This is a genomic window from Candidatus Methanoperedens sp., from assembly GCA_012026795.1.
In the GTDB taxonomy this organism is placed as follows: Archaea; Halobacteriota; Methanosarcinia; order Methanosarcinales; family Methanoperedenaceae; genus Methanoperedens.
In genome coordinates this window covers 1-44,421 of record VEPM01000036.1, presented here as the reverse complement: position 1 = coordinate 44,421, position 44,421 = coordinate 1, and the positions used below count along the sequence as shown (strand labels likewise).

The window sequence follows — 44,421 nt, the reverse complement described above, 5'->3', positions numbered from 1 at the left end:
AAAAAGTTAGGCCATACATATTTGAATTAGCAAGGAGTTCTTTGCACTAAGGTTTGTCAAAAAAATTAGGCTGATTTTACGTTTCTTTGAAAGTCAAGTTTGAAAGGATGGTCGGGAATATGGAGGAAAGTTTCCTGGTAACGGAGTCATGGAAAAAGGTGCAAAAGAGGATTGGTTCTGCCGGGAAAAAGTAAAGGGCTGAAAGATAATAATTTAATAACTTTAATCCCTTTATTCTTTCTTTTGTATCACTATCTCCCAATCTGTTTTGTTTATCTGTTTCACGCTCATTACCTGATGCCCGTCAGATTCCATACCTCTTGGAACTTCTGTGACAGCCAGGGGATCATCCACTACCAGCTTAAGGATACTTCCCTTTGAAAGCTCATGCAGCGCCTGTTTTGCCAGGACAAAATTATATGGGCATACATTTCCTTTAAGATCGACTTCTTTATCAATCTTCAAATCAGAAAGCACAGTCCCGTTAATATAAGCCCTTGTCCGTTCTTCTTTCGGGTTCTCAAACACCTCGTTTGCAGGTCCGTGTTCCACAAGCTCTCCCAGGTAAAGATGGATTACATAGTCGGCAAGCCTCATTGCCTGGTGGATATTGTGGGTCACTATCACGATAGTATAATCATTCCTGAGTTTCAAAAGCTGCTGCTCAATATGCTGCGATGAGACAGGGTCAAGGGCAGATGTTGGCTCATCGCAAAGGATAATTTCAGGCTCAACTGCAAGGCCGCGCGCAAGGCACAATCTCTGCTGCTGGCCAATGGATAGCTGGGAGGCCGGGGAATTCAACCTATCCTTCACTTCTTCCCATAAACCGGTAATTGTCAGGCACCTCTGTACGGTCTCATCAAGTACAGGCTTTTTCTTTACCCCATGGATTCTCGGGCCGAAAGCCACATTCTCATATATTGACATCGGAAGGGGTGTTGGTTTCTGGGCCAGCAAACCAAGTTTCTTCCTGATCTTAATAATATCTGTTTTTTTATCAAAGACATCCTCGTTATCGATAATGATCTTTCCTGAAAAAGTAACATTATCTGTCATATCTATGAGCCTGTTCATGCACTTTAGCATCGTGGATTTGCCGCATCCTGATGGGCCAATGATGGCAGTTATCTGTTTTTTTGGTATTTCCACGGAAATGTTCTTTAATGCATGATTCCCGTTGTAAGATACGTTAAGATTCTGAACGCTGATCTGGGTTTCTGTCATTTTGCCTACCTATTTTATTATGAACCTGGTATATTTTTTTGCAAGAAGTCGTGTAATTATACTGATGAGAAGGACGATGATCAGGAGTATTACGGCTGATGCGTATGCTTTCTGCTGCACATGAGGTAATGGTGTACTGAGCTGGGAAAATATTGCTATCGGGAGAGATGCGGTGGCATCAAATAAAGTTTTCGGGATGCGATCCGTATATCCCGCTGTGAAGAGTATGGATGCTGCATCCCCGATCCCTCTTCCGAAAGCCATCAATACGCCTGTCATTAATCCCGGGAGGGCCTGTTTTCCCACGACCTTCAATGTGGTCTCAAACCTTGTGGCTCCAAGTGAATATGCCGTCTCCTTCAGGTCACCTGGCACCATTTTTATAACCTCTTCCATTGCCCTTGTCATTATGGGGATTTCCAGGAGTGCAAGAACGATTATACCTCCAAGCAGGGACGCCCTTATATGAAAATATATCAGCACAATGTATCCGAATGCCCCGTAAACAATAGAGGGCGTGCCCCAGAGGATATCCAGTGAAAGCCTTGTCATTCCCGATAGTCTTGTTCCCCCGGAATATTCTTTCTGGAGATAGAAGGCGATTGCGATACTGAGGAAAAATGCAAGTATAGTGCCGCCAGCCGCAAGATAAAGCGAACCAACGATGGCATTCAGGATTCCTCCGCCTTTCCCAAGTAAATATCCTCCCTCGCCGGTCTTTGTGATCATATCAAAACTCAATACCGGCAACCCTCTCCAGAGGATCACGCCCACAACAAAAAGAAGACTTCCAACCACAAATACTAAAGATAAGATCATCAACGCCTTAAAAATTGATTCTTCGATCCTTCTGGATTCCATTATATGATACCCCTTTCTATCTTCACAAGGATCATCCTTGCAATTACATTGCATACCAGGACTACGAGCAGAAGTATGAGGGCTGCAAGCAGGATGGCGGAATCGTAGAGATCAATTGACATCATTTCGCCGTAGGTATTGGCAATCAGGGCAGGCAGGGGATAGGCGGGATCAAAAACCGAAGATGGTATTTTTGCCACATTCCCCACGACCATCAGAACTGCCATGGTCTCCCCGAAAGCCCGTGAAAAACCCAGGACAATAGCTGCAATGATCCCTGGTCTTGCTTTCCGGAGGACCACATGTTTTATGGTCTGCCATTTTGTAGCTCCAAGAGACAGGGAAACTTCCCTCAGTTCCCTGGATACGCTTCTCATGACCTCGCCTGTAACCGATATGATGATGGGGAAAACCATAATGGAAAGCACGATGCCTCCTGCAAGGACACTGTACCCGCCTATTGTTTCCGCACCCATGGCAGGAGCAAGGGTATCATTAATGAAAGGTACGACAGCAAGAACGCCAAAGAGACCATACACTACAGATGGTATGCCTGCTAGCAGGTCTATAAGAGGCATAACTATTTCCCGGAGTCCATTGCTTGCGTATTCTGAAAGGTATATGGAACTTAAGAGGCTGACGGGAATTGCTATTACAGTCGCAAGAACTGTCACCCATAGCGTTCCCATGATAAATGGATAGAACCCGAATTTTCCTGAAAACGGACTCCATTCTGTTGAGAACAGGAGGTCAGGTATGGGGACTGTTAACAATATCGGGCTTGCCCTGAAAAAAAGACCAACTATCATGAAAAATAATAACAGGAAGGCGAATACAGTTGCAGCAAGCATTAGCCTGCTTGAAAGAATGTCTTTTAATGTTCTTGTGTTCATAGTGCTGTCAGGTTCGCATTGCTGCTAATAAAATTTCAAGGTAATAAAAGCTTTTGTATTATACAAACCATCCAGAGCAAACTTTCTGGTGTTTGCTTTGTCTGGATTTGCATTTTTCTTCTGATCTATCGGATCATTCTACTTTCTTCAGCCCTGCCTCGATCTTTTCTGCGGATAATTTTACATATCCGGTTTCAGGGATATACTTTTGTCCATCGGTAAGGGTCCACTTGATGAAGTCCTGCACAACACCTGTGGGCTTGCCTTTTGTGACAAAATGAAGGTCTTTTGCGGGTGGTTCCGGATACTTGCCAGCGCTGATTGCATTTGTGAGTTCATCCAGGGTTCCGTAGAAGTTCTCGTCAGGATCTATCTTGCCATTCCCGTTCACGTCAATAGGAATTATTTCAATACCATCTACAGGTTTCCTGGTAGTTACATCGTATGCAAAGTTTATGTTGTTATAACCGATCCCGAGTTTGTCCTTCCTCACTGCTTCGGCAATTCCGGGGTCACCGTTCACGCCCAGGCCTTTAAGATTTTCCTGCTTGTACTTGCCAAGGTAAAGCGCCCAGGCTTCGCCTGCACCGCAGGCATCCGACCGTGTGTACACATTTAGCTTATCGGCTGCATTTGTTCCTGTTGCCTGGCCCCATGTTGATATGGATGCATTGATGTATATCTTCTCAAAGACCTCTCTTTTTATCCCGTTTGTCTTGAGTGTTGTAATCACAGGATTGTTCTTGTTTATCGTGACTACTACTGCATCCTTTGTCACAGCCACCCAGTATGCGCCTTTTTCCTCTTCGGCAGGTGTGATCGCTCTTGAGACCATTCCTATATCCACAAGACCTCCAAGAGCATCGGTCATGCCTTTGCCTGCGCCTCCGGAGCCTATATCAAATTGCACCTTCGGATGCAATTTCGTGTATTCTGCACCCCATTTCTGCATCATCGGGTATAAGGCAAAAGCGCCTGAAACACGTATTGTGCCTTCAAGTTCCTTTGTGCTTGCTGCGGTCTGGACAGCCGTGGCGCCAGACGCTGGCGTTGCAGTGACAGCAGCGGTAGGCGTAGTTTTACTATCAGTCTCCGGATTATCGACGCATCCTGATAATAATGCGCCTGTTAAAATTGCAATTAAAATTATTATTATAAATTTTGTTTTCATTAATTCCACCTCGAATTGTTCAAAATTATTTTCTGTTTTTGCAGAAAATCCCTGATAAGTAGAAATTCCGCAGTATGTTTTTCAGATCGATCCGTTAAATTACCGTCATCAGAACCGATAACAGCAAAGACGATTCCTCCTTAAATTCATGTATATTCACCTGCTTTTGATATAAGCAATTCCAGATTAGCAGGAGTATATAAGAATGCACAGAAACAGGCGATAATTGTTAATGTGATTACAAAAACGGAATGATTGCGGCAAAATATGTTATGATTTTATCGAGACTATTAAAATTTGTGTTGGTAGTTTTGCCAAAATGCAACACATTAGTGGAATAGTGTGCTAATAATAGGAACAGTAAAATATTAAAAACTTTGAGAAAAGTTTATAGCCAATTCGGTTATCATATACAGGGAAAACTTCAATGAAATTTACAGAATTCAAAATAAAGAATTTCAAAGGTATCGAGGATATCATAATAAATCTCGATAAATCACCTGATGCAAATATTTATACTTTAGTCGGATTAAATGAAAGCGGTAAGACCACAATACTCGAAGCAATTAACCTCTTCAACCCAAAGGACAAGGATATAAGTGTCCTAGACCTTCCAGGTGCAATAATTAAAGACTATAATAGTTTAATTCCAATAAGCCGCAGGGATAATTTTAATGATATTATAACGATTGAGGTAACTCTTAAACTTGATGAGAATGATTTACGAAAAATAAATGAATTCACAAATGCCAATACTTCATTTAATCAAGTAAAAAAAATAAATACTCTTAAATATTATAGGTCTTATCAGTTTAAAGATTCAAAATTTGTTAAGCTTGATTCCCGTTGGCAAGGCTTTTATGGGTGGTTAAAAACGAAACGAAATGAGCAATACATTTATATATCAGGTTTATACCAACAGGATAATAATAAACTTTCACGTTTTTGTGATGGACTTATTCCAAGTATATTATACTTCCCAAATTTCCTTTTTGATTTCCCTTCGACAATTTTGTTAGAAATAACAACCGAGTCAACTGCTAAAGAAAAATTTTACATAGAACTAATTCAAGATATTTTATATTCTTTAGACAATAATACAGACATCAAAACTCATTTAATTGAAAGAATTAAAAGTAAAGACAAAAACGACAAAAAAAATTTAGATCGGCTTGTGCAACTAATGGAGCAAAAAGTTACACAGGTTGTATATGAGGCATGGAATGATATTTTTAAAAGAAAAATTAAAGACACTAAAGTCTCTATCAAATGCGAAACAGATGCCAGAGGTTTGCCCTATTTGGAATTTAATATTGAAGCACAGGATGGAATTTATAATATTAATGAACGGTCGTTAGGCTTTAGATGGTTTTTCACATTCTTACTATTCACTCAGTTCAGACCATTTAGAAAGGATAGTCCTAAAAACATACTTTTTCTATTTGACGAACCTGCATCAAATCTTCATTCGTCTGCACAAGAACAGCTATTAAAAAGTTTTGAGAATTTAGGTTATGATTCTAAGATTATTTATACGACACATAGTCTCCATTTAATAAATCCGAATTGGCTTGAAAGTACGTACATAGTAAAAAATGAAGGATTTGATTTTAAAACCCCTGAAGGTAACAGCCCTAAAAAATCAAACATATCAATAACGCCATATAGAGAATTTGTAATGACTCATCCTCATAATACTGCTTATTTCCAACCAATACTTGATGTATTAGATTATACACCAAGCAACTTAGAAAAAATACCAAATTGTGTATTTCTTGAAGGGAAAAATGATTACTATACTTTAGCTTATTTCAATAAAGTAATCTTTAATAATAAATACGAAATCCATTTAGCACCAAGTACAGGTTCCGGAAATCTCGATACTTTAATAAGTCTTTATATTGGTTGGGGTAAAGAGTTTATAATTCTTTTGGATTCCGATAAGGAAGGAATTAACCAAAAGTCCAGATACATTGATAAATTCGGGATTATTGTAGAGCAAAGAATTTATTCATTTCAGGACATTGACCCAACTTGGGTAAAAAAGGAATTGGAAAAGCTTTTTGTGAATTCTGATGCTCTAAGATTCCAGCAGACTTGTTATGCAGATTCGATTGAATATAAAAAAATCTATTTTAACAGAACAATTCAAGAGAGTTTAATAACCAACAAAAATTTTGCGTTTTCACAGCAAACGAATGACAACTTCGAAAAAATTTTATTATTCCTAACTGAAAAAATTAACAGTATAGCAATAGGTTTATGAATTTGTGTGTGATGTAGAATTTTCACAGTTAAAATTGTATGTTAATTCTATGTGTTCCCCGTTTCGCTTTCACACTTATTCTATATTAGCCAAGCACGGCGCAAAACGTCCTCAGGACGTTTTGACGGACGAACCATAGCATACTCTTATACCGTTCTGTTCCACTCCGAGCCTTCATTACGCTATGAGCCCAGAGCGCCCCCGAGCTTCTTGCGCTGGGGTCAACCCCAAAACGCTGTTGCGCTTGCGCCGGAAGGGATACGCACCACTTCCAGACCTGCCCCCCTGGGGCGCTCTTACTGTCACATCAAGCGTGGGGAAGGTGTATCCTTTTGAGGTTCTCATGAAAAAAGGGGAGAATGCGATAAAAATCAGGCTGCCAGGGCACATCGGCGCGCATTGCGCCTGTAGGAACCATGCCTTTGCGACCGGGGAGGATATATTAGCGGGTGTTTTCGGATGCAGTATGCCTCATATTTTGGCATTCCTGTTTTTTGTATCGAAATGTTTATCTGGCACATCTATCATACATATCAATAATACTTCAATTAAGGTGTATAATGAATACAGTCAGGATGAATATAACTCTACCTGTGGAAATCGCAGATATATTAAAAAATGTGAAAAACAAATCCGGCTTTATAGCTGAAGCGGTCAGGGAGCGGATTGAGAGAGAAGAAAAAGCAAATCTTATAAAAGAGTTGAGTGAAGGGTATAAAGTTAGAAAGAAGGAGGACACAGAAATATCCCTTGAATGGGATGCAACATCAGGAGATGGAATTGATTAAAAGGGGGGATGTTTACTGGATCAGGCTTGACCCGATAGAAGGTTCAGAGATAGGGAAAACAAGACCTGCTGTCGTGATCTCAAATAACATTAACAATGAATTTGCAGATACTGTTACCGTTCTTCCTGTTACTTCAAGTGTTGGGAAGGTGTATCCTTTTGAGGTTTTCATGAAGAAAGGCATCTCAAATATGCCAGGTGATTCCAGAGTAAAGGCAAATCAAATAAGGACTGTGGATAGAAGAAGGCTCCGGGAGCGAATCGGGACAGTGCCGGAGACGATCTTGAAAGAGATAGAGAAAGCTGTGAAGATACATCTTGAGTTAAAGTGAAATCTATGGGGGATTTAATTATCTGAAAAAGCGTGACAGTTACATTAATTGTTGGTACGATTTTCAATTCTTTGCGTCCTTTGCGTTCTTCGCGGTTTAAAGTGTGAATTGCTCACCGCAAAGGGCGCAAAGATCGCAAAGCAGGGCTTGATAAACATGAATTGTAACGGTCACGGGAAAGCAAAAAGATTATGCACTAAAACATTATGTTGTAGTGCATAATCTTACATTCACAAAAAAAGATCCCCGCCCTAATCCAGAGCAGAGAACAGGATATACGATATTAATAAGGTCCAGACCACATTAAAAGCCTGCGCCACAGTGAAAGCAATGAACGGCGCCCTTCCTATTTTGCTGAACTCTTTTATGGACGTTTCAGCCCCGATGCTCACGAACGCAAACGCAAATATCCATGAACGTATCACTTTGGTCACGTCAACAGTTCCGGAAGAAAGCAATCCCAGGGATGTTATAATTGTAACCGCAGCAAATCCGAGGATGAACTTGGGGAACCTGTCCCATATTTGCCTGGTACTGACCTTCTCGCCGCTTTTTTCAACTACAGTCGTGAAATAGAATGCAAGCAGGAATGCCACAAAGCCGATAAGCACGTTCTGGGACATCTTGACAACAGATGCGGATTTCATTGCCTCAGCTCCGTAGAACGATCCTGCGCCCACTACGGCAGCCGTAGTATCGATTGTCCCTCCAAACCATGCGCCTGCCCATGCTTCATTCATGCCCATAGCCTTTGCCAGTAGCGGCATTCCAAGGAACATTGGTATTACAAAGACCGCGATTAGCAGGAGGGTCATATTGAGGTGCTTCTTTTCACCTTTTATAGCGCCAAAAGTGGCAATGGCAGCCGAGACGCCGCATATCGAGACTGATGTTGAGAGCATGTGTGCGAACTTTTCTTCTATCCTGAGTCTTCGCGCAACCAGCATGGAAACATAATATACGGTTATCACAACGATCAATGCCTGGGCAAACCCGCGCACCCCATATGCCCATAATGTCCCTATGGAAATTTCAGCGCCCAGCAATACGAGTCCTATCTTAACAAGGAGTTCGGTCCTGAAAGCAGGTCTGATTTTCTCAAAACCGTTGCTCAATGGCCGGGACAGGTCCACTATGCTTCGCAGTATCAGTCCAATAAGAATCGCTATAACAACGTATTCAAATCCCCATCCTTTTCCTATTTCCTGGTTTGCGATCTTGTTCTGCGATATGTAAACAGAAAGTACGGCAAGTATGACAAGAAGAACAAACCCTATAAGGAAGTATCCTGCCTTCTTAAAAGGTGATTCATTCGATTCGCCAATTCCATTTTCTTTATTTTCATCCGTCATATTTACACCAGCTTCCAGGGTATTATTTTAGCAGATATGATGCCTGATGCTGCTATCAGCACAATGATAAAGCCAATAACTACGGCCAGCCAGTCTTCGGATATTTTTAATGTCATTTTTCCTCCTTTACTACATTAATATTAATTTAATTTCTAATAAGAAAACAATATATATAAAATTAAAGCTGGAGACTGGAATTGCCTCAACGGTTCAAAAAACCGGACGATTGCGGCAAAAAAAGAATTAATTCAAGTCAGCATGGTCCATTACCGCCTTCTGGTCATTCAGGAATTTTACGACCTGGTCAAAATCAATATCATTCCCACGTTTTCTTTTTTGTGATTTCACTGTGGAAATACCTTTCACTGTGGAAATATCTTTCATTGTGGAAATACAGTTCCTTTTGCTGCATGTTTTTTCAATCATATTGATCGCAATAGAAGATTATACTGGTAAATATTTATAATCGCATAAAGAGGCAGAAGTTGACGTGAACATTCCGGCGGCAGCAAAAGTAATAGGATAATTGGAAATTTCAAATGGTAATAGTTCTACAACCCTATCAGGACAAGTTCGAACGTTATACCCATGCAGGATTGACAAAAACCAAGGAAATCTTTTGCATTGACAGACATTTCTTCATACAGGGATTTTGATATATAGAAAACAATATGGACCTTTCCCTCGTTAATTCTCTTCTTAATCTCACCATGCAGTTCTTCGAAAAGGGAAGCAAGGGTCTTGAAATTGATCCTTTTCAGGATACGGATGCGCCCAATCCCGGTCTCATCTATCCAGACCCGATAGTTAGCGGTTTTTCGAATAAACAAATTTTCATTCATTATGTTTCCTTAATGTTCAGGCATTGGCTTCAATTTCCCATTTGATTTCTTCGGTTAAATTACGCCTCACGAAAGTGATACTATCCAGCTGTTCATGGATATATCCCCGGAGGAAGACATCTTTAATGCTCTCGGTTTCGTTTTCAATTTCATGCTGCCTCTTCAGTATATTTCCAAGTTCATATAACGTGTTGCTCCTGTTTGTATGCTGCCAGCTGCTTTCGATTAATGCGAGAGAACGATTTAGCCTCTCAAGCCCGATCCTTAATTTCCGGTACTCCTGTTGTCTTAATTTTTCATTAGCGTATTTTTCATACGCTGCTATCGGTGTTTCTTCTGCATCTTCATCTATACCTTGCGAACCATCCAGGTCCTGCAATTCATTATTAAGGTTTTTACCGGTAAAGGCAAAAACGATTCCTTCTTTGGTTTGACATATTATATCGCACCTTATTTTATTTGTATGGTTATATATTCATGTATATGCAGGCAGGTTTTGTTACAAACAAAACATAATTGGAATTATCACGACAATAATTGCCCTGAGGAGCAAACTTTTGAGTATAATCTTCATTATATAGTTCCGGTGATATTAAATGAGTGATTTTTCTGAAGAGGAAAATGGGTTAAAGCTGGCCGATAAAACAACCGGAAGGAAGGGATTCGATAAAATAGAGGGTTTTTCCCCATCAATGAAACTTGTTGTCAATATACTTGAAAATCACGGGGCTATGACCCAAAAAGAAATTGCAAGGATCACCCGTCTCCCGGCAAGGACAGTGCGTTATGCCCTGAACAGGTTGAAAGAAGAGGATTTCCTGGAAGAGCGCGAATATTACCAGGATGCGAGGCAATCCCTTTATGGAATAAAACAGGGGAATCGGGAAATATTTGCCTGATTCCTTCTGAAAACAATACGGACCAACCAAATATGGCCTGGTTACAAGATTTAAATATATATGACAATTATTGAACTCAATGTGATAAAATGACACAACAAGAAAGAAGGGATTTACTTTGTCCCTGATAACAAACGGTATAAATGCCCTAATTGCAAACATCCAATACAGATAAGAAACGCTGATTTCATCCGCGGGATTGCGATGGTTTCATGCGTGGACTGCGGCATGGGTTCATTTACGATTGAGGAGACTCTGTTGAGATGATGAAAATATGGAGAGTAAAGATAAAGAAATAGAATCAGATTTCAAAGAATCAGAAGATGAAGAAGACCTGCGCAGGTTCCTGCGCGGGGGATTGGGGGCAAAGTAAGCAAGTAGCTCAATAGGAAAACCGGGAAATCCTGGAATCTTCCTGTTGGATTTAGGCAATATTTGCCTCTTTTTTGATGTGTTTGCCGAAAGCCCATTTATTAAGCATATAGAAACTACTGTTATTCATAATAAATAAATGGAGGCAAATTATGTCAAAAACACGTCATGTAATGGAACTTCAAGGCAGAACGCGCGTAGTAGTTGAAAATGGGAAGGTTGTGGAAGTCGGTAAGCCCATGACCGAATACTGCCCCATCTTTGATAAAGTCAGGGGCATCAAGAAATTTACCCCGGATACGGCGAAAGAAAATGTTGAGTTCAGGATGAGGGACTTCGGCATGTTCTCAGAGAACCGTGAACTGGAGATGGAGATATTTGTCGGTTTCGGGGCGAGCGAAACTTTTATGACCGGTCTACGAAAAGGGCTGCTTGACTCCACAGTTACCGTATGCGACGGCGCCGGCACGGTGATCACGGGCAATCCCAGGCTGTGCCAGGGCATGGGGTCGCGAATTTCAGGCTTGACAGAAACATCGCCAATAAAAGGGCTGATCAAAAGAATAGAGGCTGCGAAAGGCGTGGTTCTTGACCCGGAAACTGCTGTGATAGATCAGGTGGGAGGTGTAAGGAAAGCCATAGAACTCGGATACAGGAAAATAGGGGTATCTGTTGCAAATCTCAAAAACCTCAAAGAAATACGAAATATTGAAAAAGAGAGTGATGCTCAGGTAATAACATTCGGAGTGCATTCTACAGGCATGCCTGATAACGAGGCAAAAGAATTTATCGACCTGGTAGATATGACCACAGGTTGTACCTCGAAATGGATCCGCGCAGGTGTGGCAGGTAAGGCCATAGCGCAGTTCGGAACTGCCATACCCATATTCGCAATCACTAAAAGAGGACGAGAACTGCTGCTTGAGCGGGCAAAGGAGATCAGGGACCCTATACTGGTGAACACTATGAAACTCCCTGTCCTGCCTGAAGAAAGGCAGCCGGCACCGCTGGTGTAAGGGTGTGAGAAAATGAACAAGAAATTGAAGATAGCAGTCGCTTCAAGCGATGGGAAGGTTATTAACCAGCATTTTGGCAAAGCAAGAAAATTTATCGTGATAGAATCGGACGGAGAGGTGATCAAGGTCCTTGATGTGAGGGAGAACAAGCCTGCCTGTGGTTCTCTTGAATACGGAGGTCATGCGGATAATGTCCTGAATGAAAGTGTATCTCTCATCAGCGACTGCGATGCTGTTCTCTGCAGCAGGATCGGGGGAGGCGCATCTGAAGGGTTGCTCAGCATGGGAATAGAGCCTGTTGAAGCCCCCGGATTCATTGAGGAAAATGTCCTTGCATTTGCCAGATACAGGTTGAAAACTGCTTTATAAAAAAATAGCATCATATGGACAATAATTGCTTGAATGAATAACCTTATATTACATTAATTCAGATTTAAGGATGGTGATGAACCAATGAGGAATCGTCTTTGCCAACAATGGCCAACAAAATGAACAATCGAAGATAGAACATTTACCACCTTCAGCAAAACTTGTTTTTAAGGTGCTTGAATCCAGCGGATTCATAACACAGAAAGATATTGCGAAGCAAACCTATCTTCCGGCAAGAACAGTAAGATACGCCCTTAACAGACTAAAAGAAGAAAAAGTGCTTCAAGAACGTTTTTATTTCCAGGATGCACGACAGAGCCTGTACGGGTTGAATAATATAAAGCCGGAGGTGGTGGGTAAGTAATTTTTTAAATGTCTAACACAGATAAGCGTTTTTTACTTCTTCCTACGGCGCTGGGGGTTGCGACCCCCAGACACCTGAGGATGCGCCGCCTATGGCGGGATTTTCAGTTTCAAAAATAGATGAATGGTCTCTGAAGCCACTTATAACACAATTATTTTTCTTTCAATACTGAATCTATGAAGCTTCTGTCTACCCATAAGTTAAAATCAACTTTTCCTTCTATTAAGCCATTGGCCTTCATGAATTGTTCTTCATCTTTTAAAGATTGAAGTGCTTTATCCGTAATTTGGGGATCTTGATAGAATTTATTTTCTGGATAAGATACCTCTCTAACATTTTTCTCATCTTTTTTTGTGGCCTTTGAAAATATTTTTATAGTTTCATCCGGGTTTTCATCAGCCCATCGTGCAGTTTTCAGATCGATCTTCAAGAGTCTTTTAACAATATCCGGATGCTTCCTTGCAAAATCCCCCCGGACATTGATGCCGCTTGCAGGTGAAGAAATTTCCGGGTGGTCTTTTCCACTCCAGAGCGTCCTTGCAGCTCCTTTTGATACAAGTTCGAATATCGTGGTCTCCCCCTCAACAAGGGCATCAATATCCCCTTTTAATAATGCAGGACCGGATGCCTGGAAATTAAGATTGAACGATTCGATATCATTTATCGACATACCCTCTATTTCCAGTGCTTTAATTATTGTTGCATGACGCATGGTTCCTTTCAAATAAGCCACTTTTTTACCTTTTAGGTCTTTGACTGATGTTATTTTTGAATCATTCCTGACGATTATCGATGATGCTCCTGAAGCCGGATTACCAAAAGACGATATACCAATTAGCTTTATATCAGCGCCTGCTGCCGCAGTGCGTAAACCCGGATCCGCGCCGTTATAACTGATATCAAGACTGCCGCTGGATAATGCCATCAAGGCTTCTGCACCGCCTCCTGTAAATGGATAGTACTCTACTTTTATTCCATCTTTTGCAAATTCTTCATCCATCCATCCTTTTTCCTGAAATAAAATAAATTTTAGATGGCCAGGGGCAGTGCTGCCAATACGAATAACAGAGATCTTTTCTTCAGAAACTTGTGGATTATTTGAAAGAGCTTGTAAGCCAACAAATCCTGCAATTAATACTATCCCAATAATTAAAACGGTTTTGTTTGACATATTCCCAATTTTATTTTTTATTTGATTCTTTCAATACCGAATCTATGAAGCTCCTATCGATCCATGAGTCCCAATTCACTTTTCCATCCAGTAACTGATTATCTCTCATGAATTCTTCTTCGTCTTTAAAACTCCGGATCGCTTTATCTGTAAGTTCCGGGTTCACATAGAATGTATTAGCAGGAAATTGTTCCCTGACAGCTTCCTCTTTATCTTTTCTTGCAGCAGCATAGATTTTAACCGCCTCATCAAAGTGTTCATCTGACCATCGTGCTGTTTCCAGATCTACTTTTAACAACCTTTTAACAAGATCCGGATGTTTCTTTGCAAACTCCCCCCGGACAGTAATGGCGCTTGGGGATGCCCACTCCGGGTTATCTTTCCCGCTTACGATGATTCTTGCTTCTCCTGTTGAAACAAGTGGGTAAACCGTAGTTTCACTCTCAACAAGGGCATCAATATCGCCTCTCATCAATGCAGGGCCTGATGCCTGGAAATTAAGATTGAACGATTCGATGTCCGAAAGGGATAAGCCTGCTTTCTTCAATGATTTCACGATAGCTGCATGGCGTACTGTACCTTTCAGGTATGCCACCTTCCTGCCTTTCAGGTCACTGATTGTTCTTATTTTCGAGTCATTCCTGACCACTACAGCCGTACTTGTCACAGGGTTAAATGATGATAAGGCTATCAATTTAATATCCGCGCCTGCAGATGCTGTGCGTAATGGGGGATTGCTGCCGGTATAAGCAAAATCAAGACTCCCGCTTGCTAAAGCGGTCATGGCTTCGGAACCCCCGCCCGTGAACGGGTAAAATTCCACTTTGATCCCATCTTTTGCAAATTCATCAACCATCCACCCTTTTTGTTCGAATAATATGTATTTGGCATGACCTGGAGCAGTGCTCCCGATACGGATCACAGAAGTCTTCTCTCCGGTTCCCTGTGAATTATTCGCAGAAATGATAATTCCTGCCACAGCTGCTATCAGCACGATTCCAATTATTAATAATGATTTGTTGACCATGTTTTTCGCCTAACTGAGCATTTCAATGAACGATTCTATACGATTCTGGGTCTGCTCTACAGATTCTAATTGTCCCAGTTCGGCAACTTCGAGGTTGATCGTTGGAACGCCGGTTTCTTCTTTTACAATGTCGGCGATCATCCTGGAAATCCCTGATTGGAAGCTGCATCCCCAGTTAGTTCCGCAAATAACACCATCTGCCCTTGATTGTTTCACCAGTTCAACCACCCACCGGGCGCGAATTTCAGTAGGCTGTTCGTAATGATATGAAAGCACGCTTTTGGCCAGATTCTCATAAGGATCTCCGGTCTCCTCAACATCAGCATAGATTTTGCTTAAGTGGTCATCTGTTCCTACATGTATACCGCCTTTATCTTCAAGAAAATCACCGCGAAGACCAAAACAGGAACCGCATGAAAATATCCTGACAGGATCATCAGCTACTCCATCTGCTTTTACTGAATGTTTTATTCTTTCTTTGACCTCATGATTCGCTTCCTCCAGCACCTGTGTTGCTACAAGAGAATCGCCGCGGTCAAACCTTCCAAGAGTGATAGTACTCGAAGTCTCTGTACTGTTCATTGGAGGAGTGGAAGCTGACCATGAAAGTTCAACAGTTTCGCGCGATAACCGCCGTCCCTTATTCTCAAGCTTAATCTCTTTTTTCAGGTCTTCTTCGCTTGCTTCGCTGCCTTTTATTTCCCCGATCTTTTTTATCAATCCATGAATTCTTGCTGCAAGATATTTTACAGTCCAGTCTTTATCCTGGCTTATCGGGTAATCCAGGAGATACACAGGGACTTTGCGTTTACCGCTTCTGTAAGATTCGATAGCATATCCTATATCAGAGCAGCGCAGGCACAGGTATGGCGCGATCAGGTCAACAGGCACTATTTCCTGGTGAATTGCTTCTATAGCAGCTATCGGATTGTTGCAGGCATCGATAGAAACCGCTTTTCTCCCGCCTTCAAGGATTTTCATCACCCTGTTGCCGGCTTCCCTTAAACTCAACCCTTCCTGCATATCCCTTGCCCAGCCCCTGAGCGGTCCGGGTACGATGGGTATCCCTCCCGCAGCAAAATAAGGATCAACTGTTTGTCCTCCCTGCACATGTATGATAGGCGTACCCTCATTATGTGCTTTCAAAAGACGGTCCCGCAGCGTAAGGGAAAGATATCCCCTTTTGATCCCGCTGAAGAACTCCACATCCTTTGACAGCTGGCTATTATGGAATCTGCTCATACTGAACGCATGAGGAAATCTTCTCGGAGCCTCAATTGTCATAAAATCCCAGATCTCTGTTGCTGAAACATGGGTTCCATCCCTGAAATCCAGTCCTTTTGTTTCACTAAATCGCTCTTTTATTTCATCAGGATATGCAAATATTTTATCTTTATTATTTATTTCATTCATATTTTTATACCAGTTTATTTTTATTTTCTACATCACTCTGAAAATTTTTTATTGTTACGATATTGCAGAATCAATATCCCCTTTCCAGTATGTTGCCCTCTTTTCGATCCAGATAAGAATATAATTCATTGAAACACCAATTATTGAAAGTGTTAATATTCCTGCATACATGTCCGGGATGCGAAACATTAACTGGGAATCCTGGATAAAATATCCTAATCCTGATTTAGCAGCCAGCATCTCGGCGGCTATCACTACCATCACAGCAGATTTTGCAGATAGCCTTGCGCCGGCAATTATAGAAGGAAAAGATCCCGGAAGTATGATTTTCTTGAACAAATGATAATTCGATATCCCGAACGATTTGGCAGCCTTTATATAGAGAGGATCTACATTTTTTACTCCGCTTATTGTGTTAATCAGCATGAACCAGACTGCGGCATAAAATACCATTGCGATTTTTGATACTTCGCCAATCCCGAGCAGTAGAATAAATAACGGAAGCAGGGCAAATTGCGATGTATTTCTTAAAGTCTGCATGAACAAATCCGTATATTTCTCAAAACGCGTGTACCATCCCATAACGAATCCCAGCGGAATCGCAACAATAGCCGCTAACATGAATCCTATCAGGGATCTTTCCATACTTGCTTTGAGATGGAAAAACAATTCTCCGGACAGAGCTAAATTTTTCATGGCCAGGATCGTATCGGAAAATGGAGGGACGAATATGGAACTGACTACTCCGCTTCTGGGTAATATCTCCCATGCTATAAAAAACAAAAAAATAAGTACCAGGCCATGCGACCGTCCTATCACTCTTTCTTTCAGATTATTTAATCTCTTTTCCAGACGACTGGTTTCGATAGTTAGTTCCTTAAATTCTTCCTTATTACTGAATATTTCTCCTGACATAATTAACTCCTGGTTTTTTGATCATACAGTTCATATTTTGCTTACATTGAGGGCAAACCACAGGTTCAAGCCTCACTCTCAAGAATATTCTTATTTCTTATCAGCTCGACAAAAGCCTCGGCCCTGGTTCTTATTGCTTCAACGTCAGAGCCTGCATACTCTGTGTGTATCTCAAGCAGCGGCACACCTTCTGCTTTCAGTACGTTCTTTGTTTCCGCGGCTTTGAAGGAGAATGCGTCGCAGTAGCGCAATGTGTGATATAATACCCCCTGTGCCCTGTGGTCCCTGACAAGGCGCTTCAGGTTTTTGAGCCTCCTGTCTGTTTCCAGGTCCAGAAAAGGAAGCGCAGCATGCGGAACACGGTTGATATACGCATCTGCGATCCCTTTTATGGATGCTTCCCTGATATTTATATCAAGTGAAGGATTAAGACCTGACCACAGGTCATCACCCACTATTCTTCCCCCAACCTGCTCTATAATATTGATCAATTTTGTATCTCCTGGTGGAATTATGCTTCCTGATACCAGGATACGGGCATCTCCATTCAGCTTCCCGATTACCGGTTCACCATGTTTTTCTTTCAGTTCAGTTAGCAGTTCCTTCAACAATGAAAGGTAATTTTCCCTGTCAAGGTAGAATCCCGCATGTACCACATCGAAAACCTCGCGCCATTTTATGGGCTGGTGTCCTATTGCCTGGTATTTGTATAATTGTTTCAGGGATTTTCTTATGTCATTGTAGAGTTTGATGGATTCTGAGAGCTTATTCTCATCAAGTTTATTTCCGGAAAATTCTTCCAGTTTCTGTGTGAACGATTCCAGTTCTTTCCTGAAATATTCCTGCCCTTCAGGCTCAGAGAAATGCTTTGGTACTCCGAGTATCAGTGTGTTCACCTTAAAATAATGCTTTATAACCTCTGCCACACGGTATGTTTGCAGGCAGGTCGCATCTACTGCGACTATATCCGAATTTATGATATATGGATCCTGATTCCGGGCAAAAAGTCCCACAAGTTCTCTTGTATAAACGCAATTTTTTGTTGAAATATATCTGCCGCCGATTTCGACAAGCCTGTCATCTCCTCCTGCTCCAAGCCTTACCGGGATCAATCCAAGGGCATGGATGATCTCTTCAGGGATATTGTAATTGAACCAGCCTGCGACTTTTGCTCCTTTTTCTCTTGCTTTTACAAGCTCCTGCGGCCTGTCCTTTACAGCCTGGTTTATTTTTTCCAAACTTCCTAATACCATTTTCATACCTTTCCACTGTAGTTTCTTGCAAGCACTGCGGCCCCAAGCGCTCCCACTAACTGGGGATCATACTCAGGCGCCACTATTTTGGCTTTCAGCACCTCCTCAAGTGCGGATTTCATTCCTGTATTTTTTGCAACCCCTCCTGAGAAGAAGACATCACTTTCCACGCCCACGCGCGAGAACATGCCTGATACCCTGTTGGCAATGGCATGGTGTATCCCTTTGAGAATGTTCTCCGGTTTTTCTCCCCTGGCCAGGAGGGAAACAGTTTCCGATTCAGCAAAGACAGTGCATGTGCTGCTCATGGGCACGATTTCTTTTGCCTTTAGCGCCAGGGGACCAAGATCGTTTAATTTGACCTTGAACACGTTGGCCATCACTTCAAGGAATCGTCCCGTACCTGCGGCGCATTTATCGTTCATGGCAAAATCCACGACATTCCCATCCTTATCCAGGCGTATCGCTTTGCAGTCCTGTCCACCCATATCGATAATTGTTCTTGTGGTGGGATGCAGGTAATGCGCGCCTCTTGCATGGCATGTTATTTCGGTCACAGTCTTGTCTGCGTATGGCGCTGAGATCCTCCCATAACCTGTAGCGACGATATATTTCAGGTCTTCACGTTTCAGGTTTGCCGACTCAAGCGCTTTTTTGAGTGCGAGCCGCCCATTCTCTTCAGTATCTATTCCTGTCGGGATCAGGCTATAGCCAGCTATCGAGCCATTTGATATGATCACGGATTTGGTTGTCAGCGATCCCACATCTACTCCAGCAAATTTTGGTATATTATCTGATTTTGTTGTCATATTATCCTCCTGATAACCACTCTATTCCCTGTTCTTATAATACTCTTTAGAAACCAGCAACTGTCGCCTAATTTCTTCCGGATTCTGTATAGTTACGGCAATAATTTCCGGTTCAATTCTGTTTCCTGTTTTCCAAAAAAGTATAGAATGAAAGCGCACCGAAAAGCGGTACAAATGACAGGAAAATTGCCTGGACATTGAAAATATCCCCGATCATTCCTCCAAGCGTTGGTCCGAAAATAGAGGCAATACCCAGGCCACACGAAAAGACCCCTGCTATCTTACCTTTTTCTCCTTCAATATTCCCGACCTGGGTAAAAGTGATAAGAGTTATCATACCCCCGCCTATGCCAAGGACCACAGAAGCTATTGCCAGCATGGTGGTATCTTTACTCGTCCCCAATAGCACCAATGCAAGAATAGTTACAATAAAGCTTATCAGGTACAGGTGATTGTTATTCCTGCAAAGTAAATGACCGCAGAAAAAAACAACAAGGATCGTAGCTCCACCTTTCAATGATATTAACATAGCTGCAATTTCAGGAGAAAGACCCAGGTCCTTGATCACCAGGACAGTAATGAATGTGGTAAAAGTTACAAATATTGCACTGTTCAGGCTTTCTATAATGGTGGCAGATACTAAAGCCCTGTTTTTTACAAGTGACCTGTAATGATTTGAGGCATCTGTGAAACTTGGATTCTTTGGTTTGAACTGGGATTTGCTATTATGGTTTGTACGAGCAAGGATCACTATGAATGGCGCAAGTAAAAATGCACTTGTGAGTGCGAAATAGCTCGTAAAACCAAGAGCTATTGCAGCTATCCCTCCGATCACAGGACCAATGAACGATCCTCCCATGTTCATCGAGCCTTTGAACCATCCTCCTCTTTTTGCCCCAATAGTGTTCATGTTCTTGAAAAAATCAGCGCTAAGAGCAGTGGTCCTTAAAGTCCTGGCCATCCCGAAGAACAACATCACAAGCAGGAGAAGTATAATATTGGTAGCAAAGGAGAGCGACATGATTATTAAAGCTCCCAGGACAGCGCTTACAGAGTACATTTTTTTCGAGCCAAGATAATCCACCAGGAATCCAGCAGGCAGTACGATCAGCAAATCTCCAAGTCCTGAGATGCCTTTAATCAGGCCGATCTGGGTTGATGTTGCGTTCAGGCTGAGAGCGTATATCGGTAAGATCAAATTCATCATACCCATCGCGATCCCGGTACTGATATTTATGAGCATGAATTTAAGGATAAGACCATTAGCACCGGAAATCTTCATAGTCCAGAGTCTAAAGAGAAGATATATAGCAGTAATTAATTCAGCAAGTGTTGTCGTATTTATTCTGAAAGGCGAACATTAGAGGCAAGAAAAATCAATATGTTAAGACCCTTCAGCTTAACATTTCAATGAAAGATTCGATCCTGTTATGAGGTTGCTCGAGACCTTCTGCTGATGTAATCTCGGCTTCAATATTGATAGTCGGGACACCTGTTCTTTCTTTTATGATATCAGCGATCATCCTGGCTACGCCGGACTGATAGTTGCATCCCCATGCAAAATAGAAAATAGCTCCATCTGCTCTTGATTTTTTTACCTGCCGGGCAGTCCATTCAGCCCTTTCTTCGGTGGGTAGTTCATACGGGAACGATAAAATTGCTTCTGCCAGGTTCTCATAGGGATCACCTGTTTCTTTTACATCTGTGACAGCTTCGCTCCACCAGTCATCCTTGCCAATAATAACACCGCCTGCCCTGTCAACCCGTACGGCATTTGGTCCGACACAGGATCCGCATACCCAAAGCCTTACCGGGTCATCAGCCAGGCCGGTGCCTTTAACGCCGTGTTTGACCCTGTCTTTTGTCTCATCGCGCGTTTCTTCCAAAACATCAGTTGCTGCCGAGAAATCACCGCAGCCGTCTATACCAATAGATACGGTACTGCTGTGATCTACGCTGTTCGTAGGCGGAACTTTTGCTGACCATCTCAGTTCATAAGATTCACGCAGAAGCTGCCGGGCATGGTTTTCACGTTTTATCTCTTGTTTTAATTCATCTCTTAATTCTTCATCAGTGAGCTTTTTATTAGAAATTTTGTTAATTTTTGTTATCAGGGTTTCCAATTCTGTTATAAGGTACTCTTTTCTCCATTCACCCTGCTGCCCAACCGGAAAATCCACAAGATGGAGCGGAACGGTTGTTTTTCCGTGACGATGGGATTCGACAAGGTATGCCATGTCTGAGCAGCGAAGGCAAAGATAGGGAGCAACAAGATCAATGGGTACTAAATTTTCCTCAAGTGCTGCATGAGCCGCTATCTGGCCGCAGGAATCAACTGTCAGGGCTCTTCTTCCTCCTTCTAAGATGGACATGCCCCTCTGGTTGGATTGTCTCGTGTTCAGCCCTTCAACAATGTTACGGGCCCATCCATTCACGACTCCTGGCCTGACCGGTATGCTGCCTGCTGCATAGTAGGGTTCAACGGTCTGCCCGCCCTGTATGAATACTGCGGGAATGCCTTTTTTGTGTGACTCCATCAATCTATCCTTTAGGGTCAGATTAAGGTAATTGCGCTTGATGCCGCTGAATAAATTTGCATCAGTTGAGATGCCCCTGAAATAAATATTTGTATCAAAAGCGTTGGGAAATCTCACAGGCGCTTCCTTTGTCATGAAGTCCCATATTTCTGCAGCAGAAACCTGCCCCCCGTCACTAAATCTCAAACCATCGGTCTCTTTGAATGCCGGCCCTATTTCTTCAGGGTACCTGAATTGTGTTTTTGATTCGCTCATGCTTCCAACTCCAGAAGATTCTTGTTTTTTATTAACTCATTGTTATATCCTTTTATGAGAATAATCCATACTACACACTATTCTTATAATACAGTTTAGAAATCAGCAACAATAGCCATGTTTATTCCATAATCTGCATAGTTGCGGCAGTATTTTCCGATTCAATTCTATTTTTTCTTCTGTCTAAGAAAGTATAGATCGCCAGCATGCCAAATGGCACTATAAATGCAAGGAATATCGCCTGTACACCCAGGGCATCCCCTATCATTCCGGCAAGTGTAGGTCCTGTGATCGAACCCAGGGCGTTGCCAAAAGAAAAAAACCCCGCTATCTTACCTTTCTCCCCATCAATATTTCCAACCTCTGTAAAATTGATCAGGGTTATAAGACCGGTGCCTACGCCATTTACCAGAGAGGCTATACCCAGCGCGATAGAATCAGTCCCAATCCCTAAAAGAAGGAGCGAAAAGATAGTTGTAAGGTAAGCAAATAAATATAAACCATTATTGTTTTTCTGGAGGTATGTCCCCCCGAAGAATACAACAAACAATGTGGATACCCCTTTTATAGAGATAAGCGCCGCAGCTATGCCAGGGGATAGACCCAGGTCTTTGATCGCCAGCACGATTATAAAGGTTGTAAAGGTCATGAAAAATGCGGAATTCAAACCATTTTTTATAGTTGCGCTAACGAGGAGCTTATTCTTCGTAAGAGACTTATAATGGTTTGAAGTATCAATGAAGCTAATAATCTTTGGTTTTACCGGAGAGGTATTTTCGCGGTATAAGCGGGAGGATATTATAATAAGCGGTAAAAGCAGGAATGCGCTCGTTAATACAAAATAACTTGTATAACCCATGGCTAAAATCGCTATTCCCCCGATTAACGGACCGATTAACGCCGATCCTATGGTTATTGAGCCCTTAAAAAAGCCGGCTTTACTGACTCCGATAGTGTTCATATGTTTAAAAAAATCAGCATTGTTTGAGGTTGTCCTGATAGTTTTCGCTATCCCGTAGAACAACATTATTAACAGGAGAAAACTGGCATTGGTTGCAAATGAAATGGAAATTATTATCAAAGATCCGAATATACAACTTACAGAATACATCTTTCTTGAGCCAAAATAATCTATAAGAAATCCGGCAGGTAGAACTATCAGCAAATCCCCTATCCCTGTAAATCCTTTTATCAGGCCGATTTCAATAGAGGTTGCATTGAGACTGAGTGCATATATGGGAATGATAAAATTCATCATTCCAACAGCAATCCCTGAGCTGATGTTCACAAGCATAAAATTGATGAGAAGCTCATTTCGCTCAAAAAATTCCATGGCTAAACTCTGAAAAGAAGATATATAGTGTTATAGAAATCAGCAAGTGTTGTCATATCTATTTGGAAAAACGAATGTTTGTGGCAATGTTCCCGTATCGGTTATCAAATCCTTCATCTGGATATCAGGAATATCCCTGTCCGGGCAAAAAAATTTGGAAACATATTTATCATCCTGTTCTCCATAATAAAAGCTGAGCTTTTTATTTTTATATTCCTCTTTCTGCAATAATTCCTGAAATCCGATATACTCATGAAATGAAGATTTGGAGTTTCATACCATTCGTAGGGAAGCGATTGGGTAACTGGTGTCTGCCCTTTGAAAAATACCTGAAAGCGCGCCTTATAATGTGCGAAGTTGGGAAAACCGATAATGACTTCCTTCCCTACTCTTAATGCTTCCTTTAAAACCATATCCGGTTTTTTCACCTGCTGGAGACTCTGGTTCATAATGACATAATCGAATGACCGGTCGCCGTATTCCGAAAGCCCGTTATCTATATCCTGGTGTGAAACCCCGATCCCCAGGGCAACACATTCATATATTGCTTTCTCATCTATTTCGATCCCATGAGCCCTGACATCATTTTCCCTTATCAGGATAGAGAGCAGCTCACCTTTATGGCAGCCAAGATCCAGCACCGATGAGCCCGGTCTCACCATATCCATGATGATACTATAATCCAGTTTAAGAGAATCATTACCATATCCAGCCATGTTCATCCGCTATTCGTATCCGTGGACATTTTTCAGAAAATGCCTGATCAGGTGCGTCTCTTCATCCACTTCAAGCAGAAAAGCATCATGACCGTAAGTAGAATTTATCTCACAATACGTAGCCTCGACTCCTGCCAGTTTGCAAACCTTGAGGATTTCATTTGACTGGTAAACCGGATAAAGCCAGTCTGACTTAAATGCCATTATCAGGAATTTCGCAGTAATACCATTAAAAACTTCTAATAAAGTTTTCCCATTAGAAAGATCAAAATAATCCAGGGCTTTGGTAATATAAAGGTACGAGTTGGCATCGAATCTCTTTACAAAAATATCGCCATGATGATGGAGATATCCTTCCACTTCAAAATCAGCGCCAAATTTTGATAACTTTTTCCCATTTTTAAAACGCCTTCCGAACTTCTCACCCATGGAGGTATCGCTCATGTAAGTGATATGACCCACCATACGTGCAATAGCAAGCCCTTTTGCCGGGATTTTTCCTCCATAGTAATTTCCTCCCTTCCAGTCAGGATCAGCTATTATCGCCTGTCTTCCCACCTCGCCGAATGCGATCTGCTGCGGGGAATGTTTCAGGGTCGTGGCAATAGGGATCACGGATTTCACCCGATGCGGAAAAGATGCCGCCCATTGTAAGGCTTGCATTCCGCCCATCGAGCCGCCCACAACACTCAAGAGTTTTCCGATACCAAGATAGTCGATCAGATGCCGCTGGGCATTTACCATATCTTTTATTGTGATTACGGGAAAATCAAGCGCATATGGCCTTTTCGTCCCGGGGTCGATAGATGATGGGCCTGTCGAACCCATGCAGCCTCCGAGTACATTTGAGCATATTATAAAGTATTTATCAGTATCAAATGCCTTGCCCGGTCCTATCATAGTATCCCACCATCCGGGTTTATCCGCTCCTCTATGAAATCCCGCAGCATGAGCATCGCCGGAGAGCGCATGAAGAATAAGGATCGCATTGGTCTTCCGGGTATTGAGCTTCCCGTATGTCTCATAAGCAAGAGTAACAGGCCCAAGTCTCTCTCCAGACTCAAGTACCAGTGCATCCCGGGCAGCGAAGTTATAGTATTGTGTATCTACTATTCCTATTTCTCCGGAATGTATGCCTCTGGTATGTGTTCCTGTATGCCTGATCTCTGTATCCCCAGCTGCGGCAACCTGGCTCATAATTATAACTTTTGGAACTATTTTACAGCTGCTTTTAATGCCTGGTCAATATCAGCTTTTATATCATCCGCATTTTCAAGACCGATAGAAAGCCGGATATAATCTTCGAAGACTCCTGTTTCTTCCTGTTCTTTCCGGGCCAGTTGCTGATGTGTTGTGGAAGCAGGATGGATTACAAGGCTTCTTGCATCTCCGATGTTGGCAAGATGAGAGAAGAGCTTAACTGAATCAATGAATTTTTTTCCTGCTTCGTAGCCTCCTTTTATGCCAAAACCGACAATACCGCCGTAATGACCGTCCAGGTATCTGGATGCGATCTTATGATTTGGGTTATCAGTCAGGCCGGGATAGTTGACCCATTTGACCAGGGGATGCCCTTTGAGGAATTTTGCTATCTCAAGGGCATTGTCAGAATGCTTATTTACTCTTAATACAAGAGTTTCAAGTCCCTGTAAGAACTGGAATGCGTTAAATGGGCTCAATGCAGGGCCTAAATCCCTGAGAAGCTGTACTCTTACTTTTATTATGAAAGCCACATTTCCAAGCCCGGGGAAATTACCGAATGTATCCCAGTATTTCAATCCGTGATAGCTTGGGTCGGGCTCAGTAAATTCCGGGAATTTGCCGTTCCCCCAGTTGAACTTACCCGAATCAACAATTACACCGCCTACTGATGTCCCATGTCCCCCAATGTACTTTGTGGCAGAGTCTACGACTATGTCTGCCCCATGGTCTATTGGCCTGGCGATACCCACTCCGACTGTGTTATCAACAACAAAAGGTATGCCTGCATCGTGCGCTATCTTTGCGATGGCTTCAAAATCGGGCACATCCAATTTTGGATTGCCGATCGTTTCTGCATATATTGCTCTTGTCCTGTCGTTAATTGCTTTTTTGAATTCATCGGGTTTTGCAGAATCAACGAATTTTACCGTTCGTCCCAGTTTGGGGAATGTATGATGAAATAACTGGTATGTTCCGCCATAAAGATTATTTGCTGCAACTATCTCATCGCCCACCCTGGTGATAGCAAGAAGCGCAAGTGTCTCTGCAGCCTGGCCTGAAGCTACTCCAAGTGCCCCTGTCCCGCCTTCGACGGCAGCGATCCTTTTTTCAAAGATATCGGTCGTAGGGTTCATTATCCTTGTATAGATGTTCCCGAATTCTTTGAGAGCAAAGAGATTTGCCGCATGTTCTGAATTTTTAAAAACATACGATGTTGTCTGATAAATTGGTACAGCCCTTGCACCTGTAGCCGGGTCGGGATTCTCCTGTCCAACGTGTAATGCTATTGTTTCTAATCTATTTTTTGCCATTTTCTGTTCCTTCTTATTGTATATTTGTTAGATAAGTGATGGACGAGTATTCTTAAATATCCAGAGAATAAGGCGATAATTGCTGGGTTTGTTTCAAAAACAGAACGATTGAGGCAAAAAGCTTCAATAAAGAATATTCATTTTCTTGATATGTAAATTTCCTTTCCCGACATGGTTTTTAATTTCTTTTTTAGTTTTACAAGTTGATACCATTTGTATTGTGACATAACACTGCATGTCACCAGACCGAGCACAATCAGGTTTTGCATCAAGTAAATATTACTTTCATCTAATGTTAATCCCAGGATATCTTTCATTTGTATTATTGCATTCAGTAGAAACAGGAGACATCCGAAGGAGAGCAATATCCAGATATCCCTGAAGAACGATTCATTAAGAAATGCTTTAGCGCCCAATGTTTTTATATCTATTCGCGATCGCAATATGCTGGTTGTATAAATAACAAGATAAGCTCCTGCAATGGCCAATAGTATTGTAATTTGCTGGATAAGCGCTTTTATTGTGAACATCTTTATACCACCTTTTCTGTGTAATAATTTTCTTAACCCGGATAAGTTCTTAACTTATTTTTATCGTTTTTACGATGTTCTACCATATATATTCTGAGCATGTAAACAATTTTGTATTGTATCATATGTTACCGTTATAATTGCGAATAATTTTATATTAGAGTATAAAGGCAATTTATTCCTTCTATGTTACAGGATCGGAGGATTTCTGCATAAAATAGCCTGTTTAAGAGGTTTAAATATGTATGTCTGATTATTAGTTTATGCAGCTTCTGGCCTAAGTGAAATGTGCTAGGGAGTCACATTTCACTTCCTATCGCTCCATGCCGTTCTTTATTTCTTATAATATAGATTGTATTCGTTGGTGTATATATCAGCAGGTTTGAACTGCCCTTCTTTGATCTTCCCGTCCTTTACCAGCCAGTCTATCCAGAACTGCGCATCGCTATCCGCAAGGAGCGCGTGGTCTCTTACTCCGAAGCCCTTCCAGTATTTTGCAAGGTCAGGATTCCCGCCTTTATCTTTGAGTATCCTGACAGCCAGTTCCTGTGATTCTTCTGGATGTTCTTTTGCCCAGTCGGCTGCCTTTGCTATACCCTCTGTAAGGCGCCTTACAGCATCTGGCTTCTCCTTCAGGAACTTCTCTGACGTGAAAAGCACGCAGTGTGTCTGGTCTCCAATAATATCGTAATCCGAGAACAGCACTCTTACACCTTTCCCTTCTTCTATCTTGTCCACAACTACACCGAGCGGGGCGACAACATCCACCTGACCCTGTTTGAGCACCTGCTCATGTTTTGAAATGCCAATTGTTACAAACTGTACCTGGTCCGTGGATATTCCGTTTCGAGCGAGATATTCACGTGTAACATAATCAACATGCGCACCCGGTATATTTACAGCGATCTTCTTTCCGGCAAGATCTTTTGCATTCTTTATACTGCTGTTCTCAAGTACGATCCATTTTGATAAGAAAGGGGTTCCCTTATACCAGCTTTCTGGCGAATTGCCCATAGGAGCTGCAAACGCCGTAATTTCACTCCCCCTGGTTCTGGCGTTTATTATTGCAACCCATGCAGAATGACCTATATCTGTGCTGCCTGAAGCAACTGCCAGTATATCTTCGGGACCGCCGGTATATGAGCCCTCACGGATGAGATTTATGCCCTCAAGATATCCAAGTTCTTTTGCAAATTCATAAGGTTCAATAATTGTACTGGAAGACAGGTATCGTATCGTAATATCTTTCTGTGATCCGGTATCGCTTACTTGCGTGGTTTTTGTTTCCTGTTTAGGTTCAGCCGTTGTTTCCTTGATCCATAAAAGGCCAGCCGTCAATATTAAAGCAATGCCAATCAGGATTGTCGCAGTTTTTATATTTGTATTCATTTTAATTTCTCCTTATGTTATCGATATTTCTTCCTTCCATTTCGTAGTAGTTTTCTCAAGCCAGACAAGAGAATAATTAGTGATCAATCCAAGAAGCGCAAGCATAACGATCGCTGCATACATTTCAGGTATCATGAAATTATATTCCCAGTTGATCACTGAATACCCCAATCCCGATTTAGCCCCGATCATCTCGGCTGCCACAAGAACGATTACAGAATGAGTTGCGCTGAGCCTCAAACCGGTGATTATTGATGGCAGGGATGAAGGTATGACAACTTTCCTGAATAATGAAATTGAGGACGAACCCATTGAACGGGCGGATTTTATCAGCAGGGGATCAACACTTTTCACACCGTTGATGGTGTTCAGTAATATCGGCCACTGTGCACCCCAGAATATTACAGCGATTTTTGATACTTCCCCTATCCCCAGAAAAAGGATGAATACCGGAAAAAGGGATAAGGACGAAGTCTGCCTTAGCGTCTGCACCAGACCATCCGCGATTTCTTCAAAGTCTCTGTACCATCCCATGAAAAAACCAAGTGGTATCATTATTATCGTAGCAAGACCCAGTCCTGTAATAGCACGCTGGAGGCTGATGCTTGTATGGGTCCACAGTTCACCTGATACTGTAAGCCTCACAAGTGCTGCAAAAACTTCTGATGGCGGTGCAAAGTATGCTTTGCTGATTATGCCGCTTGCAGGCAGCAGTTCCCATAAAAGGAAAAAAACAAGCAGGGCGATGACTTTCCTAAGAGAACGCTTCAGGCCTGGCTTCTTCCCTGACAATGTTGCCCACCTCCTTTCTCAGTTCAATAAAATCCCCGGATGTCCTGGAATCCCCAGACCTTGGCCTGGGCAGTGGAATGTTGATCATCCGTTTAATTTTACCAGGGCGTGCTGACATGATAGCTACCCTGTCAGCCAGAAATACAGCTTCTTCAATGTTATGGGTGACAAATAACACAGTTTTTTTTGTTTCCTCCCAGATGCGCAAAACCTCACCCTGCAGCGTATCTCTTGTCTGTGCATCAAGAGCTGCGAAGGGTTCATCCATTAATAAAATAGCAGGATCATAAGCAAAAGCTCTTGCTATCGCCACGCGCTGCTTCATCCCGCCGCTGAGTTGATATGGATAATGATCCTCAAAGCCAGAAAGACCCACAAGAGAAATGTATCTTTTGCATATCTCATATCTTGTTTTCCCGGGGATACCTTTTTCTTCAAGCCCATACGATATGTTTTCTGTTACGGTTCGCCATGGGAACAGCGCATAACCCTGGAATACAATCCCCCTGTCATGATCCGGGCCGTTTACCGCTTTTCCGTCTATGTAGATGTTTCCGCATGATGGCTTTATCAGGCCGCCCAGGATCTCAAGGAATGTTGATTTCCCGCAGCCGCTCGGTCCAACGATGGCGAGGAATTCACCTGTCCTGACCTCAAGGTTTATTCCACCAAGTGCTTCCACACAGCCGTTCTTTCCGTTTTTGCTTTGGAAGACCTTCGTTATGTTCTCTACCTTCACTTTTATCATGTTCTTCCAGCCATCTCATCAAAATACAGATAATTCCGCGACAGGGGAAGCTCTTTCAAATGATCTTCAGTATAACCGTATTTCTGCCAGATATCAACAAGCTTCCTGCTCAGGTCAAGATGCCATGAAGGTTGAGGTGTCCTGTGCCCTTCCAGCTTTGAACCCGGGTTAGGTGTCCATGGCATGGGGAAAGCAAGTACATTCTTTGATGCAAGATATTCTGCACCTTTCAGGAATGATTCTTTCGACTCAAGACCTGAGACGAACATAGACCGGACTTTTCCATGCCCGAATATCCTGCCTGCATATTCCAGGGCTTTGCGATAATTATCCCAGCCGATAGCTCTTGCTTTTCCAGGGCAGATGCCTGCGAAAAGGTTCCTGTCCCATACTTCGAGGTTAAATGCAACCGAATCAAAACCTGCTTTTTTTAAGTTTTCGATCTTCTTAAGGTCAGTGGGAGCCGATATGACCACAGTACCTGGCACATGGTCATCTCCTGTACGCTCTTTTACCTCTTTTGCAACCTCAATATAATATTCATGTTCCTTTCCGTTCGGATGCATTCCGCCTGTCAGGAGAAGCTTATCTACAGCGTCTTCTTCGAGAGCTGCCTGGAAAGTTTCTCCGATATGTGCAGGTGTTTTCAAACCGATTACATCGCCGTTATATGTTTTCTTTGTATGCACAAGATTGCAGAACCAGCACTCTTCATTTGTTCTATAATAATTGCAATAGTTACTGTACGCTACGATAAGCGCATCTTTTGATACGTTCTGCCCGATCCGGGACATGAGAATCTCATCAGAGGTCTTTTTATCATAGAATCCAGGTCTCCTGTTGTATTTCACATCAAGAACATATTTTCCATTGTACTCAAGAAAGAGCGAGCCGTTGTTCATTTTTACAATAAAAGGCGAAGCGCTGTTCTTTTTGAATGGTACGAGCATCTTATCCTCGAATATGATCTCGGCGGGAAGTTTCTGGTGCTCATGCGATTCAAGGTCAAAGTCAAAGACACCGTGTATCTGCTCCTTATATTTTTCTCCCACGCCAGGAAGGGCAGAAGCGTCTATGTTTACGCCGTCCACTAATAGCTCTGCTTTAATTTCCAGTGCGCCAAGCTTCCTTCCGTTTACCTGATATTTATTCATTAAGCCATGAAAGGGAAGGATAGTATATGGATGTAGATAAATCAGCAAGTGTTGTCGTGTTTATTCTGAAAAAAGAAAGATTCAGGCAATATATCTTAGATTTTCTTACCTGCCGGGCATGCTATCATGCACTGGCTGCATGCTGAATATCCATACATGCTGTTGTGAGGCTTAATGACATCGTTGCATTTTTCCCACGCGATGCCCTCATCTGAAAGAGCTTTTCCCGGACATGCTTTGATGCATGCCTGGCATGATGGCGGACACAGTTTTTCTGCTTCATTTTTCGTAATTTTCTTATCGGGGTCAAGAATAGCATCAGTTATCACTGCGGCTACACGCTGCCTGGGCCCAAAGCGCGGTGTTATAAGAAGACGGCTCTTGCCGAGTATCCCAAGCCCGGCTTCAACAGCGGCGTGTCTTGTTGATATGCCAAACAGTTTAGGATATATGTTCATATAATCCCCGCTTTTCCTGAGTTCCGGATCAAAGTTGCCTATCCTGTGTGGCACAACGACTGCGCTGTATCCGTGATCGTCAAGAAGCCGCCCAATATCATAAGCGATCCGGTTATGATACATGTTCAGTGTAATATGGTGCAGTGCCGATAGCAAGAGGTTTGGTCTGATAGTATCCGGAAGCACACGCACACCGACCACTATCACTGATCTTGCACCTGGAAGCAGGTTTTCCGGACGTTTCTCTTCAGGATACTTTTCAAATCTGTCTATGCTGGCAATCCCTGTGAGATCAGCGCCAGCATTTTTAGCTGTTTTTTTTATTGTACCTGATGATATGCTCATTGAATATCTTTATTGAACAGCCTGGCGATTATTTCCAGTATCCTGAAATCAAAGAAATTATTCGTATGGGAAGGCGATACCACAATTGCTGTATCAGCACCCCTTCCATTTGCGCCTGTGCCGCCAACTGCGATGGTTTTTCCGGGAGGGATCGCGCCTCCGTCAAGGGCCATGATCGCTATTTCAACACAAACCTTCATGCCAGGACCGAAAAGAGATTTGAGGGATTCCGCCAGGACTTCGCTATGGGAAACACCTGAAAACTTCGTTGTGAAACTCTTTTCCAGGCCGGAAAGAGCATGCGACTGCTTAATAACCCCGATATCCAGTTTTTCTAACTCCGCGAATATTTTCGCATCAAATTCCCATACACCGGGTGTTCTGGAACCAGGGTGCGTGGAAACGATTACCAGATTTGTCTCTTTTCCCAGACGCTTTGCGAATTTCAGCCCGGTCCTGCCGCTTGTGCTGGCAACAACCACGCTTTTGATATCGCCTTCTTTTAACCTGTCCTGGACAAGATTGATAACCTCATCTGTATTTTCTGCACCTGCTTTTTCGAAATATGTTATTGATTTTTTTACCATTTTTATTCTTCCTAATATTTAGAAGTGAGTGATTTTTCCGGCTACCATTTATCTCCAAATAGGAAATGGCGTATATCACATTATGGATATCAGCAACTATCACCGCAAAAGTTCCAATTTCAGTATAATAAGGGTAGTATTAATCTTGCAGCGCGTAAATACTCAGTCCCTGTCCAAAATATGAATCATATACATGTTGATATACCACATCGCATTTGTGTTGAAATAATTCCTTAGTATAGATTCCTGGAAGTCCCTCATCCAAAATCACTTCGATGGATTGTCGAACAGCAGCCCTCGATTGCTGCCGTTTTCTCCAATCAAGTACAAGTTTCTCCCGTTGAAGTGCTTCCAGGATATCATGTGCCACTTTCTTGACCTCCTTTTCTTCCTTCTTGCTCAAGGTCATCTCTGGTTTCGTCAGCAGATCGAATATTGCCAGTTCTTCTTCTGTAAGATTCTCTGCTATTCCTCTCTTTTCTTCTGCATTAAGTCCCTGTGCGAATTCTACAAGCTTTTTGAAGAAAGCTTCCACATTATGGGAGCCTGAATTGTAATCATCGATCAGTTTCTGGAACTTCTCCAGGTAATTCACACGGCTTTTATTCAAGCGAACCATTTCCACTAATTTGCGATTGATGGCTCCCCTGAGTTTTTCTGTCTCAATCCGTTTATGGCTTTTCTCAAATTTAGCCTTCAGCACTTTAAAGTCTATCTGGCTTAAAATTTGATTTTTTCTTCAAGTTCCTTTTTCCCGGATTTTTTGCATTTTACCAGCTTAGCCTGTAAATCTTTATGATACGTTTTCCAATACTTTTGCACCTTATCGTACATTCGAACAGCAGTTGCTTTGTCTATGGAAACGACCATTGCCTTCCCAAATTGTCCCCGTCCCATGAAGTGAGAGACGATGTCCTCACATATCTTTTCCAGCCGATCATCTCTTGTAATCAGATGGTACTCACGTGCGAACTCGCGCTCAAGTTTATTCTCCTGGTCTGGATCGAGTTCGGCCTCTTCGATAAGAAGCTGAAGATCTTCGTTCAATTCCTTGTTGGCCAGTTGAAGCTCTGGTATGCGATTTTCATAATAAAGCGCAAGTGTGGCACCATCATCTATGGATTGCTTGAAGTTGTAGACGCTGATATAGTCCCCGAAAACATCTTTTGTCTTTTCTTCTCCAAAAATGAGAGGCGTTCCTGTGAAAGCGATAAATGCTGCTCCGGGAAGGGCATTTCGCATGTTCAGGGCAAGGGTATCATACTGGCTGCGGTGCGCCTCGTCAGTGATGACAATAATATCTTTACGAGCTGAAAGATCAGGATAGGTTTCACCCTTCTTTTTGTGGAATTTCTGGATCAGGGTGAATATGTAGCGGTGGTCTTCACGCAACAACTGCTTCAAGTGTTCTCCGCTATCTGCCTGCACCTGCTCCTCAGTCACGGCGCCTGTGCCGGCAAAGTTCTTGTATATCTGGTTATCCAGTTCCTGCCTGTCAGTCACGATAACGAATGTAAAATTTCCGGGAATTTTTCGAAGCACTTTCTGCGAGAAGAAGACCATGGAGTAGCTTTTCCCGCTGCCCTGTGTGTGCCAGAAGACACCGAGGCGCCCTCTATTATTTTCGATCTGGTTCAATGCCTCCGTAGCGTTATTTACACCAAGATACTGGTGGTTCTTCGCAACCAACTTCACTATCCCGCCGCTGGCTTCACTGAACAGCGTGAAATTTTCAATAATATTAAGAAGGTGCGCCGGCTCGCATGTTCCCCGGATCATTGTATCCAGTGGAACAATCCCTTCCTCGCCTTCGCTGTTTATCTTTTTCCACTCTGCAAAGTGCTCCCACCGGGCAGTCATACTGCCTATTTTGCTCTGGCTGCCATTTGAAAGGATAATTAAGCCGTTATACCAGAATATCTGCGGTATTGCGTTCTTGTAGTCGCGCAGGTTATCCCTGTATGCATGTTCCAGACGCTTGTGCGATGCCTTAAGTTCGATGAAGATCAGCGGCAAACCATTGACAAAGCCAACAAGGTCGGCACGGCGCTTGTACATCTCACCCGACACCCAGAACTGCGATGCAAGGAAGAAGTCGTTATTGGAAGGCTCGTTCCAGTCGATTACCCGGACATTTTCAACTGTCTCTTCGTTTTCTTTACCCCGGAACGAAACTTTCACGCCGTTCTTGAGTAAATGGTAAACATCGCGGTTGGCATTTGCAGGGCTCATGACGCTGCGGTCGCGTTTCAGTTCTTCGATGGCAAGTTCAACGGCTTCCGATGGAAGGTCGGGATTCAGGTGCACAAGAGCGGCGCGAAGGCGAGGAAGGAGGACTACTTCGCTTGTGGTTTCGCGTCCGAGTGTGCCGTGTACACCGAATTTTTCATGGAAGCAATTGGCGGTCTTCCAATTAAGCTCGCTGAAGAGTTCTATGGCTGGCTGCTCTACCAGTGAATCTTCGGAGTAGTCGCTCATTGCCATTCTTTATATTAGATGGATTTTTAAATATATATCAATTGTTGTCTCATGCCGTCGCCGCAAGCGCACCTTTAAGCGATACATTCAATTCACTCATCTGCACGGTCTTCGAGGCGTCCAGTATCTCTAATTCAAGTATTTTCTTCTCCTTTGAATAATGTACGATAATCCCTTCAGCAAGGTCAACGGAATCCACTGGTATACCTTCTCTGAGTCGTATTATCAGCACATCTGCGTCAGGAGAGTATTTTATCTGCAAATTTTCCACCTCCTTTAAAATATCTTTTCGCTGTTGGATAATATACCGTTATGAGAACCGGTAAATTAATATCATATTCATAGACTGCTCTAATTATATGTCCATTATATCTTTTATGAGCAATAAATCTATTATTATGACCGATCACAACTTCTTCCGGAAATAATAAAGTCTCAAGTACTTGTTCAGGTTTTAAATTCCATACGACGATGCGGTCTAATGAGTGCCATGTAAGTAACAATTCAACTTCTTTGGCTCCAACCTCGATATTATAAAGCCTGCCTTTTGTCCTGTCTTCAGTTCCAATAATTCTTAGCTTCATTAACCTCTCTTAGAAATAATATTAAGCTCAGGATCAACAATCCACCCTTCAAGCTCAAATCCCTCTGGAATACCATATGCATTTTCTTCCTGTTCAAAAGCCCATCCAGCTTGAATTGCGCAAAGCAAAGCATCGAGATAATCACCGGCAGGGTCATTGATAATTTTATTCGCTAAATATTCGTCAAATTTCACACGGAAGCCATAGTAAAATCTGATACAATCTGAATTCAATTTTTTCACGATCTCTCGCCGCGCATCTTCCAATAATGGAGTTTGCTTCTTTATAGTGTCACTTTTGTATTGAGGTTTGTAGATTAATTTCTTGGCAACAAGTTTTGGATACGCTTCAACTACGATCCTATTACTTCCATTTTCATTGCATGGGAGAATATTTACCCCTGAATTCAACAACCGCCGTGCACCTTCAAAGAACATCTTACCAACAGGAGGTCTAATTATATTCATCGGACTAATCGATTCTGCAATCCTGTCAGTCTCACGTTTTAGATGTTTTTGTCCTTCAGGTTGTTGTTTACAATATATTTTTATTTGTGCTTCAAAATTATCCTTTCCCATTTTATCTATTGCCCTGACATATGCTTTCCATGAGTGTAGCCATTTCAAATCGTCTATTAATTCTTTTGGCTGTCCAAATGGAAAGTCCATTCCTGCTATCCAATCTGTTCCATTGGCGAGAAATTCATCAAACTTCTCAAAGGTTTCCAGATTATTTATGCCGTTAAGATGCAAATATCCATTTTCAAGTGTGCAATCTGCACATGTAATAGGTTTTCTTTTACTCGGCGCGCTGGTGAAGTCTATGCCAAAGACTTTCATGCTGCCTCTGCTGGGATATTTATATCGAGCTTTTCCATGTCCACTTCGCCTGAGATGAGCTTGGGCAGCAGCAGGTCGCGGGTGCGGCGGAGGTTGGTCTGTCTAAATAGTGAAATAGCTATTCTTTCCAAGATTGGCTTGACTGTTCGGTTGATTTTTGATCTTAACTCTTCAGGCGGCATAACAATAGGCATATTTTCTAATGCTCCATCCCATACAGCATAAGGTATTGTGGTTCCTCGTGATTGCTTGCTGGAATAAGATACTGTAGATTCTTCAAAAAGGGTTAGCACCGCATAAGAATAGTTAATTTCCTCTATTGGACGTAGAACAAAACAGGTTGAACGAGTAGTACCATCAAATGGAGCCATAACAACTTTATGAAAATATGAACGCATTGCACCAAAAAGTATATCATATTTTTTAAATGAAAATAAGCTACTTTGTGCTTCACTTCCGGGTTTACTTTCCAACAATGCTAGAGATTTTCGTGGTAAACAGTCAATCGGAACATAGGGTAAATCAAGAGTTTGTGGTCCTGGTATTACTGATATCCTAACGTTTTTGACTATATCCCCTAATTTCTTAATTTTCCACCCCTCCGGCACCATCCCAAGCTCCGACTCCACCATCCTCACCGTCTCATGCCCCGGAAACCGAAACTTCACGAACCACTCGCGATAGAGCGCCTGCGTCATCTCTTCAAGGATTTTGATGCGCCGCGTGTTGTTCTCGATGAGGTCGTCGTAGGCGCTGAGGATGGCGGCGATTTTGCGCTGGGTGGGGAGAGGGGGCACTAGAAAATCGAAAGTTAATAATTTATCAAGGCTAAGGTTATCTTGCGTTGTTCCCTTCGAAACATTTTGCATCCGTAACTTCATCGTATCCATGCAATATTTTACAAAGCGCACATCCGCTTTTTTTGGATCAGCAACGAAGCCAACGATACTATCTGGAAAGCATGCCTCAATTTTAAGGATTGCAGTTTCCGCAATGTTAGCGGCTATCGTTATTAAAAGCGTTTCTGGCCTCCATAACTTACTTTGGGACAAGCCATTTTCGTTATATGTTTGGCTATACTGCGAGATGTATAGATTCGCAGCTTTAACCTCACCAGTCTGGATGAAAGGATATTTGCCCCCATACAAAGATGGATCATCTCTTGGGCGATGCTTTGATTTGCCTCTTCCAATGAAACCCAAATCGTCAAGTTTTCTATAATTCCAACCAGGTTTTAGAACAACATTCATCTTCCCACCCCCTCTGGTAGCTTCGCAATCTGTTGCCGCGCCACAAGCGAGTTCATAAGATCCGACAGGATAACAGGATTAACAGGATTAAAAGCATATCCTGTAAATCCTGTTAATCCCGTCTGAAAAATCACATCAATAAAAAACCGCAGATGAACGCTGATAAACGCAGATGTACTTGCGCCGGATGGCGGATTTTTCAGAGAAGGGCAGACGTGATGGAACACGGATTTCACGGATAACACAGATGCACACGGATTAAAATTATCCGTGAAAATCCGCGCAATCCGTGTCATCCGTGTTCTAAACTGCTGCGCTTTGCGTCCTTTGCGGTGGGCAGCGCCAAAATACGTTATGGAAAAGAGCCTGTCACTAAAGAAACTTGTAAAATCCGTTACGGCTTCTCTAAACCCACATGCGACCATCATTATACCCCTTCCAGAAGCTTCGCGGCATGAATTAAGATGAAACGGTTTTCGCACTAATTTTTCCAGGCATCAGTCCTTTCTTTTTTCGGGCGGGCACATCATCAGCATATTTATACGAAACGATCTTTGTTTCATGAGGCCCTTCCCACTCGTCTGGTTTGATAGGCGATGCTTCTATATCTTTTATCGCCTTTTCTCTCTCTTCTTTAGTGTATTTTTTCATTGATACTACTTTTTACATCTTTCCCTATATAAATTCTTATAGCCATCCGAAGGCTCATAGGCAGTAAGCAGATAAAAGCTCTGAGTAGATTGCTGTATCAGCACCACCATAAGGATTTTGCCATGAGATTCACCCAATATAGTATATCTTGTTTCTCCAGCGGTCTTAATCTTCCTGGAATAGGTCAACCCATTAAGTACATTAAAAACATCGGAAATGCTCACACCATGCCTTTTTATATGGTCTTCAGCATCAGGTCCCGCTATTAACTCAATCTTTTTCCAGTGAACCATTTAAGCCTGAATAGTTTACACCTGTTTTAATACTTTCGAAATAGGTATAAAATCTATTAGTGTTACAATTGCTTAATTTGCCAGACAGTGTATAGCAATTCTGAAAACTAAGGTAAAAACTGTTTCATATTTTGTAGATTCTGCTCTGATGCGCGCGGATTTGCAGTATCCGTGGAAATCCGTTCGATCCGTGTCATCCGTGTTCCAAACTGCGGCTGTGCTTTGCGTTCTTTGCGAACTTTGCGGTGAGCGGTGCCAAAATGAGGATGAGATAGCTTCCTCATGAGCCTTAAATGATACTTCATATTTCTCGCACCAATGGTGAGAGAATTACAATGTAAGAGAATTCTGCAACCATTTGCTGCAGTTTTTCATCAGGGGTAAATTTCTGCCACCATTGGTGGCATAAATAACGAATATAATTGGACGAACTTAATTTGGCAGACAGTGTCTGCTGATTTCTGAAGATGATGTGAAAAACCAACATGTTTTTAAAATTGCTAATTGCACTCATTGTACCTCTAACAATTTGGATACATTCTCCGATATCCGCCCTTCCAGTTCCCGCGCCTCAACATTAAGCGTTTCAAGCTCCTCATTCAACTCTTCCAATCTCTCCTTGAAATCAAAATCATCGGCCTCACGCTCAGCCACACCCACATAGCGACCAGGATTCAGGCTCCAGCCCTGCGCTTCGATCTCTGAAAGCGCAGCTACTTTGCAAAGACCGGGAACATCAACATACTTACCCTCCGGGAACTTCTCTTTCAACGTCGGCACACTGCCGCTCGTTGTTTCCGGCTGCTCACCTCGATAGAGCCGCACGATGTTAGCAAGAAACTCAATCTGGTCAGGAGTAAAATCCCGATGAGCGCGGTCAACCTGATAGAAGATGTGCCTTGCATCCAGAAAGAGGACTTTGTCCTTGCGCGGCGTTTTAGCCTTGCCTCTTTCAAGGAACCAGAGCGTGCACGGCAGAGTGACTGTGTAGAAGAAGTTTGATCCTACAGCAACTATCACATCCACCGCGCCAGCTTCAATAAGGTCTCTTCTGATATCCTGCTCGCTTCCGCGGGCGTCGCTTGCAGAGTTCGCCATCACGAATCCAGCATGTCCGCTCTCATTCAGGGCGCTGTAGAATATCTGGATCCAGAGGTAGTTGGCATTATCTGGCTTCGGCATACCAAAGGGAAAGCGGGGGTCATCCTTGATCCGTTCCTTATCCACCCTGTCAACGTTAAACGGCGGATTTGCCATTACGAAATCGAACTTGCCTGTGCTTTTGTGAATATCTTCGTAGTAGCTGTTGCCTTCACGAATATCGCCAGAGAGACCATGTACAGCAAGGTTCATTTTGCACAGGCGCACAGTTTCAGCGGTCTTTTCCTGGCCATAAACGCTGATCTCAGCATTCGGATTCTTCTTATGGTTTCCCACAAAACGCGCACTCTGGACGAACATACCGCCTGAACCGCACGCAGGGTCAAAGATGCGTCCATGGTAGGGTTCGATGACCTCCACGATGAGTTTAACAATAGAAGTAGGTGTAAAGAACTCGCCACCTTTCTGTCCTTCGCTCATGGCGAATTTACCCAGGAAATACTCATATATCTTGCCAAAAGCATCGCCTTCGATGTCCATGGGTACAGAGTTGAAAGTCTTTAATAACTCCACGAGAGTGCGGTTATCGAGATGGTTATATGTCTTGGGCAGGATATCCTTGAGCTCTTCGTTCTCTGCTTCAATGGCGCGCATGGCTTCGTTGATGGCTTTTCCTATATCTGCGCCTTCGGGCAGGTTAAGAAGCCTGGAGAATCTTGAGGCTTCAGGAAGGTACAGGACACCACGCGCCTGATAATCGGTTTTGCTAACGGCTCTTCGACCCGTGCTTTTGCCATCAAGTTCCTGCTTTGCCGTGGTGAACTTGTGATCAGCATAACGCAGGAATATAAGACCAAGAACAGGGACTGAATATTCCGATGATTTCAATTTAGAATTAGCCCGAAGCTCGTCTGCGGCAGACCACAGGCGTTTTTCGATCTCGTTATGATTTCCTGCCATAGTACACTAGATGTCTCCTTTTTTATCGACCCGCCATAGAAGATGGTCTTCCTTATTCATACAACTTAGTATATATTTATAAGCATGTTGTTTTAAAAAAATAGTTTCAGATCATCCTATCAACGTGGAGGTTTATTATAAAGAGCCTGCTGCTCTTGATGAGAGCAGGGAAAATAGCCAGTTGATGGCTATTTTTATCATCAGGTTCGATTCAATATATTACTCGCGGTTTCAACACCCTGCCCTATATTCTTAATGATTCCATTCCGGTGAAGCACGATTTCCAGGGCAGAAACGGTGCCCAGGATATCCGGTTTACTTATGTTACCCATGCTTGCGATCCTGAATATTTTACCTTCAAGCGGTCCCTGCCCGCCTGAAACCTGGATACCAAGCTCTTTTATCCCGCCGCGAAGTTTCTTATCGTCAATGCCTGCTGGTATTTTGATAGCTGTTACGGTGTTAGAGTATCTGCTGTGTTCATTCAATTGCGGGAACAGCTGCACATTCATTGCGACAGCCGCCGCACGGATCGCTTCCGCAAACCTTGCATGTCTTTTTATCCGGGCTTTGAGTCCTTCCTCTTTTACAATACGAAGAGCCTCATGCAGCGCAAAAAACAACGGTATTGCAGGAGTATAAGGCGTTTCAGCGATCTCCCTGTTCGCTGATTTCCTGTAAGTCTTCAAATCCATGTAATAAGGCGGCTTCTTAACTATCGATGCCCATGCTTTTTCACTTACCGATATCGCAGATAATCCCGGAGGGGCGCCTATGCATTTCTGTGAACCGACAACAGCGATATCCACACCCCATTCATCCACAAGAACTTCATCACCTCCGATAGTCGTTACCCCATCCATGATGAAGAGCGCCCGTATTTCTTGGCAAGTTTTCCAACCTCTCTTGCCGGGTTCCTGATGCCTGTAGAAGTGTCGTTATGAACAAGCGTAACAGCTTTTGCACCTTCTGCCAGGGCACTTTCAACTTTATCCAGTTCTATTGGTTCACCTTTTGTCCAGTCAAATTTTACAGGATTTACTTTGCCATAGCGCTCCCCGATCTCCCTGAACCTTTCCCCGAATTTGCCATTTTCGATGGTTACAAGCGTATCGTTTTCATCGATAACATTCCCTATAGCAGCTTCCATTGCGCAGCTGCCTGAACCGCTCAGGATAAAAATATCGTCCCTGGTCCCGAAAAGTTCAGCCAGTATTTGCCTTGATTCAGTGTATATTGTACCGAACTCCCGGCTTCGGTGATTTATCATGGATTTTGTCATCGCCCGAAGTATTCTCGGAGCAACAGGCACAGGGCCGGGTATCATCAGTAGCGTATTTTCCAGATCCATATTTTACCTCATTATGAAATTAATATAATTCTTTTTTATTCATTATTTTTTAATATTGAAGATCCATGACGTGATAATTAACATAAAGCCTGAAAAAGCGCTTACGATCAACAGGTCATAAGACAGGGAGAACTGGCCTTCATTAAGTATGATCCCCCGGATCGCGTCCACACCATATGTAAGGGGGTTTAACAAACTCAGGGTTTGTAACCACGAAGGGGCATTTGAAAGTGGGAACAAAGCGCCGCTTAAGAAGAATGTTGGCATTATTATAAAACTCATTATAGTCTGGAATCCTTCAAAGCTGTCTATGATCGAAGCTATGAAAAGCCCGAAAACATCAAACCCCAGCGAGATAAAAAGCATTATTGGCAGGATCTTGATAAAATTCCAGGGGGATATATAAATATGAACAATAAAGGATAACAAAAGCAACATAATACCCTGTGAAAGAGCGCTTGTAGCTCCTCCAAGTGCCTTACCTATCACGATCGAAGTCCTGGATATCGGAGAAACAAGGATCTCTTTTAAAAACCCGAACTCGCGATCCCAGATAACGGAAATACCTGAACGCATGGATGTAAAGAGCAGTGTCATTCCTACGATCCCAGGAAAAATATATGCGCTATACCCTGAGCTTACCACTCCTGTCCTGAGATTTATTCCCATACCGCCGCCAAATATGATAAGCCACAGTAACGGGGTTGTCATGGCGCTTGCGAAATGTATCCTTTCACGGTAGAACTTGATTATCTCCCGCAGCCATATTGAATATATCCCGCGCAATTCTTGTCTCATCTTCCCCTCCGCGCCCGCTTATACATGCTGATGAAATTATCATTCTCTTCATCGCGGATATTTTTGCCAGTATGGTGCAGGAAAACATCATGGAGGGTCGGTTCATCAATATTGATAGAATCTACCGGAATATGCAGATCCTGTGCAATATTGATTATTTGCGGCGCATTCCGTCCTCCATGTCTTACATTCAGACTCAATGAATTCTGTGTTACCTGCATTTGAAGGATAAAGTCCTGCCCGGAAAGCCCGGTTGCGAGTTTGTCGGGCAGCTTGGTGGTTACAATGATATTATCTCCTGTCAGGAAACTTTTAAGTTTTTGCGGTGTATCCCTTACCTTGATCACCCCATGATCGATGATGGCTATATCATCGCAAAGAAGGTCGGCTTCGTCCATGTAATGTGTTGTCATGATTATAGTTAATTTTTCTTTTTCTGCAAGCGTTTTAATATAATCCCATATGTGTTCCCGGGTCTGCGGGTCCAATCCGATGGTGGGCTCATCCAGGAATAATATTTCAGGATGGTGGATAAGACCGCGTGCCATCTCAAGACGCCGTATCATGCCGCCTGAAAAAGTCCTGACAAGAGAATCAGCCCTGTCTTCAAGCTCCACAAGCCGCAGGACTTCCTGGATACGCCTTTCCATAATACCTGATGGAACATCATAAAGCATGGAATGGAATCTCAGGTTCTCGCGTGCCGTGAGCCTGTCATCCACGCTTATGCTCTGGAAGACTATTCCAATGCTCTGCCTTACCTTAGCGGAATCCCTGATAATGTCATACCCATTCACAGTTGCAGAACCCGATGTGGGATTTATGATGGTGCACAGCATCGAAAGTATGGTGCTTTTTCCTGCGCCGTTCGGGCCGAGGAGACCAAAGATCTTTCCTTTTTCTACCTTGAGGTTAAGATTATTTACTGCCACCAGGGTTTTATATTTTTTTGTGAGGTTTGTTGTCTCTATTGCGTACATTTTTCTCTCCTGGCATATAAACTCCTAAACATGTACTGACTTATATAACCCTATAGAAATCAGCAACTATGGCTACATTATTTCCATAATCCGTATGATTACGGCAATATTTTCCGAATCAATTCAACATTTTAATATTCACGGATCCGTGCGCACCCGCGTCATCCGCGCAATCCGTGTTCTATCTCATGGTTTTTCTCTTAACCGATGACGAATGAAGCGTTTTCTTTCCTTGCCCGTTAAGGACATGGCCAGGAGGCACAAATATAAATTCCGCCTCTCTATCTCCAACAAATCTAAAATTATATTGTATAGTTTCCTAAATTCCCGAAAATTTTTCAGACGCCGAATAAGAAAGAGCGATTACTCGCTCTCCCTCTTCTAAGAACCGTACGTGCGACTTTCACCGCATACGGCTCAAGCCTTTCATAACCCTTTCT

General features: G+C 42.7%; 44 protein-coding genes and 3 pseudogenes. 7 read left to right on the top strand and 40 right to left on the bottom strand.

The genetic code is table 11. From position 1 onward, the window contains the following. Positions 1–474 precede the first annotated feature (474 nt). The 4 genes and pseudogenes from pstB to FIB07_15660 all read right to left on the bottom strand — a co-directional run bounded on the left by pstB (position 475) and on the right by FIB07_15660 (position 4,152). Positions 475–1,227 (bottom strand): annotated as a pseudogene (pstB, locus tag FIB07_15675) (phosphate ABC transporter ATP-binding protein). A gap of 9 nt (positions 1,228–1,236) precedes the next feature. Further along, positions 1,237–2,088: a phosphate ABC transporter permease PstA gene (gene pstA, locus FIB07_15670; protein ID NJD54289.1), complete on the bottom strand. Its 852-nt coding sequence runs from the start codon at positions 2,086–2,088 to the stop codon at positions 1,237–1,239. Then, positions 2,088–2,981 carry a phosphate ABC transporter permease subunit PstC gene (gene pstC / locus FIB07_15665; GenBank protein NJD54288.1) on the bottom strand — a complete coding sequence of 298 codons (894 nt, stop codon included), beginning with the start codon at positions 2,979–2,981 and terminating at the stop codon, positions 2,088–2,090. The genes pstA and pstC overlap by 1 nt, the downstream gene beginning before the upstream one ends. A gap of 133 nt (positions 2,982–3,114) precedes the next feature. After that, positions 3,115–4,152, bottom strand: a complete 1,038-nt coding sequence (locus FIB07_15660; GenBank protein NJD54287.1) for a phosphate ABC transporter substrate-binding protein — start codon at positions 4,150–4,152, stop codon at positions 3,115–3,117. A gap of 427 nt (positions 4,153–4,579) precedes the next feature. On the opposite strand from FIB07_15660, the gene FIB07_15655 reads away from it, so the two are divergent. The 3 genes from FIB07_15655 (at position 4,580) to FIB07_15645 (ending at position 7,537) form a co-directional block, all read left to right on the top strand. After that, positions 4,580–6,418: a hypothetical protein gene (locus FIB07_15655; GenBank protein NJD54286.1), complete on the top strand. Its 1,839-nt coding sequence runs from the start codon at positions 4,580–4,582 to the stop codon at positions 6,416–6,418. A 560-nt stretch (positions 6,419–6,978) separates the two neighbouring features. Beyond that, a complete protein-coding gene (locus FIB07_15650; protein ID NJD54285.1) occupies positions 6,979–7,206 on the top strand; it encodes a hypothetical protein in 228 nt (75 codons plus the stop codon). Continuing rightward, entirely contained in the window at positions 7,193–7,537 is a 345-nt protein-coding gene (locus FIB07_15645) for a type II toxin-antitoxin system PemK/MazF family toxin (GenBank protein NJD54284.1), read from the top strand. Before FIB07_15650 ends, FIB07_15645 begins: the two co-directional genes overlap by 14 nt. A gap of 251 nt (positions 7,538–7,788) precedes the next feature. Here FIB07_15645 and FIB07_15640 read toward each other — a convergent pair whose 3' ends face one another. The 4 genes from FIB07_15640 to FIB07_15625 form a co-directional block, all read right to left on the bottom strand. Next, entirely contained in the window at positions 7,789–8,889 is a 1,101-nt protein-coding gene (locus FIB07_15640; protein NJD54283.1) for a putative sulfate exporter family transporter, read from the bottom strand. Positions 8,890–9,132: 243 nt separating this feature from the next. Next, the gene (locus FIB07_15635) at positions 9,133–9,315 is read right to left on the bottom strand and encodes a hypothetical protein (GenBank protein ID NJD54282.1); all 183 of its coding nucleotides are present in this window, start codon (positions 9,313–9,315) and stop codon (positions 9,133–9,135) included. A gap of 125 nt (positions 9,316–9,440) precedes the next feature. Further along, positions 9,441–9,731: a hypothetical protein gene (locus tag FIB07_15630; GenBank protein NJD54281.1), complete on the bottom strand. Its 291-nt coding sequence runs from the start codon at positions 9,729–9,731 to the stop codon at positions 9,441–9,443. A 16-nt stretch (positions 9,732–9,747) separates the two neighbouring features. Continuing rightward, entirely contained in the window at positions 9,748–10,110 is a 363-nt protein-coding gene (locus tag FIB07_15625; GenBank protein NJD54280.1) for a hypothetical protein, read from the bottom strand. 313 nt (positions 10,111–10,423) lie between these two features. Between FIB07_15625 and FIB07_15620 the strand changes: the two genes are divergently transcribed. From FIB07_15620 to FIB07_15605, 4 genes are all read left to right on the top strand, one after another. Further along, positions 10,424–10,630, top strand: a complete 207-nt coding sequence (locus FIB07_15620; protein NJD54279.1) for a MarR family transcriptional regulator — start codon at positions 10,424–10,426, stop codon at positions 10,628–10,630. A gap of 524 nt (positions 10,631–11,154) precedes the next feature. Next, positions 11,155–12,018, top strand: coding sequence for a DUF2099 family protein (locus FIB07_15615; protein ID NJD54278.1), 864 nt, complete (start codon positions 11,155–11,157; stop codon positions 12,016–12,018). A gap of 12 nt (positions 12,019–12,030) precedes the next feature. Next, entirely contained in the window at positions 12,031–12,387 is a 357-nt protein-coding gene (locus FIB07_15610; GenBank protein NJD54277.1) for a dinitrogenase iron-molybdenum cofactor biosynthesis protein, read from the top strand. A gap of 133 nt (positions 12,388–12,520) precedes the next feature. Continuing rightward, complete coding sequence (locus FIB07_15605) at positions 12,521–12,751, top strand: MarR family transcriptional regulator (GenBank protein NJD54276.1); 231 nt, start codon at positions 12,521–12,523, stop codon at positions 12,749–12,751. Between the two features lie 151 nt (positions 12,752–12,902). On the opposite strand, the gene FIB07_15600 is transcribed toward FIB07_15605, so the two are convergent. The 32 genes and pseudogenes from FIB07_15600 to FIB07_15445 form a co-directional block, all read right to left on the bottom strand. Next, positions 12,903–13,922, bottom strand: a complete 1,020-nt coding sequence (locus tag FIB07_15600) for an aliphatic sulfonate ABC transporter substrate-binding protein (protein NJD54275.1) — start codon at positions 13,920–13,922, stop codon at positions 12,903–12,905. A gap of 10 nt (positions 13,923–13,932) precedes the next feature. Next, positions 13,933–14,949: an aliphatic sulfonate ABC transporter substrate-binding protein gene (locus FIB07_15595; GenBank protein NJD54274.1), complete on the bottom strand. Its 1,017-nt coding sequence runs from the start codon at positions 14,947–14,949 to the stop codon at positions 13,933–13,935. A gap of 9 nt (positions 14,950–14,958) precedes the next feature. Continuing rightward, positions 14,959–16,362 carry a 2-hydroxyacyl-CoA dehydratase gene (locus tag FIB07_15590; GenBank protein NJD54273.1) on the bottom strand — a complete coding sequence of 468 codons (1,404 nt, stop codon included), beginning with the start codon at positions 16,360–16,362 and terminating at the stop codon, positions 14,959–14,961. 54 nt (positions 16,363–16,416) lie between these two features. After that, the gene (locus FIB07_15585) at positions 16,417–17,277 is read right to left on the bottom strand and encodes an ABC transporter permease (protein ID NJD54272.1); all 861 of its coding nucleotides are present in this window, start codon (positions 17,275–17,277) and stop codon (positions 16,417–16,419) included. 65 nt (positions 17,278–17,342) lie between these two features. Next, a complete protein-coding gene (locus FIB07_15580; protein NJD54271.1) occupies positions 17,343–18,530 on the bottom strand; it encodes a 2-hydroxyacyl-CoA dehydratase in 1,188 nt (395 codons plus the stop codon). A gap of 2 nt (positions 18,531–18,532) precedes the next feature. Continuing rightward, positions 18,533–19,339, bottom strand: a complete 807-nt coding sequence (locus FIB07_15575) for a 2-hydroxyglutaryl-CoA dehydratase (GenBank protein NJD54270.1) — start codon at positions 19,337–19,339, stop codon at positions 18,533–18,535. A 112-nt stretch (positions 19,340–19,451) separates the two neighbouring features. Then, a complete protein-coding gene (locus FIB07_15570; GenBank protein NJD54269.1) occupies positions 19,452–20,621 on the bottom strand; it encodes an MFS transporter in 1,170 nt (389 codons plus the stop codon). Between the two features lie 112 nt (positions 20,622–20,733). Then, on the bottom strand, positions 20,734–22,131 hold the full coding sequence (locus FIB07_15565; GenBank protein ID NJD54268.1) for a 2-hydroxyacyl-CoA dehydratase: 1,398 nt from the start codon (positions 22,129–22,131) through the stop codon (positions 20,734–20,736). 121 nt (positions 22,132–22,252) lie between these two features. Then, positions 22,253–23,464, bottom strand: a complete 1,212-nt coding sequence (locus tag FIB07_15560) for an MFS transporter (GenBank protein NJD54267.1) — start codon at positions 23,462–23,464, stop codon at positions 22,253–22,255. A 113-nt stretch (positions 23,465–23,577) separates the two neighbouring features. Beyond that, a complete protein-coding gene (metW, locus tag FIB07_15555; protein NJD54266.1) occupies positions 23,578–24,180 on the bottom strand; it encodes a methionine biosynthesis protein MetW in 603 nt (200 codons plus the stop codon). A gap of 9 nt (positions 24,181–24,189) precedes the next feature. Then, positions 24,190–25,377, bottom strand: a complete 1,188-nt coding sequence (locus FIB07_15550; GenBank protein ID NJD54265.1) for a homoserine O-acetyltransferase — start codon at positions 25,375–25,377, stop codon at positions 24,190–24,192. A 17-nt stretch (positions 25,378–25,394) separates the two neighbouring features. After that, on the bottom strand, positions 25,395–26,693 hold the full coding sequence (locus FIB07_15545) for an O-acetylhomoserine aminocarboxypropyltransferase/cysteine synthase (protein ID NJD54264.1): 1,299 nt from the start codon (positions 26,691–26,693) through the stop codon (positions 25,395–25,397). A gap of 137 nt (positions 26,694–26,830) precedes the next feature. Beyond that, a complete protein-coding gene (locus tag FIB07_15540; GenBank protein ID NJD54263.1) occupies positions 26,831–27,223 on the bottom strand; it encodes a hypothetical protein in 393 nt (130 codons plus the stop codon). A gap of 333 nt (positions 27,224–27,556) precedes the next feature. Continuing rightward, positions 27,557–28,612, bottom strand: a complete 1,056-nt coding sequence (locus tag FIB07_15535; protein NJD54262.1) for an ABC transporter substrate-binding protein — start codon at positions 28,610–28,612, stop codon at positions 27,557–27,559. Positions 28,613–28,624: 12 nt separating this feature from the next. Beyond that, positions 28,625–29,404, bottom strand: a complete 780-nt coding sequence (locus FIB07_15530) for an ABC transporter permease (protein ID NJD54261.1) — start codon at positions 29,402–29,404, stop codon at positions 28,625–28,627. Then, positions 29,367–30,152 (bottom strand): ABC transporter ATP-binding protein, encoded by a 786-nt coding sequence (locus tag FIB07_15525; protein ID NJD54260.1) that lies wholly within the window; start codon positions 30,150–30,152, stop codon positions 29,367–29,369. The genes FIB07_15530 and FIB07_15525 overlap by 38 nt, the downstream gene beginning before the upstream one ends. Next, positions 30,149–31,306, bottom strand: coding sequence for a radical SAM protein (locus FIB07_15520; protein ID NJD54259.1), 1,158 nt, complete (start codon positions 31,304–31,306; stop codon positions 30,149–30,151). Before FIB07_15520 ends, FIB07_15525 begins: the two co-directional genes overlap by 4 nt. A 95-nt stretch (positions 31,307–31,401) precedes the next feature. Further along, positions 31,402–32,109: an epoxyqueuosine reductase gene (locus FIB07_15515; GenBank protein NJD54258.1), complete on the bottom strand. Its 708-nt coding sequence runs from the start codon at positions 32,107–32,109 to the stop codon at positions 31,402–31,404. Continuing rightward, positions 32,106–32,696 (bottom strand): hypothetical protein, encoded by a 591-nt coding sequence (locus FIB07_15510; GenBank protein ID NJD54257.1) that lies wholly within the window; start codon positions 32,694–32,696, stop codon positions 32,106–32,108. The genes FIB07_15515 and FIB07_15510 overlap by 4 nt, the downstream gene beginning before the upstream one ends. 139 nt (positions 32,697–32,835) lie before the next feature. Further along, positions 32,836–35,174, bottom strand: a pseudogene (locus FIB07_15505) (HsdR family type I site-specific deoxyribonuclease). A gap of 49 nt (positions 35,175–35,223) precedes the next feature. Continuing rightward, entirely contained in the window at positions 35,224–35,436 is a 213-nt protein-coding gene (locus FIB07_15500) for a DUF2283 domain-containing protein (protein NJD54256.1), read from the bottom strand. Continuing rightward, on the bottom strand, positions 35,414–35,758 hold the full coding sequence (locus FIB07_15495) for a DUF4258 domain-containing protein (protein ID NJD54255.1): 345 nt from the start codon (positions 35,756–35,758) through the stop codon (positions 35,414–35,416). Before FIB07_15495 ends, FIB07_15500 begins: the two co-directional genes overlap by 23 nt. Then, entirely contained in the window at positions 35,758–36,597 is an 840-nt protein-coding gene (locus FIB07_15490; protein ID NJD54254.1) for a DUF429 domain-containing protein, read from the bottom strand. The genes FIB07_15495 and FIB07_15490 overlap by 1 nt, the downstream gene beginning before the upstream one ends. Beyond that, positions 36,594–37,847: a restriction endonuclease subunit S gene (locus tag FIB07_15485; GenBank protein NJD54253.1), complete on the bottom strand. Its 1,254-nt coding sequence runs from the start codon at positions 37,845–37,847 to the stop codon at positions 36,594–36,596. Before FIB07_15485 ends, FIB07_15490 begins: the two co-directional genes overlap by 4 nt. Beyond that, positions 37,844–38,275, bottom strand: a complete 432-nt coding sequence (locus tag FIB07_15480; protein ID NJD54252.1) for a hypothetical protein — start codon at positions 38,273–38,275, stop codon at positions 37,844–37,846. The genes FIB07_15485 and FIB07_15480 overlap by 4 nt, the downstream gene beginning before the upstream one ends. A gap of 31 nt (positions 38,276–38,306) precedes the next feature. Beyond that, on the bottom strand, positions 38,307–38,498 hold the full coding sequence (locus FIB07_15475) for a hypothetical protein (GenBank protein ID NJD54251.1): 192 nt from the start codon (positions 38,496–38,498) through the stop codon (positions 38,307–38,309). Between the two features lie 5 nt (positions 38,499–38,503). Next, positions 38,504–38,791 carry a BrnT family toxin gene (locus tag FIB07_15470; GenBank protein NJD54250.1) on the bottom strand — a complete coding sequence of 96 codons (288 nt, stop codon included), beginning with the start codon at positions 38,789–38,791 and terminating at the stop codon, positions 38,504–38,506. A 107-nt stretch (positions 38,792–38,898) separates the two neighbouring features. Next, positions 38,899–39,096: a hypothetical protein gene (locus tag FIB07_15465; protein ID NJD54249.1), complete on the bottom strand. Its 198-nt coding sequence runs from the start codon at positions 39,094–39,096 to the stop codon at positions 38,899–38,901. A gap of 205 nt (positions 39,097–39,301) precedes the next feature. After that, positions 39,302–40,852: an SAM-dependent DNA methyltransferase gene (locus FIB07_15460; GenBank protein NJD54248.1), complete on the bottom strand. Its 1,551-nt coding sequence runs from the start codon at positions 40,850–40,852 to the stop codon at positions 39,302–39,304. Between the two features lie 200 nt (positions 40,853–41,052). Beyond that, positions 41,053–42,203: pseudogene (locus FIB07_15455) on the bottom strand (alanine--glyoxylate aminotransferase family protein). Between the two features lie 42 nt (positions 42,204–42,245). Then, complete coding sequence (locus tag FIB07_15450; protein NJD54247.1) at positions 42,246–43,001, bottom strand: daunorubicin ABC transporter permease; 756 nt, start codon at positions 42,999–43,001, stop codon at positions 42,246–42,248. Next, positions 42,998–43,981: an ATP-binding cassette domain-containing protein gene (locus FIB07_15445; protein NJD54246.1), complete on the bottom strand. Its 984-nt coding sequence runs from the start codon at positions 43,979–43,981 to the stop codon at positions 42,998–43,000. The genes FIB07_15450 and FIB07_15445 overlap by 4 nt, the downstream gene beginning before the upstream one ends. Between the last annotated feature and the right edge of the window lie 440 nt (positions 43,982–44,421).

Excerpts from the sequence above, each read along its gene's own strand:
- FIB07_15545 (NJD54264.1), bottom strand. The coding sequence starts at position 26,693 with ATGGCAAAAAATAGATTAGAAACAATAGCATTACACGTTGGACAGGAG.
- FIB07_15565 (NJD54268.1), bottom strand. The coding sequence starts at position 22,131 with ATGAGCGAATCAAAAACACAATTCAGGTACCCTGAAGAAATAGGGCCG.
- FIB07_15595 (NJD54274.1), bottom strand. The coding sequence starts at position 14,949 with ATGGTCAACAAATCATTATTAATAATTGGAATCGTGCTGATAGCAGCT.
- FIB07_15620 (NJD54279.1), top strand. The coding sequence starts at position 10,424 with ATGAAACTTGTTGTCAATATACTTGAAAATCACGGGGCTATGACCCAA.
- FIB07_15635 (NJD54282.1), bottom strand. The coding sequence starts at position 9,315 with ATGATTGAAAAAACATGCAGCAAAAGGAACTGTATTTCCACAATGAAA.
- FIB07_15495 (NJD54255.1), bottom strand. The coding sequence starts at position 35,758 with ATGAAGCTAAGAATTATTGGAACTGAAGACAGGACAAAAGGCAGGCTT.
- FIB07_15645 (NJD54284.1), top strand. The coding sequence starts at position 7,193 with ATGGAATTGATTAAAAGGGGGGATGTTTACTGGATCAGGCTTGACCCG.
- FIB07_15570 (NJD54269.1), bottom strand. The coding sequence starts at position 20,621 with ATGAAGATTTCCGGTGCTAATGGTCTTATCCTTAAATTCATGCTCATA.
- FIB07_15575 (NJD54270.1), bottom strand. The coding sequence starts at position 19,339 with ATGACAACAAAATCAGATAATATACCAAAATTTGCTGGAGTAGATGTG.
- FIB07_15520 (NJD54259.1), bottom strand. The coding sequence starts at position 31,306 with ATGAATAAATATCAGGTAAACGGAAGGAAGCTTGGCGCACTGGAAATT.
- FIB07_15540 (NJD54263.1), bottom strand. The coding sequence starts at position 27,223 with ATGTTCACAATAAAAGCGCTTATCCAGCAAATTACAATACTATTGGCC.
- FIB07_15460 (NJD54248.1), bottom strand. The coding sequence starts at position 40,852 with ATGGCAGGAAATCATAACGAGATCGAAAAACGCCTGTGGTCTGCCGCA.
- FIB07_15560 (NJD54267.1), bottom strand. The coding sequence starts at position 23,464 with ATGGAATTTTTTGAGCGAAATGAGCTTCTCATCAATTTTATGCTTGTG.
- FIB07_15640 (NJD54283.1), bottom strand. The coding sequence starts at position 8,889 with ATGACGGATGAAAATAAAGAAAATGGAATTGGCGAATCGAATGAATCA.
- FIB07_15615 (NJD54278.1), top strand. The coding sequence starts at position 11,155 with ATGTCAAAAACACGTCATGTAATGGAACTTCAAGGCAGAACGCGCGTA.
- FIB07_15585 (NJD54272.1), bottom strand. The coding sequence starts at position 17,277 with ATGTCAGGAGAAATATTCAGTAATAAGGAAGAATTTAAGGAACTAACT.
- FIB07_15600 (NJD54275.1), bottom strand. The coding sequence starts at position 13,922 with ATGTCAAACAAAACCGTTTTAATTATTGGGATAGTATTAATTGCAGGA.
- FIB07_15590 (NJD54273.1), bottom strand. The coding sequence starts at position 16,362 with ATGAATGAAATAAATAATAAAGATAAAATATTTGCATATCCTGATGAA.
- FIB07_15535 (NJD54262.1), bottom strand. The coding sequence starts at position 28,612 with ATGAATACAAATATAAAAACTGCGACAATCCTGATTGGCATTGCTTTA.
- FIB07_15655 (NJD54286.1), top strand. The coding sequence starts at position 4,580 with ATGAAATTTACAGAATTCAAAATAAAGAATTTCAAAGGTATCGAGGAT.
- FIB07_15630 (NJD54281.1), bottom strand. The coding sequence starts at position 9,731 with ATGAATGAAAATTTGTTTATTCGAAAAACCGCTAACTATCGGGTCTGG.
- FIB07_15650 (NJD54285.1), top strand. The coding sequence starts at position 6,979 with ATGAATACAGTCAGGATGAATATAACTCTACCTGTGGAAATCGCAGAT.
- FIB07_15475 (NJD54251.1), bottom strand. The coding sequence starts at position 38,498 with ATGAAAAAATACACTAAAGAAGAGAGAGAAAAGGCGATAAAAGATATA.
- FIB07_15580 (NJD54271.1), bottom strand. The coding sequence starts at position 18,530 with ATGGTATTAGGAAGTTTGGAAAAAATAAACCAGGCTGTAAAGGACAGG.
- FIB07_15450 (NJD54247.1), bottom strand. The coding sequence starts at position 43,001 with ATGAGACAAGAATTGCGCGGGATATATTCAATATGGCTGCGGGAGATA.
- FIB07_15525 (NJD54260.1), bottom strand. The coding sequence starts at position 30,152 with ATGATAAAAGTGAAGGTAGAGAACATAACGAAGGTCTTCCAAAGCAAA.
- pstA (NJD54289.1), bottom strand. The coding sequence starts at position 2,088 with ATGGAATCCAGAAGGATCGAAGAATCAATTTTTAAGGCGTTGATGATC.
- FIB07_15610 (NJD54277.1), top strand. The coding sequence starts at position 12,031 with ATGAACAAGAAATTGAAGATAGCAGTCGCTTCAAGCGATGGGAAGGTT.
- FIB07_15660 (NJD54287.1), bottom strand. The coding sequence starts at position 4,152 with ATGAAAACAAAATTTATAATAATAATTTTAATTGCAATTTTAACAGGC.
- metW (NJD54266.1), bottom strand. The coding sequence starts at position 24,180 with ATGGCTGGATATGGTAATGATTCTCTTAAACTGGATTATAGTATCATC.
- FIB07_15465 (NJD54249.1), bottom strand. The coding sequence starts at position 39,096 with ATGAAGTATCATTTAAGGCTCATGAGGAAGCTATCTCATCCTCATTTT.
- FIB07_15510 (NJD54257.1), bottom strand. The coding sequence starts at position 32,696 with ATGGTAAAAAAATCAATAACATATTTCGAAAAAGCAGGTGCAGAAAAT.
- FIB07_15480 (NJD54252.1), bottom strand. The coding sequence starts at position 38,275 with ATGATGGTCGCATGTGGGTTTAGAGAAGCCGTAACGGATTTTACAAGT.
- FIB07_15485 (NJD54253.1), bottom strand. The coding sequence starts at position 37,847 with ATGAATGTTGTTCTAAAACCTGGTTGGAATTATAGAAAACTTGACGAT.
- FIB07_15550 (NJD54265.1), bottom strand. The coding sequence starts at position 25,377 with ATGAGCCAGGTTGCCGCAGCTGGGGATACAGAGATCAGGCATACAGGA.
- FIB07_15470 (NJD54250.1), bottom strand. The coding sequence starts at position 38,791 with ATGGTTCACTGGAAAAAGATTGAGTTAATAGCGGGACCTGATGCTGAA.
- pstC (NJD54288.1), bottom strand. The coding sequence starts at position 2,981 with ATGAACACAAGAACATTAAAAGACATTCTTTCAAGCAGGCTAATGCTT.
- FIB07_15445 (NJD54246.1), bottom strand. The coding sequence starts at position 43,981 with ATGTACGCAATAGAGACAACAAACCTCACAAAAAAATATAAAACCCTG.
- FIB07_15515 (NJD54258.1), bottom strand. The coding sequence starts at position 32,109 with ATGAGCATATCATCAGGTACAATAAAAAAAACAGCTAAAAATGCTGGC.
- FIB07_15490 (NJD54254.1), bottom strand. The coding sequence starts at position 36,597 with ATGAAAGTCTTTGGCATAGACTTCACCAGCGCGCCGAGTAAAAGAAAA.